The organism is Actinomadura spongiicola, assembly GCF_003432485.1.
Lineage (GTDB): Bacteria > Actinomycetota > Actinomycetes > Streptosporangiales > Streptosporangiaceae > Spirillospora > Spirillospora spongiicola.
Genome location: NZ_QVNQ01000016.1, coordinates 1 through 57,139, shown reverse-complemented (window position 1 = coordinate 57,139; position 57,139 = coordinate 1). Strand labels below are relative to the sequence as shown.

Here is a 57,139-nt window from a genome sequence, read left to right as displayed (position 1 = left end):
TACAGCGAGGCGGCCAACCAGGCGCTCAGCAGCACCCTGGTCCGCTCCCTGAACACCTCGCTGGTGGCGATCCTGCCGGTCGGCGCGATCCTGTTCATCGGCACCACGCTGTTCGGCGCGGGCACGCTGAAGGACCTGTCGCTCGCCCTGTTCGTCGGCATGATCGTCGGTACGTACTCGTCGATCTGCGTGGCGACGCCGCTGCTCGTCCAGTTCAAGGAGCGCGAGCCGAAGTACAAGCAGATCCGCGAGAACCTGGCGCGGCGCGAGCAGAGCGCCAAGCGGCAGGCCAAGCAGAGCAAGGCCACCAAGGTGAAGGCCACGGCGGGCGCCCCCGGTGACGCGTCGGACGGCGGGACGGAGGGCGGTTCGGACGCCGACGCGTCGGGTGACGACACCGGCGACCAGGCCACCGACGTCCGCCACACCGTCACCGTGCGGAAGGTGGTGCAGACCGGGCAGCGGCAGCAGCCGAAGCGCGGCAGCCGCCAGCAGCGCCGCGGCGGCAAGTAGGCCGCGAGCGGGCGGCACGGAGTACGGGCGGGAGCGGCGACGTGGACCTCGGCAAGCTGATCCGGGAGCGGATCCGGGACGTCGACGACTACCCGAAGCCAGGGGTGGTGTTCAAGGACATCACCCCGCTGCTGGCCGACCATGTCGCGTTCGCCGGTGTCGTGGACGCCATCGTCAACCATCACGGGCGCGGCACCATCGACAAGATCGTCGGGATCGAGGCCCGGGGCTTCATCCTCGCCGCGCCCGTCGCCTACCACTTCGGCGCGGGCTTCGTCCCGGTGCGCAAGAAGGGGAAGTTGCCGTCGCGGACGCACGAGGAGACCTATGATCTCGAGTATGGGACCGAGACGATAGAGATCCACCACGACGCGTTCCGCCCGGGAGACCGGGTGCTGATCGTCGACGACGTCCTCGCCACCGGTGGGACGGCCGCGGCCGCGGCCGAGCTCGTCCGCCGTGGCGGGGGCGAGGTCGCCGGGCTGTCGGTCCTTCTCGAACTGTCGTTCCTGAACGGGCGCGACAAGCTGGGGAATCTGGACGTCCATTCGCTGGTTACGGTCTAGTGCGAAATGGGTGGCGGATACACTGGGCGCCATCAGGGCCCGGTGGAACCGGGCGCATCCCGCCGAGAGCGATGTCAGGCCCGCAAGGACTAAGGAGGCTGGGTGCCAGGTGAGGTGGTATCGACCGACGCGGTGAACGACACCGCGCAGGACTCGTCCGGCCAGATCGCCGAATCGCGGGCCGCGCGACCGCGGACGTCGCCGCCCCGCGCCTCAACGCCGCGGACCCCCGCGCAGCAGAGTTCCCCACCGCAAGATCAGCCATCGCCCACCCAGCCATCACAAGATCAGGCCTCGCAAGACCAGGCATCGCAAGACCAGCCGTCCGGGCCGCAGCCGTCGCGGGCTCGGCCGCCACAGACGCCGCCTCCGCAGGGCGGGCGCCCGCGGGCGTCCGCGCCGTCGAAGGCCCCGGAAGCGCCGCCGGGCTCCGGTTCCCCCGCCGATCCCGACCCCGTCGCGTCCGAGCCCTCCGTCCCGTCCAGGCCCACGCCGGCCACGATTCCACCGTCTGCCGCCCGGGTGCGCCGTAGGCTCGCCAGGTTGGGCGCCCAGCGCGGCCCCGCTATGAACCCGGTACTAGAACCACTGATCAAGACCGTCCGCAACACCCACCCCAAGGCGGACCTGCGGCTCATCGAGCGCGCCTACGACGTCGCCGCCCATCACCACCGCGACCAGAAACGCAAGAGCGGCGACCCCTACATCACGCATCCCCTCGCGGTCGCGACCATCCTCGCCGAGCTCGGCATGAACACCGAGACGCTGTGCGCGGCGCTGCTGCACGACACCGTCGAGGACACCCCGTACACCCTTGAGCAGCTCAAGGCCGACTTCGGCGACGAGATCGGCGCCCTGGTCGACGGCGTCACCAAGCTCGACAAGGTCAAGTACGGGGACGCCGCCGAGGCCGAGACCGTCCGCAAGATGGTCGTGGCGATGTCCCGCGACATCCGTGTCCTGGTGATCAAACTCGGTGACCGGCTGCACAACATGCGGACGCTGCGCTACATGCCGCGGCACAAGCAGGAGAAGAAGGCCCGCGAGACCCTGGAGGTGTTCGCGCCGCTCGCCCACCGCCTCGGCATGAACACGCTGAAGTGGGAGCTTGAGGACCTCGCGTTCGCCACCATGTACCCGAAGCGGTTCGACGAGATCGCCCGGCTGGTGTCCGAACGCGCCCCGCGCCGCGACGTGTACCTCCAGGAAGTGATCGAGAACGTCTCCACCGACCTGCGCGAGGCCCGGATCAAGGCCACCGTGACCGGTCGGCCGAAGCACTACTACTCGATCTACCAGAAGATGATCGCCCGGGACGTCAGCTTCGACGACATCTACGACCTGGTCGGCATCCGGGTCCTCGTCGACAGCGTCCGCGACTGCTACGCGGCGCTCGGCTCGATCCACGCGCGATGGAACCCGGTTCCCGGCCGGTTCAAGGACTACATCGCGATGCCGAAGTTCAACATGTACCAGTCGCTGCACACCACGGTGATCGGGCCCGAGGGCAAGCCCGTCGAGCTGCAGATCCGCACGTGGGGGATGCACCGCCGCGCCGAGTACGGCGTCGCCGCGCACTGGAAGTACAAGGAGGAGACGGTCGGCGGCCGCAAGGCCGGTGACATGCAGTGGCTGCGCCAGCTCCTCGACTGGCAGAAGGAGACCGCCGACCCGGCCGAGTTCCTGGAGTCGCTGCGGTTCGACCTGTCGGTCTCCGAGGTGTTCGTGTTCACCCCGAAGGGCGACGTGATCGCGTTGCCGCAGGGCGCCACGCCCGTCGACTTCGCGTACGCGATCCACACCGAGGTCGGACACCGATGTATCGGCGCCCGCGTCAACGGCCGTCTCGTCCCCCTCGAATCGACCCTCGACAACGGCGACACCGTCGAGGTGTTCACCTCCAAGTCGCAGGACGCCGGCCCGAGCCGCGACTGGCTCGGCTTCGTCAAGAGCGCCCGCGCCCGCAACAAGATCAAGCACTGGTTCTCCAAGGAGCGCCGCGACACCGCGATCGAGTCCGGCAAGGACGCCATCGCCCGCGCGATGCGCAAGCAGAACATGCCGCTCCAACGGATGATGTCCGGTGAGGCCCTCCTCGCCCTCGCCCGCGACATGCGCTACCCCGACGTGTCGTCGCTGTACGCGGCCGTCGGCGAGAGCCAGGTGTCGGCGCAGAACGTCGTCCAGAAACTCGTGGAGGCGCTCGGCGGCGTGGAGAGCGCCGACGAGGACCTCGCCGAGATCGCGCTGCCGACGCGGCGCAAGCGCAGCCGTCCCGCCGGAGACCCGGGCGTCGTCGTCGCCGACGACCCCGACGTGTGGGTGCGCCTGTCGCGGTGCTGCACGCCCGTCCCGGGCGACGACATCATCGGGTTCGTGACCCGCGGCCACGGCGTGTCCGTGCACCGCGGGGACTGCGCCAACATCGCCAGCCTCAAGGCGCAGCCCGACCGGCTCATCGACGTCAAATGGTCCCCCGGCGAGGACTCGGTGTTCCTCGTCGCGATCCAGGTCGAGGCGCTCGACCGTCCCCGGCTGCTGTCGGACGTGACCCGCGTCCTGTCCGACCAGCACGTCAACATCCTGTCGGCGTCGGTCACCACGACCCGTGACCGGGTCGCGGTGTCCCGGTTCACGTTCGAGATGGGCGACCCGAAGCATCTCGGGCACGTGCTGAAGGCCGTCCGGTCCATCGACGGGGTCTACGACGTCTACCGGACGACCAGCGGCGCCACCCGCTGACGGGCGGCGCCGCCTTCTCGTACGGTCGGGGTTCGTTCAGCTCTCGGCGGGCTCGTCCTCGGGGATCACGTCCACCCCGGCCTCGGCGCGCTGCTGCGGCGTGATGGGGGTCGGCGCGGCCGTCAGCGGGTCGTAGCCGGAGGCCGCCTTCGGGAAGGCGATCACGTCGCGGATCGAGTCCTGCCGGGCGAGGAGCATGACGATCCGGTCCCAGCCGAACGCGATGCCGCCGTGCGGCGGCGGACCGAACTTGAACGCCTCCAGCAGGAACCCGAACTTCGACTCGGCCTCCTCCTTCGACAGGCCCAACACGTCGAACACCCGCTGCTGCATCTCCGCGCGGTGGATACGGATGGACCCGCCGCCGATCTCCGTGCCGTTGAGGACGAGGTCGTAGGCGTTCGCGAGCGCGCCGCCCGGGTCGTCCTGGAACGTGTCGGCGAACTCCGGCTTCGGCGCCGTGAACGGGTGGTGCACGGACGTCCAGCCGACCTGCTCGCCCCGGTCGTCCTCCACCGGCTCGAAGATCGGCGCGTCGACGACCCACACGAACTCCCAGGCCGTCTCGTCGATCAGGTCGCGGCGGCGGCCGATCTCCAGCCGGGCGGCGCCGAGCAGTTCCTGCGTGGCGTGCCGCCTGCCCGCGCCGAAGAAGACCGCGTCGCCGGGTGAGGCGCCGACCTTCGCGGCCAGCCCGGACTTCTCGGTGTCGGACAGGTTCTTGGCGACGGGACCGCCGAGCGTGCCGTCGTCCTGGACGAGCACGTAGGCGAGGCCGCGGGCGCCGCGGGCCTTCGCCCAGTCCTGCCACGCGTCCAGTTCCCTCCGGGTCTGGGACGCGCCTCCGGGCATGACGACCGCGCCGACGTACGGGGCCTGGAACACCCGGAACGATGTCTGCGCGAAGTACTCGGTCATGTCGGTCAGCTCGACGCCGAACCTCAGGTCGGGCTTGTCGGAGCCGTACCGCGCCATCGCGTCGGCGTAGGTGATGTGCGGGATCGGGCGGGGGATCTCGTACCCGGCGATCTCCTTCCACAACCGGGCGACGAGGTCCTCGCCGACGGTCTGGACGTCGGCCTGGTCGCAGAACGACATCTCGATGTCGATCTGGGTGAACTCCGGCTGCCGGTCGGCGCGGAAGTCCTCGTCGCGGTAGCAGCGCGCGATCTGGTAGTAGCGCTCGAGCCCGCCGACCATGAGCAGCTGCTTGAACAGCTGCGGCGACTGCGGCAGCGCGTACCAGTGGCCCGGCTGGAGCCGGACGGGCACGAGGAAGTCGCGGGCGCCCTCCGGCGTCGACCGGGTCAGCGTCGGCGTCTCGACGTTGACGAAGCCGTGCTCGCGCATCACCTCGTGCGTCAGGAACGACGCCTCGGAACGGATCCGCATCGCCCTGGCGACGGCGTCGCGGCGCAGGTCCAGGTACCGGTACTTGAGGCGGATCTCCTCGTTGACGTTGACGTCGCCCTCGATGGGGAAGGGGAGCGGCGCCGCGTCCGACAGCACCTCGATGTCGGTGGCGGCGACCTCGACGTCGCCGGTGGGCAGTTCGGGGTTCTCGTTGCCCTCCGGCCGGACGCGGACCTCGCCGACGACCTTGACACAGAACTCCGAGCGCAGGTCGTGCGCCGTGTCCTCTTCCCTGAAGACGACCTGCGCGACGCCGGACGCGTCCCGCAGGTCGATGAACGTGACGCCGCCGTGGTCGCGGCGACGGCCGACCCAGCCGGCCAGGGTGACCTGCCGTCCGGCGTGCTCCCTGCGGAGCGTCCCCGCCTCGTGCGAGCGGATCATGGTGCGAGCCTTTCCTTCAACGTCGTGACGATCTCGGTCAACGGGACGGCGGTCTGCTCGCCCTCGGCCAGATCCTTGACCTGGGCGACGCCGTCCGCGATATCTCGCTCTCCGAGGATCACGGCGTACCTGGCGCCGGAGCGGTCGGCGTCCTTCATCGCGCCCTTCAGCTTCTTGCCGCCGAACGCCACGTCGGCGGCGATCCCGGCCCGGCGCAACTCGGCGACCAGGGTGAACAGGCGCCGTTCCGCCGCCTCGCCGAGCGGCACCCCGAACGCCTCGCAGCGTGGCCGGACGGTGAACGCGGCGCCGCCCGCCTCCGACTCGTCCTCCCGCGACTCGGCGTCCATCGCGAGGAGCGTGCGGTCCAGGCCGAGACCGAACCCGATGCCGGGCAGCGGCGGGCCGCCGATGTCCTCCGACAGCCCGTCGTAGCGTCCGCCGCCGCCGATGCCGGACTGGGCGCCGAGCAGGGGGTGGTCGAACTCGTACGTCGTGCGGGTGTAGTAGTCGAGGCCGCGGACGAGGGCGGGAGTGTCCTCCCACTCGATGCCGAGGTCGGCGAGCAGTTCACGGACCCGGTCGTGGTGGGCCTTGCAGGCCGGGCACAGGTGGTCGGCCATCAGCGGGGCGTCCGCGAGCTGCGCGCGCACCTGCGGCCGCTTGTCGTCCAGCACCCGCAACGGGTTCAGTTCGACGCGGGCGCGGGTGTCGTCGTCGAGGTCGAGGCCGCGCAGGAAGTCCTGGAGCAGCGCCCGGTAGGCGGGACGGCACTCCCGGCAGCCGAGCGAGTTCAGCAGCAGCCGCACCCGCGTCAGGCCGACGGACCGGTACCAGTTCCACGCGATCGCGATCGTCTCCGCGTCGACGCGCGGGTCCTCGCTGCCGATCGCCTCCAGGTCGAGTTGGTAGAACTGCCGGTAGCGGCCCTGCTGCGGCCGCTCGGCGCGGAACGCGGGGCCCGTCGTCCACACCTTCACCGGCAGCGCGCCCTTGTGCAGATTGTTCTCCAGGACGGAGCGCAGCACGGTCGCGGTGAACTCCGGACGCAGCGTCAGCGACCGGCCGCCCCTGTCCTCGAACGTGTACATCTCCTTCGACACCACGTCCGTGGACTCGCCCACGCCCCGTTTGAACAGATTGGTGTCCTCGAAGACGGCCAACTCCATGTAGCCGTAGCCGGCCAGCCGCGCCTGTTCGGCGAACGCCTCACGGACGGCGTAGAGGAGATCCGCGCCTGGCGGAACGTATTCACTGACCCCCTTGGGGGCCCGGAAACTCGAACTCATCGTCTCTTAGGCTCAAAATCCCTTGTTGGGCCCGTCCGCCGGAACGGCCGGGGCATTCGAGGAGGACGAGCCCCCTGAAACGCCCGGCACAAGTCCGGTGAGGAACGGATTGGTCGCCCGTTCACGGCCGATTGTGGTCTGCTCGCCGTGGCCGGGCAGGACGGCCGTCTCGTCGGGCAGGGTGAGGCACACCCGCGACAGGCTCGCGAGGATCTCCTCGTACGAGCCGCCCGGCAGGTCGGTGCGTCCGATGGACCCGGCGAACAGGAGGTCGCCGCTGAACATCACGTCCGGGATCTGCCGCGTCCTCGGCGTCCGGAACGTCACCGAGCCGGGCGTATGGCCCGGCGCGTGGTCGACGGTGAAGCTGAGACCCGCGAGTTCCAGCACCGATCCGTCGGTCAGTTCCCGCACGTCGTCCGGCTCGGACAGCTCCAGGCCACCGAAGAGCTGCTGCCCGGTCGCGAGGGACAGGCCCTTGGCCGGGTCGGTGAGCAGATCGCGGTCGTCCGGATGGATGAAGGCGGGAACGTCCCTGGCCCCGCACACCGGCGCCACCGACCACACATGGTCGATGTGGCCGTGCGTCAGCAGCACCGCGACCGGCTTCAGCCGATGCTCGCGCAGGATCTCCTCGATCCCGGCCTCGGCGTCCTGGCCGGGGTCGATGATGACGCACTCCTCCCCGGCTGCGGGCGCCACGACATAACAGTTCGCGGCGAAAGACCCGGCGGGGAACCCGGCGACGAGCACGGTCGTCCTTCCTTCGAACCATCTCTTGTGGGCGTGTCCGAGGGTACCGGCGCGGCCATTGCCTCCGCGAACGAGATGGGGCGTCGCCGTGTCGGGAGACCCGGCGAAGCGCTCCCGAAAGCGGAGGCGATTTTACGCGCGGGTGCCGCTACTATGCGCTGCACGTTCATCTGATCACACCGAAGGGGCCATAGACGTGGCGGGGAAGGACCGCAAGAAGCAGCTCGCGCGGCAGCGCTACGAGCGCCAGCAGCAGCGACGGGCCGAGGAGGCGGCGCGCTCCCGCCGACTCAAGATCATCGGCTCGGCCGCCGCGGTCGCGGTCGTCGCCGCCGGCGGCGGCGTGTTCATGGTCGTCACCGGCGACGAGGAGTCCACGGCCGCCGGACCGAAATGCGACTACAAGGCCGCGCAGGCACCGGCGGCCAAGGACGTCGGCAAGCCACCGGGCAAGCCCGCGTACACGGGCACCGTCCAGGCGACCCTCAAGACCAACCGCGGCGACGTGGAGATGCAGCTGTACGGCGAGAAGGCGCCGTGCACGGTCAACTCCTTCGCCCATCTGGCGCAGAAGAACTATTTCGACAAGACCCCGTGCCACCGGTTGACGAGTGGCGGGCTCAACGTCCTGCAGTGCGGCGACCCCACGGGCAAGGGCACGGGCGGACCGGGCTACGAGTTCGTCAACGAGAACACCAAGGGCGCCACCTATTCCGAGGGCACGCTCGCGATGGCCAACAGCGGGCCCGACACCAACGGCAGCCAGTTCTTCCTGGTGTACAAGGACTCGCAGCTCGACCCCGACTACACCGTGTTCGGGAAGATCACCAAGGGGCTCGACGTGCTGACCAAGGTCGCCGGCGACGGCTCGGAACCGAAGGGCGACGGCGCGCCCAAGAAGAAGGTGGAGATCGAGGACATCGCGATCGCCGGGAAATAGCCGAACGGGATACTAAGGTGTGGAGAGTCCGAAGGGCGTAGGTCTCTCGGATTCGCGATTCAGGAGGCAAGGGTGTCCAGCGCGACCGATCCCTGGGGCCGGGTGGACGAGGACGGCACCGTCTATGTCAGGACGTCCGGCGGCGAGCGGGTCGTCGGCTCCTGGCAGGCGGGCGCTCCCGAAGAGGCCCTGTCCTACTTCAAGCGCAAGTACGACTCGCTCGTCACCGAGATCGGCCTGCTCGAACAGCGGGTCCGCACCACCGACCTGCAGCCCGCCCAGGCCCAGCAGAGCATCGACCGGCTCCGCGAGGCCGTCGCCGAAGCCAACGCCGTCGGCGACCTCGACGCCCTCGGACGCCGCCTCGACGGCCTCAGCGAACAGGTCGGGCGGCGCCGCGAAGAGGTCAAGGCGCAACGCGAACAACACCGCAACGAGGCACGCGAGGTCAAGGAGCGGATCGTCGCCGAGGCCGAGCGGATCGCGGTCGAGGAGACCCACTGGAAGAACGGCGGTGAACGCCTCCGCCAGCTCGTCGAGGAGTGGAAGGCCGCCGACCGCATCGACCGCCCCACCGAGACCGCCCTGTGGAAACGGCTGTCGTCCGCGCGCAACGCCTTCACCAAGCGCCGCAAGGCCTACTTCGCCACCCTCGACGACCAGCGCGAGGAGGCCCGCCGCGAGAAGGAGCGCCTCGTCGCCGAGGCCGAATCGATGTCCGGCTCCACCGACTGGGGCGACACCGCCGCCGCCTACCGCGACCTGATGCGCCGCTGGAAGATGGCGGGCCGCGCCTCCCGCGACGTCGAAGAGGAACTCTGGGCCCGGTTCAAGGGCGCCCAGGACGTCTTCTTCCAGGCCCGCGGCGCCGCGTTCGCCGAACGCGACGCCGAGTTCCGCGAACACGCCGAGGAGAAGGAGAAGCTTCTCGCCGAGGCCGAACGGCTCCTTCCCGTCAAGGACGTCCGGCAGGCCCGGCAGGCGCTCCGCGGCATCCAGGAACGCTGGGAGGCCGCCGGAATGGTCCCCCGCGACCAGCGCGACCGCCTCGAAGGCCGCCTCCGCAAGATCGAGGAGACCATCCGCGGCGCCGAGGAGACCGAATGGCGCCGCACCAACCCCGAGGCCCGCGCCCGCGCCGAGGCCACCGTCACCCAGCTGCGCAGCTCCATCGACCAGCTGGAGAAACGCCTCGGCAAAGCCCGCGAAGCGGGACGGGAGAAGGACGTCAAAGAGGCCGAAGAGGCCCTCAACGCCCGCCGCGCCTGGCTCGAAGAAGCAGAACGCACCCTCGCCGAATTCTCTTAGTCTCCCAGGGGCCGACCCCCTGGAACCCCCGTTGCGAGCAGGTCGATCCTCACGCCACGGCGCGGGTCCTTGTGACCGTGCGGGGTGCGTCGTGGCGCTGCGGTCGACCTGCTCGACGGTTCGCGCGGCCTCCGGCGCTGGGCGCCTCCGACCGCGCGAACCGTGACCCGGGCTGGGGCTTTGTCCAAGGTTCGGGGTTGTGACTTGGCCCCATTCGCTGGAAAAGCCGTTTTGGTCTGGCTTGGCCTCGGGTGTTAGCGGGTGGGGTGTCTTCCTAGGAAGGCTATGAGGCGGGTTTGTTCGTCGGCGGACGGTGGGGGTGGGATCGGTGGGGCCAGATGGCCTCTGGCGCGTAGGGGGGCGGCGATGATGTGGGCCGTGGCGAAGGCGTGGTGGACGAGGTCCGGGTCCAGGCGTGACGGCTGGCCCGTGGCCTGTGCCAGGTCCCAGGCGTGGACGAGCGGCTCCAGGATGTAGCCGCCCAGGAAGTCGCCGAGCGGCAGTTCGCCGAGCCTGCCGAAGGGGACGAGAACGCCCAGCGCCTCCGCGGTCAGCGCGGCCGCGCACGCCTTGCGGGCCGACCGCCAGCTCATCAGGACGTCGCCGGGCACGAACCGGGCCGGGTCGTCGTTGACGTCCGGCCTGGGATCCCCGGCGGCCAGCGCCCGGATCAGGTGCTGCTCACCGGTGACGTGCCCGGCGACGTCCCGGGCGGTCCACCTCGCGCAGGGCGACGGCGCGTCCCAGCCGTCCCGGGGGACGCCCGCGACCAGGCCCTCGAAGAGGTCGAGAGACCGGTGGTAGCCGCTGAGGTCCTGAGCCATGGTGGCCAGTGACGCGCGAACCGATCGCCCTGTCAAGCGCTATCGCGAGAGTCGCCTCCCTCACACCGCCGTGCCGCCGCGCTGCCGGAGCATCCTGTTCATCTGAGCGATCTCCGCGTTCTGGCCCGTCACCATCGTGCGGGCGAGGCTGCGCACCCGGTCGTGGCCGGTACGGGCGAGGACCGCCTCGGCCATGGCGACACCGCCACGGTGGTGCGCGACCATGAGCCGCAGGTACTGGACCTCGGCGGCGCGGCCCGACGCCCGCTCCAGCTCCGCGAGCTGGTCGCGCGTCGCCATCCCCGGCATCGCGGTCGCTCCCTGGTGCCCGCCGTGTCCGGACATCCACCGCATGGGACCCGCCGGATCGGTCTTGGGCAGGCCCCACTCGTCCAGCCAGGCCGTCATCATGCCGATCTGCGCGGACTGGGTGTTGATGATGTCGTACGCCAGCAGCCGGACCTCGGCGTCGTCCGTGCCGTCGCGGACGATGAACGACATGCGCACCGCCTGGGCGTGGTGGGTGCTCATGTCGCGGGCGAATCCGGCCTCCGGGTCGCCCGTGCCCGGGTCGCCCGGACGGAACGCGGTGAGCGCCACCAGCACCGCGCCGACGAGGAGGACCAGGACCGCGACGGCGATCGTGACCGTTCGTCCCTTGGTGGCGGGGGGCGTGTCCTCGGTCATGGCGTGTCCTTGGCTCCGTCGCACGGCGCGCCGGGCTCAAGCGTCTGCGGGCCCTTCACGAAGGCGCGCAGGAACTTGTCGACACGTGGATCGGACGCGTCGTCGATCTTGAGCTGGTTGCCCCAGGCGCTCAGCACGATCGGGCTGTCGAGGGACGGGTACGGGCTCATGAACGTGTAGTCGGTGCGGGTGACCTTGCCCTTGAGGACGTCGAGCTGGGCGGCGGGCAGGCCGGGACGGTAGGTGATCCACACCGCGCCGTGCTCCAGGGAGTGCACGGCGTTCTCGTTGCGCAGCGCCGCGTCGTAGACGCGGCCGTTGCAGTTCTGCCAGGTCGGGTGGTGGTCGCCGCCCATCGGCGGGTCGGTGGCGTACTTGACCGCGGCGCTGGTGTGGCCGCTGTCGAGGTCGTCCTTGGTGACCAGTCCGGCGATGGACGGGCGGTCGTCGGCCGACGACGGCCTGGACTGGACGAACGCGTAACCGATCGCGAGGACCGCGACCAGGCCGACCACGGTGAAGAAGACGATGGGTCCCCAGGGCGTCTCTCGCTGGGTGAGCGCGTTCTGCCTCGCGCCGCGGGCGTGCGTGTTACGGGCGTTCTTGTTACGGGCGCTCTTGGACATGTGAGCGGTCCTCTCAGGGGCTGTTGCTGCTGAACATGAGGGCTGCGCCGGGCCGCGCACGGGCGCGGACACGGCGGTGCGGTGGCCTTGCGGCCGGTCCTCTACAGCCGGAGCACCAGGAGGGGAGGTCGGAAGACGGGCCTGGACGTTCGCCCGTCAGGTGGAGCGAGCGTCCAGCCGGCGCGGGCGGGCAGGCGCGAGGCGGGGCGGCGCGCCACGGCCGCCAAGCCCAGCAGGACGAGGGAGTACAGCACGGCGACGCACAGGCAGGCGTCCAGCGGCGGCCGGTCCTTCGCGGGGGCCGACAACGCCGTGTCGGCGGCCCTGTGAAGGTCGTGGAGCGCCGAAGCCGCGGCGCCCGGCTTCTGGTCGCCGGCGGCGGACACGGCGGCCACGGGCACGCTGAAGGCGTGCTCGGTGCACATTCGGTCGGGCGGTCCATGCCTCAGCCCGTAGCTGAAGATCAACCCGCCCAGTACGAAGAGCATCACGAGCAACCCTGCCGGGCCATGCCGCCGGCGCGGGGCCGTACCGGACACCGTCACACTCCTGGTTGCGTCTTTCGCGCCGTTCCAACGCCGGAGAACGGCGTCAGGTTCCCCGGGCCCAGTTTCTCACGGCGTCTTCTCATGACGTCCGGCGCTGTCCGTGCCCTTGGATAGTGTCGGAGCGTGACCAGCGGGGCGGAAACGGGCGAGCCGGAGGGGCTGTTCGACGTGTCCGGCGCACCCGACGTGCCGGAGCCGAACAGGCCGGAGCCGGACGTGCCGGGTGGGGGAGGCGCAGGGCAGCCGCTCGCCGTGCGGATGCGGCCCCGCGCCCTGGACGAGGTCGTCGGGCAGGGGCACCTCCTCGGCCCCGGCACGCCGATCCGCCAGCTCGTCGACCGGGACGTGCCGATGTCCCTCGTCCTGTGGGGTCCGCCGGGCACCGGCAAGACCACCCTCGCCACGGTCGTCAGTCACGTCACCTCCCGCCGGTTCGTGGAGATCTCCGCGGTCAGCGACGGCGTCAAACGGGTCCGCGCCGAGATCGACCTGGCGCGCCGCCAACTCGGCATGGCCGGACGGCAGACGGTCCTGTTCGTGGACGAGGTCCACCGGTTCAACAAGGCGCAGCAGGACGCCCTGCTGCCCGCCGTGGAGAACCGCTGGGTCTCGTTCATCGGCGCCACCACCGAGAACCCGTTCTTCTCCGTCATCAGCCCGCTGCTGTCGCGGTCTCTGCTGCTCACCCTGGAGCCCCTCGGAACCGACGACCTGCGCGAGGTGATCCGCCGCGCGCTCGCCGACGAACGCGGCCTGGCCGGGGCGGTGACCCTCGATGCCGCCGCCGAGGACCACCTGATCCGCCTCGCGGGCGGCGACGCCCGCCGCGCCCTCACCTACCTGGAGGCCGCGGCGCTGGTCGTGGACGACGGCGCCGCGATCGACGTCGGCGTGCTGGAGAGGGCCGTCGACCGGGCCGCGGTCCGCTACGACCGCGAGGGCGACCAGCACTACGACGTGATCAGCGCGTTCGTCAAGAGCATCCGCGGCAGCGACGCCGACGCCGCGCTGCACTACCTGGCCCGCATGATCGAGGCCGGGGAGGACCCGCGGTTCATCGCCCGGCGGCTGATCGTGCACGCCAGCGAGGACGTCGGCATGGCCGACCCGACCGCGTTGCAGACGGCGGTCGCGGCCGCGCAGGCCGTCGAGTTCGTCGGCCTGCCCGAGGCCCGCATCAACCTGGCCCAGGCGGTCATCCACCTGTCCCTGGCCCCCAAGTCCAACGCGGTGATCACGGCCGTGGACGAGGCGCTCGGCGACGTCCGCAAGGGTCTCGTCGGGCCCGTCCCCGCGCATCTGCGCGACGCGCACTACAAGGGCGCGGCGAAGATCGGGCACGGGGAGGGCTACAAGTACGCCCACAACCACCCCGGCGGAGTGGTGCGGCAACAGTACGCGCCCGACCCGGTGGACGGACGGGAGTACTATCGGCCGACCCGGCACGGCGCCGAGTCGCGGTTCACCGAGGTCCTCGCCCGGATCCGGTCCGTCCTGCGCGGCTCGGACGGCCGGGATCGATCTTGACCGGCCGGTGTTCCCGCACAGTGCGCGGACGGAACGGTAAGGTCGGTCAGGCCATGTCCCGGCCCATGAGCCGGACTCGCACGAACGGAAAGCCCTGATGCTCACTGGTGGACAGCTCGCAGGTCTCATCGTGGCCGTGTTCTGGGCGGTGCTCGTCACGTTCATCGCGCTGACCCTGCTGAGGCTCGCCCGTCTCCTCCGCGAGGCGAGCGACGTCGTCCGCGACTTCGGCGACCAGGCCGGGCCGCTGATGGACGACATGGCCAGGACGGTCCGCCGCGCCAACGAGCAGCTCGGCCGCACCGACGTCATCACCAAGCAGGTCGCGGGCGTCACCCAGAACGTCTCGGCCGTCTCCACCGTCATGTCGTCGGTGATGGGCGGGCCGCTGGTGAAGGCCGCCGCGTTCTCCTACGGCGTCCGCAAGGCCCTCGCGAACCGCGACGAGGGCGCCCGCCGCGACGGAGCCCGCCGCGACGGCGGGGAGCGCGCGCTCCAGGCCAGGTCCTCGGGCAGGGGGCGCAGATGAGGCGGCTGTTCTGGGTCTCGGTCGGCGCGGGTGCGGGCGTCTACGTGTCGCACCGCGTCAAGCGCCGCGTCGTGCGGTTCGCGCGATCCTGGTCCCCGGAGGGCGTCGCGGCGCGGGCGGTGTCGACCGGGCAGGGCGCGGGCTCGCGGTTGAGGCACTTCGCCGCCGACGTCCGTACGGAGATGCGCGCCCGCGAGGAGGAGCTGCGCGAGGCCGTCCGCCTCGACCGGTCCCCGCCGGACGCCGCCGTTCCCGGACGCCGGGGCGCCCGGCCCCGCGTGCTCAGGGCGCGTTACACGATCATCGACCACACCAACGACATCGACGACGACAAGGATGGCCACTGATCATGGAGTCGGCAGAGGTCGCACGCCGCTTCCTCACGTTCTTCGAGGAGCGCGGGCACACGGTGGTGCCCTCGGCCAGCCTGGTCGCCGAGGACCCGACCCTCCTGCTGGTCAACGCCGGGATGGTCCCGTTCAAGCCGTACTTCCTCGGCCAGCGAACCCCGCCGTCCCCGCGGATGACCAGCGCGCAGAAGTGCGTGCGGACGCCCGACATCGAGGAGGTCGGGAAGACCACCCGGCACGCCACGTTCTTCCAGATGCTGGGCAACTTCTCCATCGGCGACTACTTCAAGGAGCAGGCGATCCCGTTCGCCTGGGACCTGCTGACCCGGTCGCGTGCGGAAGGCGGCTTCGGTTTCCCCGAGGACAGGCTGTGGGTGACCGTCTTCAACGACGACGACGAGGCCGCCGGGCTCTGGCACGACAAGGTCGGCGTCCCCCTCGACCGCATCCAGCGGCGCGGCATGGAGGACAACTTCTGGTCGATGGGCGTCCCCGGCCCGTGCGGCCCCTGCTCGGAGATCTACTACGACCGGGGCCCCGAGTACGGTCGCGAGGGCGGCCCTGTCGCCGACGAGGACCGCTACCTCGAAGTGTGGAACCTCGTCTTCATGCAGTACGAGCGGGGGCCGGGGGACAGCAAGACCGACTTCCCGATCCTCGGCGACCTGCCCGCCAAGAACATCGACACCGGCATGGGCCTGGAGCGCATGGCGGCGATCCTCCAGGGCGTCGACAACATCTACGAGACCGACACGCTGTGGCGGATCCTCGACCGGGCCGCGGACCTGACCGGCTCCCGGTACGGCCGCGACCACCGCGCGGACGTGTCGCTGCGCGTCATCGCCGACCACGTCCGCAGCGGGACGATGATGGTCGCGGACGGCATCCGTCCCGGCAACGAGGGCCGCGGCTACGTCCTGCGCCGCATCCTGCGCCGCTCGATCCGCAACCTGCGGCTGCTCGGCGGCGAGGACGCGGGCCTCATGCACGAGCTGACCGCCGTCGCGATCGCGGCGATGGGCGAGCAGTACCCCGAACTCGTCCGCACCGCCGCGAACATCCACACCGTCATCGACGCCGAGGAGGACTCGTTCCTCGCGACGCTCCGCACCGGCACCGCCATCTTCGACACGGCGGTGGCGGAGACCCGGCGGTCCGGCGGCGCGACGCTCGCCGGTGAGCAGGCGTTCAAACTCCACGACACCTACGGCTTCCCGATCGACCTCACCTTGGAGATGGCGTCCGAGCAGGGCCTCCAGGTGGACGAGGAGGGCTTCCGGCGGCTCATGCGCGAGCAGCGCGAGCGCGCCAAGAAGGACGCCCGCGACAAGCGGACCGGCAACCTGGACGTGTCCGTCCTCGACGAGCTGCTCACCGGCGCCGGCGGCAAGGTCGACTTCATCGGCTACCGGCATCTGCTCGGCGACGCCCGCCTCGTCGGGCTCCTCGTCGGCGGCGCCAACGTGCCCGCGGCGGGGGAGGGCACCGACGTCGAGGTCGTCCTCGACCGGACCCCCTTCTACGCCGAGGGCGGCGGGCAGCTCGCCGACCACGGCCTGATCCGGCTCGGCAACGGCGCCGTCATCGAGGTCACCGACGTGCAGTCGCCGCTGGCCGGGCTGATCGTGCACCGCGGTCGCGTCCGCAGCGGCGAGGCGCAGGCCGGGGACTCCGCGCACGCCGAGGTCGACGTGGAGCGGCGCCGGGCGATCTCCCGCTCGCACACCGCGACGCACCTCGTGCACGCCGGGTTCCGCCGCGCGCTCGGCGAGTCGGCGGCGCAGGCCGGGTCGGAGAACTCGCCCGGCCGGTTCCGGTTCGACTTCACCGCGTCCGGCGCCGTCCCGCCGAGCGTCCTGCGCGACGTCGAGGACGAGGTCAACGAGGTCCTGGTCGGCGACCTGGACGTCCGCGCGTTCCACACCTCGATCGACGAGGCCCGCGCGATGGGCGCGCTCGCCCTGTTCGGCGAGAAGTACGGCGACGAGGTCCGGGTCGTGGAGGTCGGCGACTACTCCCGCGAGCTGTGCGGCGGCACCCACGTCGCCCGCTCCGGGCAGCTCGGCCTGATCAAGGTGCTGGGCGAGTCGTCCATCGGGGCGGGCGTCCGCCGCGTCGAGGCCCTCGTCGGCATCGACGCGTTCCGGTTCCTGGCCCGCGAGAGCGTCCTCGTCGCGCAGCTCGCCGAGCAGATGAAGGCGCGCAAGGAGGAACTGCCCGAACGCGTCTCCGGCATCGTCTCACGGCTCCGCGACGCGGAACGGGAGCTGGAGAAGCTGCGGTCGCAGCAGGTCCTCGCCATCGCGGGATCGCTCGCCGACGCGGCCAAGGACATCGGCGGCATCGCGTTCGTGGGGCACCGCGCCCCCGACGGCACCGGCGCCGACGACCTGCGCAGGCTCGCCGTCGACGTCCGCGGCCGGCTCACCGCCCGGCCCGCGGTCGTGATGGTCACGGGTGTGCCGAAGGACCGTCCCGTCGTGGTCGTCGCCGTCACCGAAGGCGCCCGCGACCGCGGCCTCAAGGCCGGCGCGCTCGTCGGCCTCGCCGCGAAGGCGCTCGGCGGGGGCGGCGGAGGCAAGGACGACCTCGCCCAGGGCGGCGGCGCCGACCCGTCGGCGGTCGGGGACGCCCTCGCCGCCGTCGAACAGGCCGTAGGGGCCGCGTGAGGCCGGCGCGTCGGGGCAGGAGACCGGGACCGGGCCGTCGAACGGGGGCCCGGCGATGAGGGACGGTGTCCGGCTGGGCGTGGACGTCGGGAGCGTGCGCATCGGGGTCGCGCGGTGCGACCCCGGCGGGCTTCTCGCCACCCCGCTGGAGACCGTGCGGAGCGGCAGGGGCGACGTCGCCCGGATCGTGGAGCTCGTCGCCGAGCACCAGGCGATCGAGGTGGTCGTGGGCCTGCCGACGTCGCTGTCGGGCAGGGAGGGCCCGGCGGCACGGTCGGCGCGCGAGTTCGCGGCGCGGCTCGCGGACCGGCTCCCGCCCGAGACGGTGCGGCTGCACGACGAGCGGCTCACCACCGTCACGGCCGAGAGCGGCCTGCGGGCCGGTGGGGTGCGCGGCAAGGCGCGGCGCGCGGTCGTCGATCAGGCGGCCGCGACGGTGCTGCTCCAGGCGGCACTTGACGTGGAACGGTTGACGGGGCGTCCGCCAGGCGAGATCGTCCGGGGAAGCTCATGAACGACTTGGACCTCTTCTCAGACCCGTACGGTGACGGCCAGCCGTACGACGAGCGGTACGGCAGACGCGACCAGAGGCGCGTCCGAAGGCGGCAGAAGCGCCGTAGGCGCAACGGCCGCGCCGCCGCCCTGTTCGCCATGGCGTTCCTCGTCGCGGTGTTCGGCACCGGCGGCGTCCTCGGGTACGCGTGGCTGGACAACAAGCGGAACCCGCCGGACTACGAAGGACAGGGCACGGGCAACGTCACCGTCCAGGTCAAGGACGGCGCCAGCGGTTCGATGATCGGCGCGACGCTGGAAAGCCACCGCGTGGTCAAGAGCGCCCGCGCGTTCGTGAAGGCCTACAACAAGGAGTCACGGGCGCCCAGCATCCAGCCCGGCTTCTACCAGCTGCGGCTGAGGATGTCGTCGGCCGCGGCGGTGGCGCTGCTGCTGGACCCGAAGTCCCGGGCGGGCAACCAGATCACGGTGCCGGAGGGCAGGCGGGCCGTCGAGCTGTACGAGCTGCTGTCCGAGAAGACGGGGATCCCCGTCAAGGAGTTCCAGGCCGCCGCGAAGAAGCCGGAGGCGCTCGGGCTGCCCCCGTACGCCGGCGGCAAGGTGGAGGGCTACCTGTACCCGGGGCGCTACGACCTCGACCCGAACGGGTCGGCGGAGCAGATCCTCAAGGAGATGGTGGCCCGCTTCAACGAGCAGGCGCAGCGCGTGGACCTCGTCGGCAAGGCGCGCGAGGCGGGGATGAAACCGGCGACGGTCATCACCCTGGCCAGCCTGGTCCAGGCGGAGGGCGGCAAACCCAGCGACCTGCCGAAGATCTCCCGGGTCATCTACAACCGGCTGGAGAAGGGCATGAAGCTCCAGTTCGACACGACCGTCCTGTACGCGCTGAACAGGCGGACGCTCACGGTGACCAACAAGGACCTCGAGGTCGACTCGCCGTATAACACCTACAGGTACAAGGGCCTGCCTCCGGGCCCGATCGCCAGCCCCGGACCGGACGCGATCGAGGCGGCGCTGCGGCCGGAGGAGGGGACGTGGCTGTTCTTCATCGCCACCGACCCGACGAACAAGCTCACCGAGTTCGCCACGACGGAGGAGGAGCGGGTCCGGCTGGAGAAGAAGTTCCGGGCATGGCAGAAGGCGAACCCGGGCCAGTGACGTCGGTGACGCGGGCCGCGGTACTTGGCTCGCCGATCGCGCATTCCCTCTCGCCGACCCTGCACCGGGCGGCGTACGCGGAGATGGGCCTGGACACCTGGTCCTACGAGGCCATCGAGTGCGGCGAGGACGCCCTGGCCGGGCTGCTGGACGGTCTCGGCCCCGAATGGGCGGGCCTGTCGCTGACGATGCCGCTCAAACGCGTCGCGCTCGACCTGGTCGACACGGTGTCGGACCTCGCCGTGAAGGTCGGCGGCGCCAACACGATCGTCCTGCGGGACGGGCGGCGCCACGGCGATAACACCGACGTGTACGGCATCGTCACGGCGCTGACGGAGGCGGGCGTGTCCGCCCCCGCCTCCGCGCTGGTGCTCGGCGGGGGCGCGACGGCCGCGTCCGCGCTGGCCGCGCTCGCCGGGCTGGGCTTGGACGAGGCCGTCCTCGCGGTGCGGACGCCGGACCGCGCCGCCGGCGCCGTGGCCGTGGGGGAGCGGTTCGGGCTCGCGGTCCGGGTCGTGACGCTCGACCGGGTCGCCGAGGCCCTCCCCGCCGAGCTGGTGGTGTCGACGCTGCCCGGACGTGCCGCCGACCCGTTCGCCGAACCGGTGGCCGCGTCCGGCGCGGCCCTGTTCGACGTGGTGTACGCGCCGTGGCCGACGGCTCTCGCGACGGCGGTCGCCCGATCGGGCGGCACGATCGTCGGGGGCTTCCCGATGCTCCTGCACCAGGCCGTCCGGCAGGTGACGCTGATGACCGGCCGCGACGACGTCCCCGTCGAGGCGATGCGCGCGGCAGGCGAGGCAGAACTCAAACGCCGCACCTAGCCACCAATCCAACGCGACCTCACTCCGCACGAACACGTGCCCCGCCCGACGCAACGACACCAGAGGCAAGCAAAACCGGACAGACAGCGCAGCGATGCCGCATTCACTCAGACCCGGTCACCCAGCGAGCCGGGCCCTCCGAACACAACGGCCTCAGCCCGCGCCGAACGCGTTAGCCGGGCGGATCGCGAAGCGATGTCGCGTTCGCACGGGAACGGTGACGTAGCGAGCCGCCAGGCGAGCGCAGTGGGCCGTTCCCGCAACAGTTACGCGCCGCGTGAGGTGCGGCGTCGGCGCATCGACTCGTTGACGCCGGTGAGGGCGATCGGCAGGATCACGCTCAGCCAGAAGTCCTTCCACCCCCACAGGCCGACCGCGACGCCCGCCGCGCTGCACACGCACACCAGGACCAGCAGGAACGCCGCCCAGTGCCCGCGGGCGAGCGCGCCCACGTCGACGAGTCGGCGGCGCGGCAGCAGCTCCGCCAGGGGCACCTCCCGGGCGTGCGCGCGCTGCACGACGGTGGCGTCGGGCAGCCAGTGCAGGACGTCCGCGTTCCCGGTGAGCGGCATCCGGTCGAGCGCGACGAGGGTCTCCAGCCGCCACCACAGCGTCCACAGCGATGTGCGCCCGGTGCCGGGCTGGCCGTTCCACCGCCGGTCGCCGGCCTCGCCGCGGACCAGCGTCCGGAACGCGCGGGCGACGGTGGGGCCGTGCGGGCCGCGCGGGTCCCGCAGCAGCGCGGCCAGCGCGATCGGCAGCCCGTAGTGCCAGAGGGCGAGCCGCCAGACCGGTTTGGACCCCGAGCCGTGCGGCGAGACGTCATAGGTCTCGATCCAGGTGTGGTCGTCGCCGGGGTCGAGGTGGTCGAGGAGCCAGTCGTAGGCGTCCAGCAGCCGCTCGGACCGCAGGTCGGGCCGCGCCTCCGCCAGTGTCACCAGCGCGAACGCGGTGTGGGTGACGGTCGGCCGGGACGCCTGTGTCGGTCCCCAGCCGGGGCGGCGCGCCGTCCGGTCCGCGGTCAGCCACTCGACCCCCCGGTCGACCGCCGGGTCGTAGGGGTTGAGCTGGCTCAGCGCGCGGAGCGCCAGGCACGTCAGCCACACCCGGGACTGGCAGCCGCGCAGCGACCCCCAGCCGCCGTCCGGGTTCTGGTTGTGCCGCAGCCAGTGGTAGGCGCGTCTCAGGTCGGGGGCGTCGTCGCGCAGGTCGCAGCGGGCGCGGGCGAGGAACCGCGCGATCCAGGCGGTCGCCTCCACCACCGGCATGCCGAGGCTGGTCTTGGTGGCCCAGCCGCCGTCCTGCAACGGGTCGTCGGAACCGGCCTGCCGGGAGGCGAGGAACGCCAGCCCGTCGTCGAAGTACTCGAACGGGCGGCCCGCCTCCACGAACGCCAGCAGCCCGACGGCCGTCGCGGTGGTGCCCGGCTCGGGCCTCGTCAGCTCGTGGTACCAGCCGCCGCCCGTGCCGAGCGCGGGCGCGTAGGAGTCGCGGAGGACGTCGAGCGACTCGTCCAGCCGGGTGTGCAGGAGCGCGATGTCGATGGCGGGGACGTCGGGGACGGGCCGCCGTGACCGGGACGGGGCGGCGGGACGGGGAGCGCGGGGCGCCGGTTCCGGGAGCGGTGGTATCTGGTTCACAGTTTCGCCTTCTGCCCCTGGTTATGCCCGTATTCTCGACTCGCGTACCCCGTGAGCCTTAGGCAGCTATCCATTTCCGCAGAGACCTGTGGCGGTCCGGAAGGTCCCTGCCGGGCACGCTGGAAGGCGAGCGACCCCGCCCCCGTGGACCTGGAGGAGGCTTGACCGAGCCGCCGGTGTGGACCGAGCCCCGTCACGACTGTGTCCTGTGCCCGCCCCTGCGTTTCCGGTTCAACGGAATGGTCGATCTGCCGGGAGAATCAGGAGTTATCGCAAGCGACGGAGATTTCCTTTTGATCCCGGATTTGGCGCCGCTCGTGGAAGGGCACGTGCTGCTGGTGACCCGCGAACATCACCAGTGCGCCGCGATGTTCGGCCCGGAGATGTGGGTGCGGGCACGACGATGGCGCCATCGCGTCGCCCGCCTCTACCACCGCGCCTACGGGACGGACGAACTGCTGCTGTTCGAGCACGGACCGGCCAGGCCCCAGGGCGGAGGCGCGTGCATCGACCACGCCCACTGGCACTTCATTCCCGGAACCCACGACCTCCGCGCGCTGGTGGAGGCACACGGCCACCGCGGCGCGCGGGCCGACCACGGTGCCCTGCGCGCCCACCTGCGCACCGGCCGCTCCTACCTCCTCATCGAGGAGGACGGCGTCGCGACCGTCCATCCCGGCGACGGAGTGCGGAGCCAGTTCCTGCGCTGGGCGGTGACCGCCACCCGCCAGGACGAGACATGGCGCTGGCAGGAGACCTTCGGCCTGCCCGAGAGCAGGCGCCGCTTCTTCCGCACCCTCCAAGCCCTGCGCGCGGCGACCGCTCCTCCCGACGAGGATCAGCTTTCGGACAGCCACCTGTAGAGCTCGGCCGCGGCGAGCCGATCGCCGAACCCCGTGCGCTCCACGCCCTCCACATACCCGGTCGGGTACTCCACGGGAGAACGCTCGCGCTGATGGACGAGCACATGCTCCAGCGCCGTCGCGCCGAAACGCAGCAGCCACAGCGGGCGGCCCGGGACCGTCCGGTCCAGCGCCGGAAGCAGGTCCCGCACCTCGTCCCGGCTGATCGGCGCCGGGCGTCCGAGCAGCCGCGCCAGCGTGGGGGCCTCGGAGATCACCAGGTCCGCCAGCGCCAGCATCGGCAGGACCGCGTCCACCGGGAGCCGCCCGTCGACGTCGTGCGGGACGAGATCGAACGCCACCCGCGTCCCCGCCTCACGGGCGATGCCCGCCGCCGCGTGCAGCGCCGCCCGCGAGACCGGCGACAGCAGCGAGTACCCGTCGGTGACCAGCACGTCCGAGCCCGCGATCGCGGTCGCCGCCGAGCGGACCTCCGGCACGCCGAGGCGGCGGCACGGCGGCTCGTCCTGGACGACCATCAGCCGCACCCCCCGCCCGCCGTTCCCCGGGTCGTCGCGCAGCATCACCGACACCCCGTTCGGTGTTCCGGGTTCGACGCGCAGCAGGTCGACGGCGCCGATGCGCCGCAGCTCCCGGCGGATCGTCCGCGTGTGGTCGTCGTCGCCGATCTTGCCGAGCACGCCCACCCGGTGGAAGTAGCGGGCCGCGGGCCGGGCCAGGTTGACCGCCGTCCCCGCGACGACCGCCCGGGCCGGGGCGTAGGCGAGCCGGTCGGCGCGCAGCTCCGCGAACCGGACGTCCGGGAGCGTCGCGCGGACCTCGATCCCCACGTCCCCGATGACGAGCAGCGAGAACCGTCGCTCGTCCACGCCGTCCAGACCGGGCCACCGCGCCGGAGAGGGGGACCGGACCATGCCCGCGGCGGTCAGCCCGGCGCCAGCAGGAACGCGCGCATGACCGGGCGCAGGTCCGGGATGAGGTCGTAGGCCCCGACCTCGGGCAGTGCCACCCACGCGCACCTGTCCAGATGGTCGCCCGAGTCCTGGTTCTCCAGGCTGACGTCCAGCGTCACCGCCCGGCAGCGACGCGCCGCCGCCACCACGCGCACCTGCCCGCCGCCCGGGGCCCGCCGGTCGGGCATGAACCACTGCCACAGATGGAACGGCGCCCCCGGCTCGATCTTGAGGCCGACCTCCTCCCAGACCTCGCGGCGGATGTGGTCGTCCAGGTCCAGGTCGTCGCCCACCTCCAGCCGCCCGCCGGGCACCTCCCAGCGGCCAGGATGGAACGGGTCGGACGCGGACTTGCGGACCAGCAGGAGCCGTCCGCCCGAGACGATGAACGCCTTCTGGGCGAACTCCAGCCGGATCGGGAACGAAGTGGTGAGGGGGCCGGTCGCACCGGCCTCGATCGAGGGCATCGCGGGAAGTACCTCCCTGGTGCCGGACCCACCGGGCCGTCTTCGCCACACCGTAACAGGCGAGGACCGCGCCGCCGAGGGCACCGGCGAGCCAGACCATCATCACCCCGCTCCCCGGGCCGGGGAATGGACGGCGACTCCGGGCGGTTGACCTGAGCGGCGTACCTCAGGTGAATCCGAGAGGCAAGCCCCCACGCATGGCGCACGATATCCCGCATAGGTGGTAGTCTTGTTGGCCGACCGGCCCAGCGCGCCACCGAGCTTCGGAGAGCGCGCCGGGCGCACAAGCGGAGGCCACCTCCCACCTGACCGGCCGCGAGGCCGGTGGGTAGTTCGGTCCGGCGGACGGGCGTTCGACGCTCGGGCCGCCGTCGTCCCGGCGGTCCGGCCGTCCGGGAAGACCGAAGGTGGCCCCGTGCGTGAGTCGTGCGGGGCTTTCTCGTGGAAGCCTTGGGGTACGACCGGTCCAACGAACGTGAGAACGGCCCCAAGGAGGTCCCATCAGCGCCGAACCGCGTATCAACGACCGCATTCGTGTGCCCGAGGTCCGGCTCGTCGGCCCGAACGGCGAACAGGTGGGCATCGTGCCCATCGCCAAGGCCCTCGAGATCGCGCGTGAGTCGGATCTCGACCTCGTCGAGGTGGCGCCCACCGCGCGTCCGCCCGTCGCCAGGCTCATGGACTACGGAAAGTTCAAGTACGAGTCCGCGATGAAGGCGCGCGAGGCGCGGAAGAACCAGGCGCACACGGTCATCAAGGAGATCAAGCTCCGCCCGAAGATCGACCCGCACGACTACGAGACCAAGAAGGGTCATGTCGTACGGTTCCTGAAGGCCGGGGACAAGGTGAAGGTCACGATCATGTTCCGTGGTCGTGAGCAGTCCCGTCCCGAGCTTGGCTACCGGCTGCTGCAGCGGCTCGCCGACGACGTCGAGGAGCTCGGCTTCGTCGAGTCGCGGCCCAAGCTCGACGGCCGGAACATGATCATGGTGATCGGTCCGCACAAGAAGAAGGCGGCCCGCGGTCAGGAGACGTCCGGGACCGCCTGAACGGCCGACCGGGACCGGCCGCGCGGCGGCCCCGACCCATCCCGCGACCGCGCGGGACGAGCGGGGTCGCGGCGCACGTACATTGAAGCCTGACCCGGCGCGTCCACGATCCGCCGTGCGATGCGCCGATCAGGCGCGCCCCCGTGCGCGCCCGCACGGGGCCGGAACAGTTAGGGAGACGACGGCGACCATGCCGAAGACCAAGACCCACAGCGGTGCCAAGAAGCGCTTCAAGCTGACCGGCACCGGCAAGGTGATGCGCCGCCGCGCCAACCGCAACCACCTGCTCGAGCACAAGCCGTCCAAGCGGACGAGGCGCCTCGACGGCCCGGCCGTGGTGGCCGACGCCGACGCCAAGAACATCAAGAAGCTGCTGCGCAAGTAGCGCTCGACCCCAGACATCAGCGACCGGCCGAGGCCCGACGGCCCCGGCCCCCACGAAGGAGTCCAGCACGTGGCACGCGTGAAGCGGGCGGTCAACGCCGCCAAGAAGCGTCGGGTCGTCCTTGAGCGGTCGAGCGGCTACCGCGGCCAGCGTTCGCGCCTGTACCGCAAGGCCAAGGAGCAGCAGCTCCACTCGATGACGTACGCCTTCCGGGACCGCAAGGACCGCAAGGGTCAGTTCCGCCGGCTGTGGATCCAGCGGATCAACGCCGCCGCCAGGGCCAACGGCATCACCTACAACCGGTTCATCCAGGGCCTGAAGGCCGCGGAGGTCGAGGTCGACCGCCGCATGCTCGCCGAACTCGCCGTGAACGACGCGCCCGCGTTCGCCGCCCTGGTCAAGGTCGCCAAGGACGCGTTGCCCGCCGAGGGAAACGCGGCCGACAACACGGAAGCGGCCTGAGCCGGGTCTCCCGGACACGGGCGAACACATCGATATGGCGGGCCGCGAGCTGACCTCCGTCCGATCACCGCGGGTGAAGGCCGCTCGCCGGCTCGCCAAGCGGGCCTTCCGCCGTCGCGAGAACCGGTTCCTCGCCGAGGGACCGCAGGCGGTGCGGGAGGCGCTGGCGATCCCCGGCGGCCTCGCCGAGCTGTTCACCACGGCGGAGGCGGAGGCGCGTCACCCCGACCTGATCCTCGCCGCCGAGCGCGCCGGCGCCCCGGTGCTGCGCGTCAGCGGCGAGATCATGGCCGAGCTCGCGCAGACCGTCACCCCGCAGGGGCTGCTGGCGGTCTGCGGGTTCGTCGACGTCCCGCTGGGCAAGGCGCTTGAGCCCCGCCCGCGGCTGGTGACCGTCCTCGCGCACGTCCGCGACCCCGGCAACGCGGGCACGGTGCTGCGCACCGCCGACGCCGCCGGCTCGGAGACGGTCGTGTTCACCGACGCGTCCGTCGACCCCTACAACGGCAAGTGCGTGCGGGCCTCGGCCGGAAGCCTGTTCCACCTGCCGGTCGTCGTCGGCCCGCGGTTCGACGCGCTCATCCCCGAGCTGCGGCGCACCGGGCTGACGATCCTCGCCGCGGACGGCGCCGGAGACCGCACCCTCGACGACGCCATCGACGGCGGGCTGCTCACCCGCCCCACCGCCTGGGTGTTCGGCAACGAGGCGTGGGGGCTGCCGGACGAGATCCTCGACCATGTCGACGAGGTCGTGCGGGTTCCGATCCACGGCCGCGCCGAGAGCCTGAACCTCGCCACCGCCGCGGCCGTATGCCTGTATGCCTCGGCCCGCGCGCAACGCGGAACATGACGTCCGCGCGTCATGTCGGTCACGGTGTTTCGGTGCGATCCGTGATCGGATGGCCGCAATCGGTCGCCTAATGCGCCGCTTGCCCTCGGGTGAGCTGCGAAGATGGTCTCCGCGCGGACGGCGGGCCGGGGGGCCGGCCACCGCGCCGGACTCGTTCGCAGGTAGGAGCGGGATACAGGCCGGACGAGGGATCCGGTCGACTCGTTCCGCTGCCTACCGTGTTGATCAGTGCGTTGACCAGGGCGGTGACGATGCCGCGAGGAATTGGGGGCGAAGGTGATGACCGACCAGACCAGGCCGGCGAGGAGGCCGGGCCGGCGGGGGCCGGAGGTGAGATGCCGGAACGTTCCGACCGCTCCCGTGCCGTCCGAGTCCTCCGTACCGGTCGCGGTCCCCGGTGTTCGTGACCCGGGTTCCGCCGACCCGTTGACGGTGGAGATCGCCCGGGTCCGGGGCGACACGGCCGTCGTCGCGGTGGCCGGTGAGATCGACCTGCGCACCGCCGACACGCTGCGGGCCCGCCTCGTCGAGATCCACGGCGAGGGCTCGCGCCGCATCGTGGCCGACTTCGCCGGGGTCCCGTTCTGCGACGCGGCCGGGCTCGGCGCGCTGGTCGCCGCGCACAACCGGATCTCGGTGTCGGGCGGTGAGATCGCGCTCGCCCGGGTCCGTCCCGCGCAGGCGCGGCTGCTGAGCATCACCGGGCTCGACCGGCTGTTCGCGGTCCACGCGGACGTGACCGGCGCGCTCACCGATCACGACCCGTCGACCACGTCCCGGTGAGCTGCGCGAAGGCTACACATGCCTTGCCGCGAGGGGCTTTCCGGGTCCCGTAAGGCGCCCGACTGCGGCTAGAGTCTCTTCTCGACAGGCCGCGTTCTCTTCGGTGTTCTGGAGGCCGCCGTGGGCAGAGAGGAACCCCCTCGCGTGCCCCCGGGCCGGGGGCGTGGGGGGCCGCCCCCCCACCGGACGGGCGCGTCCGGGCTCTCCCCGGACGATCTGCCCGACGGGCTGATCGTCGCCGGTCGGGACGCCCGGGTGGAGGTGTTCAACGCCGCCGCGACCCGGATGACCGGGGTCGCCGCGGCGTCCGCCGTCGGCCGCGACTTCCGCGACGTCCTTCCGCTGCACGACGCCGAGGGCCGCGACTGGTGGAAGTGCCTGGCCCCCTATGACGGCCTGTCCACCCGCACCAGGCACCCCGAGCGCGTGCTGTTCCTCCCTGACGGCACGGAGGTCCTGGTGACCGCCGCGTACCGGCGCGACGCCCAGCGCCGCGTGGAGAGGTTCACGGTGTGCCTGCGCGACGCCCTGCACCGGGCCCGCCGGGAACGCGACCGCGCCGACCTCGTCTCCACCGTCGCCCACGAACTGCGCTCCCCGCTGACCAGCGTCAAGGGGTTCACCGCGACGCTGCTGGCCAAGTGGCACCGCTTCAACGACGACCAGAAGCGCGTGATGCTGGAGACCGTCAACGCCGACGCCGACCGCGTCACCCGGTTGATCACCGAGCTGCTGGACGTGTCCCGCATCGAGGCCGGACGGCTGGAGATGCGCCGCCAGGTCGTCGACCTGCCCGAGGAGATCCGCAAGATCATCGCGGGCCGGGTCGCCGCCGGTGAGCCCGAGGACCGGTTCCGGTTCGAGGCCCGCGGCGAGCTTCCCGAGATGTGGCTCGACCCCGACAAGATGGACCAGATTCTCGGTAACCTGGTCGAGAACGCGGTGCGCCACGGGGCGGGAACAGTCACCATCGTGGTGGAGCCGGACGCGCACAAGGAGGGAGCAGCCGTGTCGGTGCGGGACGAGGGCGAGGGCATACCGCCCGAGGCCGTGTCGCGCGTCTTCCGGCAGTTCTGGCGTGGTCCCGGCGGCAACCGCAGAGGCGGCACCGGCCTCGGGCTCTACATCGTCAAGGGCCTGGTCGAGGCGCACGGCGGTGTGATCACCGTGCGGCGGGCGCCCGGCGGCGGCGCCGAGTTCCGATTTACCGTGCCCGCAGGGGCCCCCGACTACGCCGGCTGAGGCGGCGCGCGCCGCCTCACCTCGGCCGTCATCCGGGTCCCTGGTCGGGCCAGCGCGTCCCGCGCACGCTTTCCGGATCTTCACCGCCCGCGCACTAGACTGCGGGCGTCCCACGCCGACCGGAGTCGATCACACAGCCATGTCTGCACCCAACAAGTCCTATGACCCCGTCGAGGTGTCCGCGCTCCAGCCGCAGGAGCTGGAGCGGGCCCGTGACGAGGCGCTCGCGGCGATCGCCGCCGCCGCCGACCTCGACGCGCTGAAGCAGGTCCGTCTCGCGCACGCGGGCGACCGTTCCCCGCTGGCCTTGGCCAACCGCGAGATCGGCGCGCTGCCTCCCGCGGGTCGCGCCGAGGCGGGCAAGCGCATCGGCGCCGCCCGCGGCGCCGTCGCGAAGGCGCTGAAGGCGCGCCAGTCCGAACTGGAGGAGGAACGCGACCAGCGCGTCCTCGTCGAGGAGACCGTCGACGTCACGCTGCCGTGGGACCGCGCCCCGCGCGGCGCCCGGCACCCGCTGACCACCATGCGGGAGCGGATGGAGGACGTCTTCGTCTCGATGGGCTTCGAGGTCTCCGAAGGCCCCGAGGTCGAGGCGGAGTGGTTCAACTTCGACGCGCTCAACTTCCTGCCCGACCACCCCGCCCGCACCATGCAGGACACCTTCTTCGTGGAGTCGGAGGAGTCGGGCCTGGTGATGCGCACGCACACCTCGCCGATGCAGATCCGGTCGCTGCTGACCAGGGAACTGCCGGTGTACGTGGTCGCTCCGGGACGCACGTTCCGCACCGACGAGCTGGACGCCACGCACAGCCCCGTCTTCAACCAGTTGGAGGGCCTCGCGGTCGACGAGGGCCTGACGATGGCCGACCTGCGCGGCGGGGTCGACGCCTACGTCACCGGCATGTTCGGGGAGGGGCTGAAGACCCGGTTCCGGCCGTCGTACTTCCCGTTCACCGAACCGTCCGCCGAGGTCGACATGCAGTGCTTCGTGTGCCGGGGCGCGTCCGCCGAGCCTGGCGGCGACCCGTGCCGCACGTGCGGCTCGGAGGGCTGGATCGAGCTCGGCGGCTGCGGCATGGTCAACCCGCGGGTGCTGGTGGCCTGCGGCATCGACCCGGACCGCTACAGCGGCTGGGCGTTCGGGCTGGGCATCGAGCGGGCGCTGATGTTCCGGCACGGCGTGGAGGACATGTACGACATCGTGGAGGGCGACGTGCGGTTCACCCTCCCGTTCGGGATGGAGATCTGATGCGGGCCCCGCTTTCCTGGGTGCGCGAGTACGTGGAGCTGCCCGCCGGTGTGACGGGACGCGCGCTCGCCGAGAAGCTGATCGCGGCGGGCCTGGAGGTCGAGACCGTCGAGCAGGCCGGCGCCGACATCACCGGCCCGCTCGTCGTCGGCGAGGTCCTGGCGATCGAGGAGCTGACCGGCTTCAAGAAGCCGATCCGCTACTGCCAGGTGAACGTCGGTCGGGCCAACGGCACCGGCGAGCCGCAGAACATCGTTTGCGGCGCCGTCAACTTCGAGGTCGGCGACCGCGTGGTCGTCATCCTGCCCGGCGGAGTGCTGCCCGGCGGGTTCGAGATCGGTGCCCGCAAGACCTACGGCCGGATGTCGGAGGGCATGATCTGCTCGGTCGCCGAGCTGGGCGTCGGCGACGACCACGGCGGCATCCTCGTCCTGCCGCCGGACACGCCGGTCGGCGCGGACGCGGTGGAGCTGCTCGGGCTGCGCGACGACGTCCTGGACATCGCCGTCACGCCCGACCGCGGCTACGCCCTGTCGATCCGCGGCATCGCCCGCGAGGCCGCCATCGCGTACGGGGTGCCGTTCACCGACCCGGCGCGGGTGGATCTCCCCCCGAAGAACGGGGAGTCGTATCTGGCGAGCATCGGGGATCCGTCCGCGTGTGACCGGTTCGTGCTGCGGGAGGTGCGCGGTTTCGACCCGGACGCGCAGACCCCGATGTGGATGCGGGTGCGGCTGCACCGCGCAGGGATGCGGCCGGTGTCGCTGGCCGTGGACGTCACCAACTATCTGATGCTGGAGCTCGGGCAGCCGCTGCACGCCTTCGACCGGGGCAAGCTCACCGGCCCGATCGTGGTGCGGCGGGCCGAGCCGGGGGAGAAGCTGGAGACGCTCGACCACGTCACGCGGACCCTCGACCCCGAGGACATCCTCATCACCGACGAGTCGGGTCCGATCTCCATGGCCGGGACGATGGGCGGTCTCGCCACCGAGATCGACGAACGGTCGTCCGACATGGTCATCGAGGCGGCGCACTTCGACGCCATCGGCACCGCCCGGATGAGCCGCCGCCACCGCCTGCACAGCGAGGCGTCCTACCGGTTCGAGCGCGGCGTCGACCGCGAGCTGCCGCTGTACGCCTCGTACCGCGCGGTGCGGATGCTCGCCGAGCTGGGCGGCGCGGAGGTCATGCCGGGCGTCACGCACGCCGAGGCGCCCGTCGAGCCCGTCACCGTCACGATCCCGGCCGGGCATCCCGACCGGGTCGCGGGCGTGACGTACGGGCGGGACGCCGTCGTGCGGCGGCTGGAGCAGGTCGGCTGCACGGTCGAGGGAGCGGACACGTTGACGGTGACGCCGCCGTCGTGGCGTCCCGACCTCACCGACCCCAACGACCTCGCCGAGGAGGTCATCCGCCTCGAAGGGTACGAGAACATCCCGGCGCGGGCTCCGCGCCCGTCCGCGGGCAAGGGGCTGACCGCCCGGCAGCGGCTGGGCCGCCGGGTCGGTCGGGCCCTCGCCGGCGCCGGGTACGTCGAGGTGCTGCCCTTCCCGTTCGTCGGGGAGAAGGACTGGGACGCCCTGCAACTGCCCGCGGACGACGCGCGCCGCCGGACGCTGCGGCTGGCGAACCCGCTGTCGGAGGAGGAGCCGCTGCTGCGGACCACGCTGCTGCCGGGCCTGTTCAAGACCCTGGCGCTCAACGTGGGACGCGGCTTCGCCGACACCGCCCTGTACGAGATGGGCACGGTGTTCCGGCCGCGTCCGGACGCGCCGGAGCGGGCGCCGCGCCTCGCGGTCGACCGTGGCCCGACGCCCGGGGAGCTGGCGGACCTGGAGGCGGCGCTGCCGGACCAGCCGCAGCGGGTCGCGGTGGTCCTGTCCGGTGACCGGGAGCCGTCCGGCTGGTGGGGCGGGGGCCGTCCGGCGCTCTGGGCGGACGCGATCGAGGCCGCCCGCGCGGTGGCCCGCGAGTTCGGCGTCGAACTGGCGGCGCGGGCCGACCGGCACGCCCCGTGGCATCCGGGCCGTTGCGCCGCGCTGTACGTGGGCGACACGCTCGTCGGGCACGCGGGGGAGCTGCACCCGCGTGTCACGAAGGCGTACGGGCTGCCGCCGCGGTCGTGCGCGATGGAGCTGGAGCTGCGCCGCCTGGGCGACCCGGTTCCGGTCCGGGCGCCGCACGTGTCGAGTTACCCGGTCGCCACGCAGGACGTTGCGCTGGTCGTCGACTCCGCGGTGCCCGCCGCGGAGGTGGAGGCGGCGCTGCGCGACGGCGCGGGCGACCTTCTGGAGGCGATCCGCCTGTTCGACGTCTACACCGGCGAGCAGGTGGGGGAGGGCCGCAAGTCCCTGGCGTACTCGCTGCGGTTCCGCGCCCCGGACCGGACGCTCACCGCCGAGGAGGCGTCGCAGGCCCGCGACGCCGCGGTGGCGGCGGCGTCCGACCGCACCGGCGCCGTTCTGCGTGGCGCCTGACGGAAGTCGACGGGTGAACGCGCGTCCCGGGTCCGGGGCGCGCGTTCCTCACGCGTGGTCGAGGCCGCCGTCGCGGCGGCCCACGGACACGAGCCGCTCCGTCGACAGCGCCGCCACCGCGTACCATCCGGCCCCGACGAGCGCCTCCGCGCAGATCAGCCCCATGACGTGGCCGGTGGACGCGCCGTCCAGGACGCCGCGGATCGCCTGGAGCCCGTGCACGACGGGCAGGACCTCCACCGCGACCCGCAGCGGGCCGGGCCAGGTGTCGACCGGGACGTTGACGCCGCCGAAGGTCATGACGACGCCGTAGGCGAAGTTCAGTACCAGCCATTCGACGCCGCGCAGCCGCAACGCGACGCCCGCCAGCGCGCACCCGTACCCGTAGCTGCTCGCGAGGATGAGCACGATGACGGGGATCGCGTACGCGGCGCGCGGCCAGGGCAGCGGGACGCCCAGCAGCGGCGGCAGCACCAGCCAGGCGGTCAGCGAGCTGGCGAGGCCGGTCACCGTCCACTGGAGCCCGCGCCCCAGGTACACGGGCAGGTGCCCGGACGGGGTGATGGCGAGCAGCGGCAGCGTCCCCATGGCCCGCTCCCCGGCCAGCGAGATCACCACGATGGTGGACTCCAGGCAGGCCAGCACCACGATGTTGCCGACCAGCACGTACCGCATGGTCGTCTCGTCGCCGACGTACCGGCCCAGCAGGGCGTAGAACGCGGCCTGGCACAGCAGCCGCACCAGCCACCCGAACGTCCACGTCCGCCACGTGTAGACGGCGCTCATCTCGGCGAATCCGAGGATCAGCGATTCCCGGACGATCCTAAACACGGGCCTCATGCGTGCCCCACCGTCCCCTCGCGGCGGGCCCGATCCACGTAGCGGCGTGTCAGCCACAGTCCCGCCGCCATCGCCGCCGCGCCGAGCCCGAGGACGGCCGCGACCGACCGGGGCCAGTCGGAGGCGTCGCCGCGGACGGTGTCGCGCAGCAGTTCCGCGCTCCACGACAGGAACACGACCCGGCTGAACGGGTGCAGCCAGCCGGGCAGCGCGGCCACCGGGACGAGGATCCCGCCGAGAATGTAGAACGGGTAGCCGAGCGAGTTCTGCAGCACCTCGTGGGCCCGCGACATCACGAACACCGCCGAGATGAGGGTCGCCGTCCCGACCGTCGCCAGGCAGGTCGCGGTGATCGCGAGCGCGAACGGGACGGGGTCGGCGACCGTCAGTACCCGGCCGAAGGCAAGGGCCGCCGCCAGCCACGACTCCGCGAACGCCGCCGCGCCGACCAGCACCACCGTCGCGACGCGTCCGGCCACCACCAGGCCGAGCGGAACGGGCGTCGCGATCATCGGGGAGAACCGGCCCGCCCAGCGGTCCTCGGTCACGACGCGTCCGGCGTAGTCGAGCGCGGCGACCCACAGCCCGATCAGCCCCGGCGCGAGGACGGCGTTGGCGACGACGTCCTCGCGGTCCTCCGTCAGCGCGAGCGCCAGCATCGTCGTCGTCTGCATGGGCGCGATCAGCAGGATCAGGGCGTGTTCCGGGCGCCGCCGCGACAGGGCGATCTGCAGGAGCACCGCCCGCCACACCACGCGCAGCGCCGCGTGCGGGCCGCTCATACCGTCATCCCCCGGTCACCGACCGCGCGCAGGTACACCTCTTCGAGGGTCGGCTCGCCGCGCCGGGCGGTGAGGACGTCGCGGTCCAGCAGCCAGGCGAGGACACGGCGCGTGCCGTCCCGGTCGGCGGTGTGGACGCGCCACGCGCCGGGCGCGCCGTCCCGCCGCTCGACGTCGACCACGCCGGGCAGGGCCGCCGCGGCGTCGGCGAGCGCCGGGTCCGGGTCGGTGTAGTCGACGCATTCGCGGTCGCCGAGGAACCTCCCGGCCCGCGCCGGTTCGCCGCTCAGCAGCATCCGGCCGCGGTCGATCAGCGTGACGCGGTCGCACAGCGCCGTCGCCTCGTCCATGTCGTGGGTGGCGAGCAGGAACGTGCGGCCCTCCGCGCGCAGGTCGAGGACGAGGCGCCGGAAGGCGGCGGCCGCGGCGGGGTCGAGCCCGGAGGTCGGTTCGTCGAGGAACAGCACACGCGGCTCGTGCAGCAGGCCCCGCGCCAGGTGCAGCCGCTGCCGCATCCCGCGCGAGTACCCCTCGACGGGGTCGTCGGCGCGTTCGCCGAGGCCGACCCGTTCCAGCAGCGCGCCGGCGCGGGCCCGGGTCGTGCGGGCGTCGAGCTTGTAGAGCGCGCCCCAGAACAGCAGGTTCCGGCGCGCGGTCAGCCGGTCGTAGAGGCCCCGGTCGCCGCCGAGGACGAGCCCGACGAGCGACCGGACGTCCCGGGTCTCGGCGACGACGTCGTGCCCGAGGACGCGCGCCGTCCCGCCCGACGGCAGCAGCACGGTCGAGAGGATCTTGATGAGGGTGGTCTTGCCCGCGCCGTTCGGCCCGAGCAGCCCGTGGATCTCGTTCCGGTCGACGGTCAGGGACAGGTCGTCCAGGGCGACGACGGTGTCCCGGCGCCGGTACGCGTAGACGCGGCGCAGACGGCAGGTGTGCACGGCGGCTTCCATGGCACCACCGTCGAGGTAAGACACGCCCCGGAGCCATAAGACCCCGCCTTAATGTCCACCCGCCGCGCGCTAAACCAGGCCGCGGTCGCGGGCGGTGGCCGCGGCCTCCCCGCGCGAGGCGGCGCCGAGCTTGGCGAGGATGCGGGAGACGTGGACGCTGGCGGTCTTGGGGGAGATGAACAGCTCCTCGGCGATCTCCTTGTTGGAGCGGCCCCGCGCCAGCAGCCGCAGCACCTCCGACTCGCGGGCGGTGAGCGGCCCGCCGGACGGGCCGGACAGGCCCGCGCGGCGGGCCCGCTCGGAGATCCGCCGGGTCAGCGGCGCGGCGCCCAGCCGGCCCGCGATCCCGGCGGCGCGGTCGAGCCGCGCGGCGGCGATCGCGCGGTCCCCGGCCGCCAGGTCGGCGCACGCCGCCCCGTACAGCGCCCGCGCGAGCGGATAGGGCTGCTCCAGCGCCTCCCACGCCGCGACCGCCGCGGGCCACGTGGCGGGGTCGCCGGACAGCGCGGTCACGGTGGCGGCCCGCGCCGCCGCCGGCGGGGTCGCGGTGGTCAGCCGCGCCGCCAGCGCGGCGACCTCGGGGAGGCGCGGCCCTCCGGCGTGGGCGGCGGACTCCAGCAGCGGCCACAGATGGCAGGGCTGCGCGGTCAGCCGCGGATGGCGCAGGACGGCGTCCACCACGGCGCGGGCCGCCGGACGGTCGTCCTCCGCCAGCCGCCACTCGACGAGCATCGCGGCGAGGGGCAGCGTGGTCTGCGGGAACCCGGCGTCCAGGGGAACGGCGAGCGCCTCCGGGTCGGGTTGGGGGCCGGTGCCCCGCGCGGCGAGCAGCGCGATCCGCCAGATCATCATCTGGAGGCGGAACGCGGGCGCGTGGTGCCGGTCCAGATGGTGCTGGAGCGTGTCGGCGGCCTCGTCCCAGCGGCCGAGCCGGTACAGCGCCTCGACCCGGTTGACGGCGATCGCCGCTCCCACGGCGCGCATGAGCCCGGCGTCCTCCATGACGGCGAGACCCTCGCCCGTGAGCGCCAGGGCCTCCGCCGGACGACCGAGGTTCAGGCGGCAGTGCGCCAGCGTGTTCAGCACGTGGACGAGTTCCCACGGGGCGAGGTCGCCGTGGCGGAGCCGTTCCAGCGCCGCCGGGTCGCCCTCCCCGTCCCGCGCGGCCGCGCCCGCGACGGTGATCTCCAGGCCGGTGCGTGCCCGCACGTCGCCGTGGGCGCGGGCCAGTGGCAGGCCCGCGCGGCCGAGCCGTTCGCCCTCGTCCATCTCGCCGTAGACGAGCAGCCGGGAGCTCAGTCGCGCCAGGACCCGGACGCGGACGTGCCCGGCCGCGAGCCGTTCCGCCTCCCGAAGGTCGTCCAATTCGGCCTCCCCGCCCTGGAAGGCGCGCAACGCCGCGCGGAGGAGCAGCAGAAGGGCGGCGCGGTCGGGGTCGCGGGCGCGGTCGGTGTCGTCCAGAAGCTCCTGGACGAGGGGCAGCCCGCGGTCCGGGTCGCCGACGGCCGCGGCGGCCTCCGCCGCGGCCTCCATCACCCGGTGGCGGGTGAGGCCGGTCAGGGACTCGGCGCCGGGGACGAGCTCCCACAGGTCGAGGACGCGTTCCAGCAGCGACAGTTGGTCGGCGTAGGCGGCGGCCGCCTGCCGCTCCACGGCGGCGTGCCACGCGGCCGCCAGGGCTCGGGCGTGGTCGCCGCACCCCTGCCAGTGGACGGCCAGCGCGCTCTGCGGCGCGGCGCTGAGGTCGGGCGAGCGTTCGACGGCCTCGGCGTACCGGCGGTGCAGGGCGGAGCGTTCGCCGGGCAGCAGGTCCGCGTGGACGGCGTCGCGGATGAGCGCGTGCCGGAAGGCGTACCCGTCGCCGTCGGCGACGAGCAGCCCGTGGTCTGCGGACGGGCGCAGCGCCTCGGTCAGCTCGGCGTCGCCCAGTCCGGTGACCGCCGCCAGCAGGGCGTGGCCGACGCGGTCTCCGGCGGCGCTCACGGCGCGCAGCACCGCGCGGGCGGGGCCGGGCAGCCGGTGGACGCGGGCCAGCACCAGGTCGCCCAGGGATCCGGGCACGGCCGCGCCGGGACTCGCGACCAGGGCCTCGACGAACAGCGGGTTGCCGCCGCCGCGCGTGTGCACGTCCCGCACCAGGGCGGGGTCGGCGGCCCCGAGGATGCCGCGAACCTGGTCGGCGACCTCGCCGAGGGTCAGCGGCGGCAGGTCGAGCCGGGTGACGTGCGGCAGCCGGGCCAGGTCGGCGAACAGCGGGCGGGTGTCGGGCTCCTCGGGTCGGAAGGTGACCACCGGCAGCACGCCCGCGCGGGGCGGGTTCCGGAACAGGAAGGACAGCAGGTCGCGTGTGGAGCGGTCGGCCCAGTGCGCGTCCTCGACCACCAGAACGACCGGTTCCGACGCACCGAGCCGCTCGAAGAGCGCCAGGACGTGTTCGAACAGCCGCATCTGCCCGGTTCCGTCGTCCGGTGGCGGCGCGGCGGCGGTGAGGGCGGGCATCAACCGTCCCAGCTCCGGCATGGCCGTCGCGGGCATCAGGGAGGTGACCGCGTCGCGGCCGAGGCGCCGCAGGATCGCGGTGAAGGGGGCGTACGGCAGGCTCGCCGCGCCGAGGTCGAGGCACGCCCCGGTCAGCGTGCGCAGGTTCCGGGTGAACTCGGCGACGAGCCGCGTCTTGCCGCCGCCCGCCTCACCGGCGACGAGCACGGCGGCGGGCTCGCCCGCGTGTGCGCGCGTGTGCGCGGCGTGTAACTCGGCGAGTTCTGTGGCGCGCCCGGCGAACACCGGGCTGACGATGTCCATCCGGCCCAGCATGCCGTCTCTTATCGCTACTTGTGTTGCAATAAGGATTCGGGTAGTTTGGGTGGCGTTCTGTCGTCGCCCGGTTGGGGAGTCCGTTGAGGATCTGAGGTCCGACACCGCGCGGAGGCCGCTAGGCGGCCCGCGCACGTGACCTCAGTGCGGACCATCGTCCCGCCGGGCTTTCTCATGCCCGCCGGCGCGTCGCGCGACCCGCGGTGTCTCCATGCGTCCCGCACCCGCTCATCACCATGGAGGCAACCCCTCATGTCTTTCGCCATCGTGTGCTCGGACCTGTCGTTCGCGTGGGAGGACGGCACCGTCGTGCTGGACGGCCTCGACGTCGCGTTCGGCGCCGGCCGGACGGGTCTGGTCGGCGTCAACGGCTCCGGCAAGTCCACCCTCCTGAAGATCATCGCCGGTGAGCTGCGTCCCGCGGCGGGCACGGTCACCGTCGACGGGGCGATCGGGTACCTGCCGCAGAACCTCGTCCTCGACGACTCGGCGACGGTCGCGGATCTGCTCGGCATCGCCGGGCCCCGCGCGGCGCTGCACGCCATCGAGCGGGGGGAGGCCACCGAGGAGAACTTCGCCGCGGTGGGGGACGGCTGGGACGTCGAGGAACGCGCCCACGCCGAACTCGGCAGGCTCGGCCTCGGCCACCTGGACCTGGACCGCACCGTCCCGACGCTGTCGGGCGGGGAGGCCGTGCTGACCGGGCTCGCGGCGCATCTCCTCGCCCGCCCGGACGTCCTGCTGCTGGACGAGCCGACCAACAACCTCGACCTGGACGCGCGGCGCCGCCTCTACGACGCGGTCGAGTCCTGGACGGGCGTCCTGGTCGTCGTCAGCCACGACCGGGAGTTGCTCGACCGGGTCGACGAGATCGCCGACCTGCGCGACGGCGCCGTCCGGACGTACGGCGGGAGCCTGTCCGCCTACGAGGAAGTGCTCGTGGTCGAGAGGGAGGCCGCGGAACGGACCGTCCGGGCCGCCGAGACCGACCTGCGCCGCCAGAAACGCGAACTGGAGGAGGCCCACGTCAAGCTGGCCCGGCGCCGCCGGTACGGCGCCAAGATGTACGAGAACAAACGCGAACCGAAGATCGTGATGGGCGCCCGTAAACGGCAGGCGCAGGAGTCGGCGGGCAAGCACCGCATCATGCACGAGGAGCGTCTCGCCGACGCCAGGACGCGGCTGGTCGAGGCGGAGGACGCGGTCCGCGACGACGACGAGATCCGCGTCGAGCTGCCCGCCACCGACGTCCCCGCCGGGCGGACGGTCGTGACCGTGACGGGCCTCGGCGCCCCCGATCCGGAGGTCGCGACCCTCACCGAGCTGGTCGTTCGCGGTCCGGAGCGGATCGCGCTCACCGGCCCGAACGGCTCGGGCAAGACCACGCTGCTACGCGCGTTGACCGGCCACCGCGTCCCCGAGGGGATCGACGTCAACGTCGGCGTGGACGGCGTCCGGTACCTGCCGCAGCGGCTCGACGTCCTCGACGAGGCGCTCAGCGTCGTCGACAACGTCCGCGCGGCGGCGCCGTCGGCGTCGCCGGCCGAGGTCAGGGCCGGGCTGGCGCGGTTCCTGTTCCGCGGCGCCCGCGCCGAGCGGCCCGCCGGGACCTTGTCGGGCGGTGAACGGTTCCGCGCCGTGCTGGCGTCGCTGCTGCTCGCCGAACCGGCCCCGCGGTTGCTCCTGCTGGACGAGCCGACCAACAACCTCGACATGGCCGCCGTCGCCCAGCTCGGTCAGGCCCTCGCCGCCTACCGTGGAGCGTTGATCGTCGTCAGTCACGACGTGCCGTTCCTGCGGACGCTCGGCATCACCCGCTGGCTGCGCATGGACCGCCGGACGGGCCTGTCGGACGTCGATCCGATGTGAGCTCAGCCGGCGCGGCCGCGCGCCGCCCGGTCCAGGGCGGCGGCCAGCCGGTTCAGGAACGTGTTGTCGTCGGGCGCTTTCGGGCACGCCGAGGGTGCCGTGCACCGCAGGCGTTCCCGCAGATATTCGTGCAGGTGCCGACGCAGCACCCGGCTGAACTCCGGGTAGTAGGCCGACGACGGCCGGGCCCGCGCCCCCCTGACCGCATCGCGGATCTTCCCGGGGTCGGCGTGCAGGACGAGTCGCTTGCGATGGGTCCCGCCACACGCGGCGGCGTCCGGCTCGTACGCGTCGCCGCGGACGGGGACCAGACCGCCGCACGCGAACATCCGCTTCTGCTGCGGCGCGTCCGTGAGATAGGTGATCAGTTCGCGGGCGGCGCGGGCGCGGTCGTCGGGAAGGGGGGCCGCGATGGCGAGGCTCTGCCCGCCGAGGACCCGTTCCCCCGGATAGGGGACGGCGTCGATCTGATCCGGTCCCAGCTTGGCGCCGTCGGTGAGCAGTTGGGTGTAGAAGGCGGGCCAGTCGCGAAGGAACGCCACCTTGCCCTGCTCGAAGGCGTCGATGCCGGCGTTCTCATCGGCGTCCAGGGATGCGGGGGACACCGGCGGACGGTCCCCGCGCATGGCGGCGGTGAGCTGGCGAAGCGTGGCGAGCACGGCGCCCCGGTCCATCGTCACCGTGCCGTCGTCGGACACGGTGATGTCCCCGCCGAGGTCGCGGATCAGTTCGAGGATGTTGACGGTGAACCCCTCGTAGTCGTGAAGCTGGAGCATCAGGCCGCTGGTGACGGGAGATTTCGGCCGTGCGGTCAGCGCCCGCGCCGCGGCCATCAGCTCCTCAGGGGTCCCGGGGGCCTTTCCGACCAGGTCCTTGCGGTAGATGAGCAGCGGCGCGTCGGTGTTCAACGGAACGGCCCAGAGTTTTCCCCGGAAGCGCCCGGTTTTCAGTACCTCGGGGATGATGGCCTTCAAATCGCCTTCGGGGATCCCGACGGGGTCGATGTAGCCCGCTTCGGCGAACTCCGGGATCCACGGCGTGTCGATGAGGAACACCTCCGCCGCGCAGGTTGCCGACCGCGCGGTGGAGACGAGTTCGCTGTGCTCCAGATCGCTGTTCGACGGCAATTCCCGGAACTCCGCCCTCGTCCCGTCCTTGGGCTGCCAGCCCTGGACGAGCGCGCGGCGCGTGCCCGTGTCGTCTCTCCCGCCGAGGACGGTGAGCGGCCCCTCCGTCCTGCACCGGGACGGCGCCGACGTCGCCTCGCCGTAGACGGTCATGGCCAGCAGAGTGATCGCGAAGCCGAGGAAGGCGACGAGGCGCAGGCGGTTCGACATTCCGGCTCCTTCCCTACAGTTTGGAGAACAGCGCGTCGAGCATCGCGTCGGCGGTCCGCTTCCCGTCCACGCAGTGGAACTTGGGCAGGGTGGCCTCCAGGGCCACCAGGTCGTTCGCGCAGCCCGCCCCCGTCAGCGCCAGCACGTAGACGTCCGGGCTGTCCGCGTCGTCCAGCGCGTCCCTGAGCCGCCGCTGGGTGGACAGGTCGTCACCCGCCGGGTCGTCGTTCTCCCCATCGGTCAGCACTACCAGCGTGCGCCTGCCGGTTCCGTGCCCGGCCACGGCGGTGATCGCGTGGTACAGCGGGGTGGTTCCGGCGTCGGCGCGGCGCAGCTCGTCCAGCTTCGTTCTGATCCGCATGGTCTGGGGGCCGTCGGCGGGCGCGTGCGGGACCAGCATGGCGGGCGCGCGTCCAGTCGCGCCGCCGGGGAAACGCCACAGGCCCACCCGGTCGCCGCGGCCGAACCGGGTCAGGGCGTTGTCGATGATCGTCAGCGCGTTCGTCAGTCGCGTGCCGCCGCGCGTCCGCCCGTTCATCGTCGCCGAGTAGTCGAGCAGGAACTCGATGGAGATCGGTCTGCGCGCCTCCGCCATGAGGTTTCGGCCCTGTATCAGGTGCTCGGGCATGAGCGTGGAGCCGGCGGGCCCCTTGGCCGGTGGCGGGCCGTGGCGGGCGAGCCAGTCGCCGAACCCGTCCGCGAACCGGTTCCCCTCCTCGTCCTCCCCGCCCCAGCGGACCTGCACGATGGGCCGGTCGATGGCCGGGGTCCATCCGCTGGGGCGCAGCGTCGCCAGATGCTCCTCCCGGGGCAGGACGGAGACCCCGCACGGCTGGCCGGAGTTGTACTTCTCGACGGAGGTCAGCGGCACGAACGCCACGGCGATCGTGGAGCCGTCCGTGTCCAGCTCGCGAAGCCGGCACAGCGACTCGCCGGGGTCGTCGGGCACGCCACCGTCCCGGTCGATCATGTTGAACAGCTGCCGCCGCCGCGCCTGTGCCGCGCCGTCGCCGCCGAGACTGCCGCTGAAGAGCGCGAAGACGCCGGCCAGCCCCGACTCGGTCCGCTCCGGGCGCGGCAGGACCAGGCGGGTCGTCCGGCCGAGCAGACTGTCCCACGACACCGACCCGGCGCCGGTGAGACCGAGGCTCTCCACGACGCGTTGGGACGCGGCGAGCACCAGGGGTGACGGCGTTCCGAAGCTTCCGTCGGTCCGCAGCCGCGCCGGGCTTCCGCCGCGCGACCGGATCCACATCCCGTCGGGGCGCAGATCGCGCAGGGGCACGCCGGTGGCGAGGCTCACCGCGGCGCGGGTCCCGGGCACCCAGACCTTCGGGTGCGGCCGCTCCGCGAGGTCCCACATCCCCGTGAACGCCGCCTCCAGCTCGCCCGGCGGAGGCGCCTCGAACACGGTCACGCGGACGGGTGCGCAGCGGTCGGCGTCCTGTGCGGCCTCGTGCTCGGCGTACAGGTCCGCCTGGGCGTCGACCGCGTCGATGTTCTCCGGCGCGGCCATGACGGGCACCTCGGCCGGCGGCCGGCACCCCTCGTCTCCCCAGGACACCGCGCGGGGCACGGTCGTCCAACCGGCGAAGAGGACCACGGCCACGGCCGCGCCGGTGAAGGCTGCGAATCCGGCCCGGAGGACGACGCCGGCCCCGCCCAGGCCGTGCCGGACCTGGGGAGGGCGCAGCCCGCGAACGTCGATCGCGTACAGCACGCCGTCCACGAAGAGCAACGCGGCGACGCACCCGATGAAGAACAGCGGGAGACGCTCGACGCCGTAGGCGCCCGCCAGCGCGGCCGAGGCTGGGACGGCGACGCCGAGTAACGGCAGCCAGATCTCGCGCACATGCTCGGACCAGGGCGGTTTGCCCAATGGCGGCCCGAACGACATCTGCGTCTCCAGCTCTCGTCGTGTGGGGAACAGTGAACAGGACGAAGACGGCCGAGAATGAGTGAAGCTTCACACGATGTCTTCGTCCTGTGCCACTCGACGAATGGGACGCCCCCTCCCAGGGGAAGGTTCCGCGCCGTGCGTCAGGTCAGGACGCGTCTGGTGAAGGTGCGCATGGCGGCCCAGGTCAGCAGGATCGTCCCGCCGATAGTGGCCAACATGAACACCCACACCGGCATGTGCGGGACGTCCGGTGTCAGCGCGCTGCGCAGGCCCTCGCTGAGGTACACGAGCGGGTTGAACAGGCTGACGATCTGCAACCAGCGGATGTCGTCCAGCGCCGACCACGGGTAGTACACGCAGCCGAGCATGGTCATGGGCAGCAGCACCACCGCGAACAGCATCTGGACCTTCTGCGGGTTCATCAGCGTCCCCAGCAGCAGGCCGCCCGCGGCCGACAGCAACGCCCCGGACACCATCACCACGATCAGGACGGGCCAGTTGTCCACGTGCACCTTCGGCGCCTGGCCGTCGGCGTGGATGAACAGCACGGCGGGGAACACCAGCAGCCCCCCGATCAGGCCCTGCGCCGCCGCCGCGACGATCTTCTGTGCGCCCAGCAGCGGGATCGGCACCGGGGCCAGTGCCCGGTCGGTGATGGACTTCTGCCAGTTCAGCTCCATCATCAGCGGGAAGATCACCGCCATCATCGCCTGCATGATGATGGACGACCCGACCAGCCCGGGCACCAGGATCGTGGCGAAGCTGGGGCCGCCGGGGCCGCCCGCCGTCGCGCCGCCGCCGAGCTTCGGCAGGACGTAGGCGAACACGAACACGAACAGCACCGGCTGCACCAGCACCCGCAGGAACGTGGACAGGAAGTTCTTGCGCATGACCCTCGCCTCGCGCGCCATCATCGCGGCGAACGTGCGGGGAATCGTCGCCCGCGCGGGCGGCGGCGGTGCCAGGACGGCGGGCACGGCGCCGGTGCCGGTGCCGGCGGTGGACGCGCTCATTCGCGGTAGTCCCTTCCGGTGAGGGTGAGGAAGACGGTCTCCAGGCTGGGACGCAGCTGGGTGGCGTCGGTGACGCCGACACCGGCGCGGGAACCGATCGTGACCAGTTCGCCGAGCAGGCCGCCCGGGTCGGAGGCGAACACGCGGACCTGGCCGTCGTTGACCTCGACCTTGGTGATGCCGTCCCGGTCGGCGAGGGCGCGGATCCCGGACGGGGCCGCGGCGTCGTAGGCGACGGTGATGACGGTGTCGGCGCCCGCGGTGGACTTCAGTTCGTCCACGGTCCCGCTGGCGAGGATCTCGCCGTGGTCGACGACGGCGACCCGGTCGCAGAGCGCCTCGGCCTCCTCCATGTAGTGGGTCGTGAGCACGATCGTCTGCCCGGCGGCCTGGAGGCCGCGCAGGACGTCCCACAGGTTGGCGCGGGTCTGCGGGTCGAGTCCGGCGGTCGGCTCGTCCAGGAACAGCACCTCGGGGCCGTGCACCAGGGCACGGCAGATCATGACGCGCTTGGCCTGCCCGCCCGAGATCTCGAACGGGTTGCCGGAGCGCTGCTCGGTGAGGCCGAACAGCTCCAGCAGTTCGTCGGCGCGCCTGCGGGCGTCGCGGGCGCCGAGCCCGAAGTACCGACCCCGGAACTCCAGGTTCTCGGCGACGGTCAGGTCGCTGTCGAGGGTGTTGTTCTGCGACACGACGCCGATCCGACGCTTGATCTCGACGGCGTCGTCCACCACGTCCAGGCCGCACACGTGCGCGCTGCCGCCGGTGGGGGAGACGAGGGTGGTGAGCATGCCGATGGTCGTCGACTTGCCCGCGCCGTTCGGGCCGAGCAGCCCGAAGAACTCGCCGCGCGGGACGTTCAGATCGATGCCCCGCACCGCGGGCACCGCCGGACGCGGCCCGGACGCGGGATAGGTCTTGCGCAGGTCGACCGTGTGAACGGCGGCCGGGGATTCGGTCACGCGCCGTCTCCCTTCGCTTCTTCTCTGTCGGTTTCTCTGTCGGTCTCGTCTTCGGTGTTCGGGCAGGTCCCGAACCGGGTGATGAGGTTGAGCAGGAACCGTCGGACGGCGGCCTCGTCGCCTTCGTCCACCACGTCGTAGAGGCGGTCCAGGTCGCGGCCGATCGGCCCGGCCTTCTCGGCGAGGAGCCCGCGCCCGGAGTCGGTGATGCGCAGCATCACGCCCCGCCGGTCGCGGTAGGAGCGTTCGCGGCGCACGTGCCCGTTGCGCTCCAGCGTGTCGACCACCGAGGTGACGGTCGCCGGGGTGACGGCCAGCCGCTTGGCGATCTCGCTCGGGCGCAGCCCGTCCTCGACGATGAGCTGACGCAGCAGGAAGAACCCGACCGGGCTCATGCCGTGCCGGCTGATGACCCGCCACGTGGCGGGCGTCGACAGCCGCGCGGCCACCGTGAACAGCTGCCCGATCGGCCACTCCTCCGCCGGGCCGATCGCCCGCAGACCGCAGAACTCGGAGTTCTCCATGGCGGCCGATGTTAGCCCCCTGATTTTTAGAGAGCAAATCTTTAGGCCTCTAATTAAGTCGAACGATTGAATAATCTTTCAGTGTCATGCATACTCTTGCCTGGTACTCGAGGGGCGGAGTGACGACATGGGAATCCGGACGGCGGTCGCCGGCGCCAGCGGCTACGCGGGCGGTGAGCTGCTGCGCATCCTGGCGGGACACCCGGAGTTCGAGATCGGCGCGCTGACCGCGGGCTCCAACGCGGGCACCGAACTCGGGGCGCACCAGCCCCATCTGCGATCCCTGGCCGGACGCGTGCTGGCCGAGACGACCCCGGAGACGCTGTCCGGCCACGACGTCGTGTTCCTGGCGCTGCCGCACGGCAGCTCGGCGCCGCTCGCCGCCGAGCTCGGCGAGGACGTCCTGGTCATCGACTGCGGCGCCGACCACCGGCTCACCGACCCCGCAGCCTGGGAGAAGTTCTACGGGACACCCCACGCGGGCACCTGGCCCTACGGGCTGCCCGAACTGCCCGGCCACCGGGACGCCCTGCGCGGCGCGACCCGCATCGCCGTCCCCGGCTGCTACCCGACGGCCGTGTCGCTCGCGCTGTTCCCGGCGCTCGCCGCCGGCCTCGCCGAATTCGACGTCGTCGTGGTCGCCGCGTCCGGCACCTCCGGCGCCGGGCGGGCGCTCAAACCGCACCTGCTGGGCAGCGAGGTGATGGGCTCGGTCTCCGCCTACGCGGTCGGCGGAACGCATAGGCATACACCGGAGATGGCGCAGAACCTCAGCGCCGTCGCGGGCGAACCGGTGACGGTGTCCTTCACTCCGACGCTCGCGCCGATGAGCCGCGGCATCCTCGCCACCTGCACGGCCAGGGCCCGACCCGGCGTCACCGCGACCGCGCTGCGCGCCGCATACGATGAGGCGTACGCCGGTGAGCCGTTCGTCGGGCTGCTGCCGGACGGGCAATGGCCCGCCACGTCCATGACGCTCGGCGCGAACACCGTCCTCGTCCAGGTCGCGCTCGACGAGACCGCCGGACGCGTCGTCGCCGTCGCCGCCGTCGACAACCTCACCAAGGGCACCGCGGGCGGCGCCGTGCAGAGCGCCAACCTCGCCCTCGGCCTCCCGGAAGAACTCGGGCTGACCACGATCGGAGTGTCCCCTTGAGCGTCACCGCCCCCCTGGGCTTCCGCGCCGCCGGAGTCGTCGCCGGACTCAAGCCCAGCGGAAACCGCGACCTGGCCCTCGTCGTCAACGACGGGCCGTCCCGCGCCGCGGCCGCGGTCTTCACCCGCAACCGGGTGAAGGCCGCGCCGGTGCTGTGGTCGGAGCAGGTCCTCAGGGGCGGTCGCGTCCGGGCGGTCGTGCTGAACGCCGGGGGCGCCAACGCCTGCACCGGGGCCCGCGGATTCCAGGACACCCACGCCACCGCCGAGAAGGTCGCGGGCGTCCTGGACGACTCGGCCGGGGAGATCGCGGTGTGCTCCACCGGCCTGATCGGCGAGCGGCTCCCGATGGATCTGCTGCTGCCCGGGGTCGACAAGGCCGCCGCCGAACTGTCGCGCGGCGACGGCGGGCTCGCCGCCGCCGACGCGATCCGCACCACCGACACCGTCGCCAAGATCTCCTTCCGGCAGGGCGCCGGAGGCTACCGGATCGGCGCGATGGCGAAGGGCGCCGGGATGCTCGCCCCGTCCCTCGCGACGATGCTGTGCGTCGTCACCACCGACGCCGACCTGCCCGCCGACGCCCTGGACCGGGCGCTGCGCACGGCGACCGGCGTCACCCTCGACCGGCTCGACTCCGACGGCTGCATGTCCACCAACGACACCGTGCTGCTGATGGCCTCCGGCGCCTCCGGCGTCGTCCCCGCCGAGGACGAGTTCACCGCGCTGCTCACCGAGGTGTGCGGCGACCTGACCCGGCAGCTGCTCGTGGACGCCGAGGGCGCGTCCAAGGCCATCGCGATCGAGGTCGTCGGAGCCGCGTCCGACACCGACGCGGTCACCGTCGGACGCTCCATCGCCCGCAACAACCTGCTCAAGTGCGCCATCCACGGCGAGGACCCGAACTGGGGCCGCGTCCTGTCCGCGGTCGGCACCACCGACGCGGTGTTCGAGCCCGACGAGCTCAACGTCGCGATCAACGGCGTGTGGGTGTGCCGGAACGGCGCGTCCGGCGACGACCGCGCCAAGGTCGACCTGCGCCCCCGCGACGTGACGATCACCGTCGACCTGTCGGCGGGCCCGCACAGCGCGACCGTCTGGACGACCGACCTCACGGCCGACTACGTCCACGAGAACTCGGCGTACTCGACATGAGCGCGGTCACCTCGGGCGCGGACATGCGCAAGAACAGGGCGGGCGTCCTGTCCAAGGCGGAGACCCTCATCAAGGCGCTGCCGTGGCTGGAGCGGTTCCACGGCCGCACCGTCGTGATCAAGTACGGCGGGCACGCGATGACCGACGAGCGGCTGCGGCACTCGTTCGCCGAGGACGTCGTGTTCCTGCGCTACGCCGGGCTGAAGCCGGTGATCGTGCACGGCGGCGGCCCGCAGATCAACGCGGCGCTCGCCCGCAACGGCATCGACTCGACGTTCACCGCCGGGCTGCGGGTGACGACCCCGGAGGCCATGGAGGTCGTCCGGATGGTGCTGACCGGGCAGGTGCAGCGCGACGTCGTCGGCCTGATCAACCGGCACGGCCCGTTCGGGATCGGCATGTCCGGCGAGGACGCCAACCTCTTCACCGCCGAGCGCAAGCACGCGGTCGTGGACGGCGAACCCGTCGACATCGGCCAGGTCGGCGAGATCGTGGAGGTCCAGGTCGGGGCCGTGCGGTCGCTGCTGGACGACGGCCGCATCCCGGTGATCTCCAGCATCGCCCGCGGCGACGACGGCGAGGTCTACAACGTCAACGCCGACACCGCGGCCGCCGCGCTGGCCGTCGCGCTGGACGCCACCAAGCTCGTCGTGCTCACCGACGTCGAAGGGCTCTACGCCGACTGGCCCGACAGCGACGATGTGATCGATCGGTTGACCACCGACGAGCTCGCGGTCCTGCTGCCCGACCTGTCGGCGGGGATGGTCCCGAAGATGGAGGCCTGCCTGACGGCCGTGCGCGGCGGCGTCCCGCAGGCCCATGTGCTGGACGGACGCGTCCCGCACTCCCTGCTGCTGGAGATCTTCACCGACGAAGGGATCGGAACGATGGTGCTGCCCAGCCCCCCGGGCGTCCCCCTCGGGCGGGAGTCCGCGCCGGAACCCACGGAGGAGCGGGCATGAACGACCTCAAGGCCCGGTTCGAGGCCGCGTTCATGCCGAACTACGGCGTCCCCCCGGTGGCGCTGGCGCGCGGCGCGGGCAGCCGGGTGTGGGACGTCGACGGCCGCGAGTACCTCGACCTGATCGCCGGAATCGCGGTCAGCTCGCTGGGGCACGCCCACCCGGCCCTCGTCGAGGCGGTGTCGACGCAGGTCGCGACGCTGGCGCACACCTCCAACCTGTTCCTGCACGAACCCGAGGTGCTGCTCGCCGAACGGCTCCTCGGCCTGCTGGACGGCGACGGCAGGGTGTTCCTCTCCAACAGCGGCACGGAGGCGAACGAGTGCGCGCTGAAACTCGCCGTGAAGTACGCCAAGGCGAACGGACGCACCTACTTCGTCGCGTCGGAGAACGGATTCCACGGCCGCACCATGGGGGCGCTGGCCCTGACCGGGAAGGCGGCGATCCGGGAGCCGTTCGGGCCGTTCGGAATCGACGTCCGGTTCGTCCCCTACGGTGACGTCGACGCGCTCAAGGCCGCGGTCGACGAGCACTGCGCGGCCGTCTTCATGGAGCCCACGCAGGGCGAGGCGGGCGTCGTCCCGCCGCCCGCCGGGTACTTCGCCGCCGTCCGGGAGATCTGCGACGCCACGGGCGCGCTGTTCGTCGCCGACGAGATCCAGTCCGCGATCGGCCGGACGGGCACCTGGTTCGCGTTCCAGCACGAGAACGCCCGGCCGGACGTCCTCACCCTCGCGAAGGGCCTCGGCGGCGGCCTGCCGATCGGCGCGTGCGTCGCGTTCGGGCCGCACGGCGACCTGTTCGCCAAGGGCGACCACGGCAGCACCTTCGGCGGCAACCCCGTCAGCGCCGCCGCCGCGCTCGCCGTCCTCACCACCGTCGAGCGGGACGGCCTGCTCGCCAACGCCGCCGCCGTGGGGGAGACCCTGGCGTCCGGCATGGCCGCCGTCGACCATCCGCTGCTCGCCGGGGAGCGGGGCCGCGGGCTGTGGCGCGCCGCCGTCCTCACCGGCCCGCACGCCCCCGCCGTCGAGGCGGCCGCCCGCGACGCCGGCTTCCTGATCAACGCGCTCCAGCCGGACGCGCTGCGGATCGCGCCCCCGCTGATCCTCACCGCCGACGAGGCGCGGTCGTTCACCGGCGCCCTCCCCGCGATCCTCGACGCCGCCGCCCCCGGGAAGGAGAGCTGACCATGACCACGACCAGGCACTTCCTCCGGGACGACGACCTCACCCCCGCCGAGCAGGCCGAGGTGCTCGACCTGGCCGCCGAGGTGAAGCGGGACCGGTTCCGGTTCCGGCCGCTGGAGGGCCCGCGGTCCGTCGCCGTCCTGTTCGACAAGCCGTCCACCCGGACCCGGCTGTCGTTCACCGCCGGCATCGCCGAACTCGGCGGCAACCCGCTCGTGATGGACGCGGCGACCAGCCAGCTCGGCCGCGGCGAGACCATCGCCGACACCGCCCGCGTCCTGGAACGCCAGGTCAGCGCGATCGTGTGGCGGACCGCCGGGCAGGAGCGGATCGACGAGATGGCCGCTGGCACGACCGTCCCGGTCGTCAACGCCCTCACCGACGAGTTCCACCCCTGCCAGGTCCTCGCCGACCTGCAGACCGTCCGGGAGACGACGGGCGACCTCGCCGGGGTCACCCTCGCCTACTTCGGCGACGGCGCCAACAACATGGCCCACTCCTACCTCCTCGGCTGCGCCACCGCCGGGATGCACGTCCGCGTCGGCGCGCCCGCGTCCCAACCGCCCGACCCCGCCGTCGTCGCCCGCGCCACCGAGATCGCGGCCGCGACCGGCGGGTCGGTGACCGTCCACGACGACGCCGCCAAGGCCGCCGCCGGGGCCGACGTCCTCGCCACCGACACCTGGGTGTCCATGGGCCAGGACGGCAAGGACACCGCCCGCTACGAGCCGTACGCCGTCACCGAGAACCTGCTGGCCCTCGCCGCCCCCGACGCGATCGTCCTGCACTGCCTGCCCGCCTACCGCGGCAAGGAGATCGCCGCCTCCGTCCTGGACGGCCCACGCAGCCGGGTCTGGGACGAGGCGGAGAACCGGCTGCACGCCCAGAAGGCGCTGCTGATCTGGTTGCTGGAGCGCTCCCCGTGACGACCCCCATGACCAAGGCCGCCCGGCACGCCCGGGTGATCGAGCTGCTGACCCGGCACCCCGTCCACTCGCAGGCCGAACTCGCGGGCCTGCTCGCCGACGAGGGCGTCGACGTCACCCAGGCGACGCTGTCGCGCGACCTGGTGGAGATCGGCGCGGTACGGTTGCGCGCCGACGACGGCAGCCTGCTCTACGCCGTTCCCGGGGAGGGCGGTGAACGGATCCGGCGCGCCCGCACGGGCAACGCCGAGACCTTCACCGGACGGCTCTCCCGGCTCGCCGCGGAGCTGCTGGTCTCCGCGGAGGCGTCGGCCAACCTGGTCATGGTGCGGACCCCGCCGGGCGCCGCGCAGTACCTGGCCTCGGCGATCGACCACGCCGAATGGCCGTCCATCCTCGGCACCGTCGCGGGCGACGACTCGATCCTCGTCATCGCCCGCGACCCCAACGGCGGCGACGACGTCGCGCAGGCGCTGCTGAAGCTGACGAACGGGCGCGAACGACGAAGTTAGGGCCTCTACGGCCCGGTCCCACCTCACCGAAACTTCACGCACACTTCACAGGAGACAACGATCATGAGCGAGCGCGTCGTCCTCGCGTACTCCGGGGGTCTGGACACCTCCGTCGCCATCCCGTACCTCGCCGAGCAGACCGGCGGGGACGTCATCGCCGTCGCCGTCGACGTCGGCCAGGGCGGCGAGGACCTGGAGAGCATCCGCAAGCGGGCCCTCGCCTGCGGCGCCGCCGAGTCCGTCGTGGTGGACGCCAGGGAGGAGTTCGCCGCCGACTTCTGCGTCCCCGCCATGCAGGCCAACGCCCTCTACATGGACCGGTACCCGCTGCTGTCCGCCCTGTCCCGGCCGCTGATCGTCAAGCACCTCGTCGCCGCCGCCGAGCAGTTCGGCGGGACGACCGTGTCGCACGGCTGCACCGGCAAGGGCAACGACCAGGTCCGGTTCGAGGCCGGGCTGTCCGCGCTGAACCCCGACCTGAAGGTCGTCGCGCCCGCCCGCGACTTCGCGTGGACGCGCGACAAGGCCATCGCGTTCGCCGAGGAGAAGGGCCTGCCGATCGACGTGTCGGCGAAGTCGCCGTACTCCATCGACCAGAACCTGTGGGGCCGCGCCGTCGAGACCGGGTTCCTGGAGGACATCTGGAACGGGCCCATCGAGGACGTCTACGACTACACCGCCGACCCCGCCGAGCCGCGCGAGGCCGACGAGGTCGTCATCACCTTCGCGTCCGGCGTGCCCGTCGCGCTGGACGGACGCCCGCTCACCCCGTACCAGATCATCGCCGAGCTGAACCGGCGCGCGGGCGCGCAGGGCGTCGGCCGCATCGACATGGTCGAGGACCGGCTCGTCGGCATCAAGAGCCGCGAGGTGTACGAGGCGCCCGCCGCGATCGTGCTGATCACCGCGCACATGGAGCTGGAGAACGTCACCGTCGAACGCGACCTCGCCCGCTTCAAGCGGTCGGTCGACCAGCGGTGGGGCGAACTCGTCTACGACGGCCTGTGGTTCTCCCCGCTGAAGGACTCCCTGGACGCGTTCATCGCCGACGCGCAGCGGCACGTGTCCGGCGACGTCCGGATGACGCTGCACGGCGGCCGCGCCGTCGTCACCGGACGGCGCAGCGACGCGTCCCTCTACAGGTACGACCTCGCCACCTACGACACCGGCGACACCTTCGACCAGAGCCTCGCCAAGGGCTTCGTGGAACTCTGGGGACTCCCCAGCAAGATCGCCGCCAAGCGTGACCGGGAGGCCTGACCCGGGCGTCGAGACCCACCCCGGGGGACGCCGTGACCGCGGCGTCCCCCGGTCGTGCGTGTACGCGCGGACATGGTGAGATGGTCGTGGTCAGATGACACGACAACGTTCAGCGGCGGGAAGAAGAGGATTTTCGTGACGAAGGCACCGACGCGGCTGTGGGGCGGCCGGTTCGAGGGCGGACCGTCGGACGCGCTGGCGCGGCTCTCGGTGAGCGTCCAGTTCGACTGGCGGCTCGCCCCCTACGACCTCATGGGCTCACGCGCGCACGCCCGCGTCCTCAACCGGGCGGGGCTGCTGACGGACGAGGAACTCGAACGCATGCTCGGCGCCCTGGACGACCTGGAGGAGGCGTGCCGGACCGGCGAGTTCCGCCCCACCGTCGCCGACGAGGACGTCCACACCGCCCTGGAGCGCGGGCTGCTGGAACGGCTCGGCGCCCTCGGCGGCAAGCTCCGCGCGGGCCGCAGCCGCAACGACCAGGTCGCCACCGACCTGCGCCTCTACCTGCGCGACCACGCCCGCCAGATCGTGTCCCGGCTCGTGGAGCTGGAGACCGCGCTGATCGCCCAGGCCGAGCACAACCTCGGTGTCGCCGCGCCCGGCATGACGCACCTGCAGCACGCGCAGCCCGTGCTGTTCTCCCACCAGCTCCTCGCGCACGTCCAGCCGCTCACCCGCGACGTCGACCGGCTCCGCGACTGGGACCGGCGCGCCGCCGTCTCCCCGCTAGGCTCCGGCGCCCTCGCCGGCTCGTCCCTGCCGCTGGACCCGCGGGCCACCGCCGCCGAACTGGGCTTCGACAGCGCCGCGCCCAACTCCATGGACGCGGTCGCCGACCGCGACTTCGTCGCCGAGTTCCTCTTCGCCGCCGCCCTCATCGGCGTGCACCTGTCGCGGCTCGGCGAGGAGATCTGCCTGTGGGCGTCGCAGGAGTTCCGCTGGATCGAGATGGACGACACCTACGCCACCGGGTCGTCGATCATGCCGCAGAAGAAGAACCCCGACGTCGCCGAGCTGGCGCGCGGCAAGGCGGGCCGGCTCATCGGCCACCTCGTCGGCCTGCTCACCACCCTCAAGGGCCTGCCGCTCACCTACAACCGTGACCTCCAGGAGGACAAGGAGGGCGTGTTCGACGCCGTCGAGACGCTGCTGCTCGTCCTGCCCGCCATGTCCGGACTGATCGCGACCATGCGGGTCAACACCGAACGCCTGGAGGCCCTCGCCCCGGACGGTTTCGCGCTCGCCACCGACCTCGCCGAACTCCTCGTCCGGCGCGGCGTCGCGTTCCGCGACGCGCACGAGGTCGTCGGCCATCTCGTCGTCTGGTGCCAGGTCAACGACAAGGACTTCGACGACCTGACCGACGAGGAACTCGGCAAGGTGTCACCGCACCTGACCCCGGACGTCCGCGAGGTCCTGAACGTCCAGGGGGCGCTCGCGTCGCGGAAGGCGCACGGCGGCACCGCGCCCGACCGCGTCCGCGAGCAGCTCGACGCGCTGCGCGCCCTCGTCAACGCCCACGCCGACTGGGCCGCCGGCTCGGACGCCTGACCCGCGCGGCCGCCATAGGGTGTGAGGCCATGGACGGACCGTTGCTGCCACGGGACTTCTTCGACCGTCCCGTCGACGAGGTGGCGCCCTCCCTGCTCGGGCAGGTGCTCGCGCACCGCACCCCCGAGGGGGAGGTCGCCGTCAGGCTCACCGAGGTCGAGGCGTACGCGGGCCCGCTCGACCCCGCCTCCCACGCCTACCGCGGCCGGACGCCGCGGAACGCGGTGATGTTCGGGCCGCCCGGCCACGCCTACGTCTACTTCACCTACGGGATGCACTTCTGCGTGAACCTCGTGTGCGGGCCGGACGGGACGTCCATGGCGGTGCTGCTCCGCGCGGGCGAGATCATCGCGGGGGAGGACACGGCCCGGGCCCGGCGGGCACGGTCGTCCGTCCGCGACCTGGCCCGCGGCCCCGCCCGCCTCTGCCAGGCGCTCGGCATCGCCCGCGAGCAGAACGGCCTGGACGTCTGTACTGCCGGCGGACCGCTCACCGTCCACGAGGGCACCCCCGCCGACCCCGCGCTCGTCAGGACGGGCCCGCGCACCGGCGTGAACGGCGCCAAGGAGGTGCCATGGCGGTTCTGGATCGACGGCGAACCCACCGTCTCCCCGTACCGCGCGCACGTCCCGAGGCAGCGCAAGAAGGTCACCGTGGACGACTGAACCCGCCCCGCCCACAGCGACCATCGAGCATGGGGCCCCGCATGACGTTCACCATGCGGCACGGGCTGTTCGTTCCCGTCCGGCCCTCGTCGGCGGACGCTGAATATCGTTGGCGTGACACCGAACCGCCGGGAAGACTGGCGGACGTCAGGAAAGCAAGCCGGAGACGAGGAAAGACCGTGACCGACATCCTGGACGATCTCGCGTGGCGCGACCTGATCGCGCAGTCCACCGACCTGGACGAACTGCGGGCCCTGCTCGCCGCGGGACCGGTCACGCTCTATTGCGGTTTCGACCCGACGGCGCCGTCGCTGCACCTGGGCAACCTGATCCAGATACTCACCCTGCGCCGTTTTCAGAAGGCGGGCCACCGGCCCATCGGGCTGGTCGGCGGCGCCACCGGACTGATCGGCGACCCGAGCGGCAAGAGCGCCGAACGCGTCCTCAACTCCGAGGAGACCGTCGCCGGGTGGGTCGAGCGCATCCGCGGCCAGGTGTCGAAGTTCCTCGACTTCGACGAAGGGCCCACCGGTGCGCTGATGGTCAGCAACCTCGACTGGACGGGCCCGATGTCCGCGATCGAGTTCCTCCGCGACATCGGCAAGCACTTCCCGGTCAACCGGATGCTGGCCCGCGAGACCGTCAGGGCCCGTCTCGACACCACCGGCATGAGCTACACCGAGTTCAGCTACGTCCTGCTCCAGTCGATGGACTTCCTTGAGCTGTACCGGAGGTACGGATGCCGGTTGCAGACGGGCGGCAGCGACCAGTGGGGCAACCTCACCGCCGGAGTCGACCTGATCCGCCGCGTCGAGGGCGGCACCGCGCACGCGCTCACCACACCGCTGCTCACCAAGGCGGACGGGTCCAAGTTCGGCAAGACCGCCGGTGGCGAGACCTACTGGCTCGACCCCGAGCTGACCTCGCCCTACGCGTTCTACCAGTTCTGGATCAACACCGATGACCGGGACGTGGAGAACTTCCTGAAGGTCTTCAGCTTCCGCCCGCGCGAGGAGATCGACGACCTGATCAAACAGGGCGCCGACCGTCCGGCCGCCCGAGCCCCGCAACGCGCCTTGGCCGAGGAGATGACCACGCTCGTCCACGGCGCGGACGAGACCGCCCGGGTGATGGCCGCCTCCCGCGCCCTGTTCGGGCAGGGCGTCCTTGAGGAGCTCGACGAACGCACGCTGAAGGCCGCGCTCGCCGAGGTTCCCCGAGCCGAGGTGCCACCGGGCGAGCTGCCGACCGTGGTCGACCTCCTCGCGGCGTGCGGGCTGTGCAAGAGCAAGTCCGAGGCCCGGCGGGCCATCGCCCAGGGCGGCGCCTACCTCAACAACCGCAAGGTCGAGTCGGAGGACGCGACCCCGGCCGCGTCCGACCTCCTCCACGGCCGGTTCCTCGTCCTACGCCGCGGGAAGCGCAACGTCGGGGGGGTCGAGGTCACCGGGCGCTGAATCCGTCCATGACCGCCTACCCGGAGCCACTCCGGGTAGGCGGTCGCCATGCCAGGGCCAAACTTCGGTAGATACACGTCACAGTGCGGTTACAACGATCCCGTCCTGGGCATGGTGAGAGTCTGGAAAACCGTACTTGAACTGGGGTTTCGTGGTCGCGAGGCCGATTTGACTGCCCCCGCGACGAGATCTAATGTTCTACACGCCCCACGGGGGAGCGGGACGCTGACCAGCGGCCGACCTCGGGGGAACCCCACACGAACCTCAGGGTGAGGTCTTGTTCCTTGCCCTGAATAGGATGTGTGGGGACGAATCGCCCAGAGTTTGACAAACTGGACGGATCGCATAAGCTTGAAGGGTTGCCCCGGAGCCGGGGCCCGCGGGATGCGGGTTCGGGTGCGGTGGGTGTCCGTTTCTTGAGAACTCAACAGCGTGTTAAAAGCCAGTGCCTTTATCGGCTCGGCCGGTTCGTCTGGTCGAGTCGCCCCGTGGCCGTCTTCGGACGGTCGGGGATTTCTTTGAGGCAGTGCAGCCCGCTCCGTTTGTGGGTGGGTTGTGTTTGCTGGGATTGTTTCCATGGTTTGGTCGCATCGGGGTTCGCCCTTCGGTGTGGTCGTTTGGCCTTAATGGAGAGTTTGATCCTGGCTCAGGACGAACGCTGGCGGCGTGCTTAACACATGCAAGTCGAGCGGAAAGGCCCCTTCGGGGGTACTCGAGCGGCGAACGGGT

At 72.1% G+C, this 57,139-nt stretch carries 51 protein-coding genes and 1 rRNA gene (1 of these 52 cut by a window edge); 33 read left to right on the top strand and 19 right to left on the bottom strand.

Annotated features, from left to right (window positions below):
- From secF to D0T12_RS33650, 3 genes are all read left to right on the top strand, one after another.
- Positions 1–513 carry the 3' portion of a protein translocase subunit SecF gene (secF, locus tag D0T12_RS33660; protein WP_117405000.1) on the top strand. Its footprint begins 681 nt before the window's first position, so the window shows 513 of its 1,194 coding nt (coding positions 682–1,194); its start codon lies off the left edge, out of view; its stop codon occupies positions 511–513.
- A 41-nt stretch (positions 514–554) separates the two neighbouring features.
- A complete protein-coding gene (locus tag D0T12_RS33655) occupies positions 555–1,079 on the top strand; it encodes an adenine phosphoribosyltransferase (protein ID WP_117404998.1) in 525 nt (174 codons plus the stop codon).
- 567 nt (positions 1,080–1,646) lie between these two features.
- Positions 1,647–3,821, top strand: a complete 2,175-nt coding sequence (locus tag D0T12_RS33650; RefSeq protein WP_117404996.1) for a RelA/SpoT family protein — start codon at positions 1,647–1,649, stop codon at positions 3,819–3,821.
- Between the two features lie 36 nt (positions 3,822–3,857).
- Here D0T12_RS33650 and aspS read toward each other — a convergent pair whose 3' ends face one another.
- Genes aspS through D0T12_RS33635 form a run of 3 tightly spaced genes read right to left on the bottom strand, consistent with a single transcriptional unit; the run spans position 3,858 to position 7,660 of the window.
- Positions 3,858–5,618, bottom strand: a complete 1,761-nt coding sequence (gene aspS, locus D0T12_RS33645; protein WP_117404994.1) for an aspartate--tRNA ligase — start codon at positions 5,616–5,618, stop codon at positions 3,858–3,860.
- Positions 5,615–6,907 (bottom strand): histidine--tRNA ligase, encoded by a 1,293-nt coding sequence (gene hisS, locus D0T12_RS33640; RefSeq protein WP_117404992.1) that lies wholly within the window; start codon positions 6,905–6,907, stop codon positions 5,615–5,617. Before hisS ends, aspS begins: the two co-directional genes overlap by 4 nt.
- 12 nt (positions 6,908–6,919) lie before the next feature.
- Positions 6,920–7,660 carry an MBL fold metallo-hydrolase gene (locus tag D0T12_RS33635; protein ID WP_117404990.1) on the bottom strand — a complete coding sequence of 247 codons (741 nt, stop codon included), beginning with the start codon at positions 7,658–7,660 and terminating at the stop codon, positions 6,920–6,922.
- Between the two features lie 196 nt (positions 7,661–7,856).
- Here D0T12_RS33635 and D0T12_RS33630 point away from each other — a divergent pair, with 196 nt between their 5' ends.
- Entirely contained in the window at positions 7,857–8,600 is a 744-nt protein-coding gene (locus tag D0T12_RS33630; protein WP_117404988.1) for a peptidylprolyl isomerase, read from the top strand.
- A gap of 72 nt (positions 8,601–8,672) precedes the next feature.
- The gene (locus D0T12_RS33625; protein WP_117404986.1) at positions 8,673–9,908 is read left to right on the top strand and encodes a DUF349 domain-containing protein; all 1,236 of its coding nucleotides are present in this window, start codon (positions 8,673–8,675) and stop codon (positions 9,906–9,908) included.
- 254 nt (positions 9,909–10,162) lie between these two features.
- On the opposite strand, the gene D0T12_RS33620 is transcribed toward D0T12_RS33625, so the two are convergent.
- The 4 genes from D0T12_RS33620 to D0T12_RS33605 all read right to left on the bottom strand — a co-directional run bounded on the left by D0T12_RS33620 (position 10,163) and on the right by D0T12_RS33605 (position 12,533).
- Complete coding sequence (locus D0T12_RS33620; RefSeq protein WP_117404985.1) at positions 10,163–10,732, bottom strand: TIGR03086 family metal-binding protein; 570 nt, start codon at positions 10,730–10,732, stop codon at positions 10,163–10,165.
- A gap of 60 nt (positions 10,733–10,792) precedes the next feature.
- Positions 10,793–11,419 carry a DUF305 domain-containing protein gene (locus D0T12_RS33615; protein ID WP_117404984.1) on the bottom strand — a complete coding sequence of 209 codons (627 nt, stop codon included), beginning with the start codon at positions 11,417–11,419 and terminating at the stop codon, positions 10,793–10,795.
- A complete protein-coding gene (locus D0T12_RS33610; protein WP_117404983.1) occupies positions 11,416–12,045 on the bottom strand; it encodes a DUF3105 domain-containing protein in 630 nt (209 codons plus the stop codon). Before D0T12_RS33610 ends, D0T12_RS33615 begins: the two co-directional genes overlap by 4 nt.
- Positions 12,046–12,146: 101 nt before the next feature.
- Entirely contained in the window at positions 12,147–12,533 is a 387-nt protein-coding gene (locus tag D0T12_RS33605) for a hypothetical protein (RefSeq protein ID WP_117404982.1), read from the bottom strand.
- A 318-nt stretch (positions 12,534–12,851) separates the two neighbouring features.
- Between D0T12_RS33605 and D0T12_RS33600 the strand changes: the two genes are divergently transcribed.
- The 7 genes from D0T12_RS33600 (at position 12,852) to D0T12_RS33570 (ending at position 20,163) form a co-directional block, all read left to right on the top strand.
- Positions 12,852–14,120 (top strand): replication-associated recombination protein A, encoded by a 1,269-nt coding sequence (locus D0T12_RS33600; RefSeq protein WP_233526462.1) that lies wholly within the window; start codon positions 12,852–12,854, stop codon positions 14,118–14,120.
- Positions 14,121–14,217: 97 nt separating this feature from the next.
- Positions 14,218–14,649 (top strand): DUF948 domain-containing protein, encoded by a 432-nt coding sequence (locus D0T12_RS33595; protein WP_117404981.1) that lies wholly within the window; start codon positions 14,218–14,220, stop codon positions 14,647–14,649.
- On the top strand, positions 14,646–14,996 hold the full coding sequence (locus tag D0T12_RS33590) for a hypothetical protein (RefSeq protein WP_117404980.1): 351 nt from the start codon (positions 14,646–14,648) through the stop codon (positions 14,994–14,996). The genes D0T12_RS33595 and D0T12_RS33590 overlap by 4 nt, the downstream gene beginning before the upstream one ends.
- A 2-nt stretch (positions 14,997–14,998) precedes the next feature.
- Positions 14,999–17,668 (top strand): alanine--tRNA ligase, encoded by a 2,670-nt coding sequence (gene alaS / locus D0T12_RS33585; protein WP_117404979.1) that lies wholly within the window; start codon positions 14,999–15,001, stop codon positions 17,666–17,668.
- A 55-nt stretch (positions 17,669–17,723) separates the two neighbouring features.
- Complete coding sequence (gene ruvX, locus D0T12_RS33580) at positions 17,724–18,182, top strand: Holliday junction resolvase RuvX (protein WP_117404977.1); 459 nt, start codon at positions 17,724–17,726, stop codon at positions 18,180–18,182.
- On the top strand, positions 18,179–19,339 hold the full coding sequence (gene mltG / locus D0T12_RS33575) for an endolytic transglycosylase MltG (protein WP_117404975.1): 1,161 nt from the start codon (positions 18,179–18,181) through the stop codon (positions 19,337–19,339). The genes ruvX and mltG overlap by 4 nt, the downstream gene beginning before the upstream one ends.
- Positions 19,312–20,163 carry a shikimate dehydrogenase gene (locus tag D0T12_RS33570; RefSeq protein ID WP_117404973.1) on the top strand — a complete coding sequence of 284 codons (852 nt, stop codon included), beginning with the start codon at positions 19,312–19,314 and terminating at the stop codon, positions 20,161–20,163. The genes mltG and D0T12_RS33570 overlap by 28 nt, the downstream gene beginning before the upstream one ends.
- Before the next feature lie 266 nt (positions 20,164–20,429).
- Here the strand turns inward: D0T12_RS33570 and D0T12_RS33565 are convergent, their stop codons facing one another.
- On the bottom strand, positions 20,430–21,803 hold the full coding sequence (locus D0T12_RS33565) for a prenyltransferase/squalene oxidase repeat-containing protein (protein WP_117404971.1): 1,374 nt from the start codon (positions 21,801–21,803) through the stop codon (positions 20,430–20,432).
- A 293-nt stretch (positions 21,804–22,096) separates the two neighbouring features.
- Here D0T12_RS33565 and D0T12_RS33560 point away from each other — a divergent pair, with 293 nt between their 5' ends.
- A complete protein-coding gene (locus tag D0T12_RS33560; protein ID WP_158581727.1) occupies positions 22,097–22,666 on the top strand; it encodes an HIT family protein in 570 nt (189 codons plus the stop codon).
- On the opposite strand, the gene D0T12_RS33555 is transcribed toward D0T12_RS33560, so the two are convergent.
- Positions 22,642–23,580, bottom strand: coding sequence for a carbohydrate kinase family protein (locus tag D0T12_RS33555; protein WP_117404967.1), 939 nt, complete (start codon positions 23,578–23,580; stop codon positions 22,642–22,644). The two genes, D0T12_RS33560 and D0T12_RS33555, sit on opposite strands and share 25 nt — an antisense overlap.
- An 11-nt stretch (positions 23,581–23,591) precedes the next feature.
- Positions 23,592–24,086, bottom strand: a complete 495-nt coding sequence (locus tag D0T12_RS33550) for an NUDIX domain-containing protein (protein ID WP_117404965.1) — start codon at positions 24,084–24,086, stop codon at positions 23,592–23,594.
- Positions 24,087–24,586: 500 nt separating this feature from the next.
- On the opposite strand from D0T12_RS33550, the gene infC reads away from it, so the two are divergent.
- The 8 genes from infC (at position 24,587) to pheT (ending at position 32,583) form a co-directional block, all read left to right on the top strand.
- Positions 24,587–25,135, top strand: coding sequence for a translation initiation factor IF-3 (infC, locus tag D0T12_RS33545; protein ID WP_117404963.1), 549 nt, complete (start codon positions 24,587–24,589; stop codon positions 25,133–25,135).
- Positions 25,136–25,325: 190 nt separating this feature from the next.
- Positions 25,326–25,520 carry a 50S ribosomal protein L35 gene (gene rpmI / locus D0T12_RS33540; protein WP_067894345.1) on the top strand — a complete coding sequence of 65 codons (195 nt, stop codon included), beginning with the start codon at positions 25,326–25,328 and terminating at the stop codon, positions 25,518–25,520.
- Positions 25,521–25,589: 69 nt separating this feature from the next.
- Positions 25,590–25,982, top strand: a complete 393-nt coding sequence (gene rplT / locus D0T12_RS33535; protein WP_117404961.1) for a 50S ribosomal protein L20 — start codon at positions 25,590–25,592, stop codon at positions 25,980–25,982.
- 34 nt (positions 25,983–26,016) lie between these two features.
- Entirely contained in the window at positions 26,017–26,832 is an 816-nt protein-coding gene (locus D0T12_RS33530; protein WP_117404959.1) for a TrmH family RNA methyltransferase, read from the top strand.
- A gap of 360 nt (positions 26,833–27,192) precedes the next feature.
- On the top strand, positions 27,193–27,615 hold the full coding sequence (locus D0T12_RS33525; protein WP_233526448.1) for an STAS domain-containing protein: 423 nt from the start codon (positions 27,193–27,195) through the stop codon (positions 27,613–27,615).
- A 144-nt stretch (positions 27,616–27,759) separates the two neighbouring features.
- The gene (locus D0T12_RS33520; RefSeq protein ID WP_117404955.1) at positions 27,760–28,857 is read left to right on the top strand and encodes a PAS domain-containing sensor histidine kinase; all 1,098 of its coding nucleotides are present in this window, start codon (positions 27,760–27,762) and stop codon (positions 28,855–28,857) included.
- 139 nt (positions 28,858–28,996) lie between these two features.
- Positions 28,997–30,106, top strand: a complete 1,110-nt coding sequence (pheS, locus tag D0T12_RS33515; protein ID WP_117404953.1) for a phenylalanine--tRNA ligase subunit alpha — start codon at positions 28,997–28,999, stop codon at positions 30,104–30,106.
- Positions 30,106–32,583 (top strand): phenylalanine--tRNA ligase subunit beta, encoded by a 2,478-nt coding sequence (pheT, locus tag D0T12_RS33510; RefSeq protein WP_117404951.1) that lies wholly within the window; start codon positions 30,106–30,108, stop codon positions 32,581–32,583. The genes pheS and pheT overlap by 1 nt, the downstream gene beginning before the upstream one ends.
- A 48-nt stretch (positions 32,584–32,631) precedes the next feature.
- Here the strand turns inward: pheT and D0T12_RS33505 are convergent, their stop codons facing one another.
- The 4 genes from D0T12_RS33505 to D0T12_RS37210 all read right to left on the bottom strand — a co-directional run bounded on the left by D0T12_RS33505 (position 32,632) and on the right by D0T12_RS37210 (position 37,957).
- A complete protein-coding gene (locus tag D0T12_RS33505) occupies positions 32,632–33,423 on the bottom strand; it encodes an ABC transporter permease (RefSeq protein ID WP_117404948.1) in 792 nt (263 codons plus the stop codon).
- Positions 33,420–34,205 carry an ABC transporter permease gene (locus D0T12_RS33500; protein ID WP_117404946.1) on the bottom strand — a complete coding sequence of 262 codons (786 nt, stop codon included), beginning with the start codon at positions 34,203–34,205 and terminating at the stop codon, positions 33,420–33,422. Before D0T12_RS33500 ends, D0T12_RS33505 begins: the two co-directional genes overlap by 4 nt.
- Positions 34,202–35,155: an ABC transporter ATP-binding protein gene (locus D0T12_RS33495; RefSeq protein ID WP_117404945.1), complete on the bottom strand. Its 954-nt coding sequence runs from the start codon at positions 35,153–35,155 to the stop codon at positions 34,202–34,204. Before D0T12_RS33495 ends, D0T12_RS33500 begins: the two co-directional genes overlap by 4 nt.
- Positions 35,156–35,224: 69 nt before the next feature.
- The gene (locus D0T12_RS37210; protein ID WP_158581726.1) at positions 35,225–37,957 is read right to left on the bottom strand and encodes an ATP-binding protein; all 2,733 of its coding nucleotides are present in this window, start codon (positions 37,955–37,957) and stop codon (positions 35,225–35,227) included.
- Positions 37,958–38,221: 264 nt separating this feature from the next.
- Between D0T12_RS37210 and D0T12_RS33485 the strand changes: the two genes are divergently transcribed.
- On the top strand, positions 38,222–39,838 hold the full coding sequence (locus D0T12_RS33485) for an ABC-F family ATP-binding cassette domain-containing protein (RefSeq protein ID WP_117404943.1): 1,617 nt from the start codon (positions 38,222–38,224) through the stop codon (positions 39,836–39,838).
- Positions 39,839–39,840: 2 nt separating this feature from the next.
- Here D0T12_RS33485 and D0T12_RS33480 read toward each other — a convergent pair whose 3' ends face one another.
- The 5 genes from D0T12_RS33480 to D0T12_RS33460 form a co-directional block, all read right to left on the bottom strand.
- A complete protein-coding gene (locus D0T12_RS33480; protein WP_117404942.1) occupies positions 39,841–41,175 on the bottom strand; it encodes an extracellular solute-binding protein in 1,335 nt (444 codons plus the stop codon).
- 13 nt (positions 41,176–41,188) lie between these two features.
- Positions 41,189–43,072, bottom strand: coding sequence for a vWA domain-containing protein (locus D0T12_RS33475; RefSeq protein WP_117404941.1), 1,884 nt, complete (start codon positions 43,070–43,072; stop codon positions 41,189–41,191).
- 143 nt (positions 43,073–43,215) lie between these two features.
- Entirely contained in the window at positions 43,216–44,088 is an 873-nt protein-coding gene (locus tag D0T12_RS33470) for an ABC transporter permease (RefSeq protein ID WP_117404940.1), read from the bottom strand.
- A complete protein-coding gene (locus D0T12_RS33465; RefSeq protein ID WP_117404939.1) occupies positions 44,085–45,050 on the bottom strand; it encodes an ABC transporter ATP-binding protein in 966 nt (321 codons plus the stop codon). Before D0T12_RS33465 ends, D0T12_RS33470 begins: the two co-directional genes overlap by 4 nt.
- Entirely contained in the window at positions 45,047–45,574 is a 528-nt protein-coding gene (locus tag D0T12_RS33460) for a MarR family winged helix-turn-helix transcriptional regulator (protein ID WP_117404937.1), read from the bottom strand. The genes D0T12_RS33465 and D0T12_RS33460 overlap by 4 nt, the downstream gene beginning before the upstream one ends.
- A gap of 127 nt (positions 45,575–45,701) precedes the next feature.
- Here D0T12_RS33460 and argC point away from each other — a divergent pair, with 127 nt between their 5' ends.
- The 11 genes from argC to D0T12_RS33405 form a co-directional block, all read left to right on the top strand.
- On the top strand, positions 45,702–46,730 hold the full coding sequence (gene argC, locus D0T12_RS33455; RefSeq protein ID WP_117404935.1) for an N-acetyl-gamma-glutamyl-phosphate reductase: 1,029 nt from the start codon (positions 45,702–45,704) through the stop codon (positions 46,728–46,730).
- Entirely contained in the window at positions 46,727–47,884 is a 1,158-nt protein-coding gene (argJ, locus tag D0T12_RS33450) for a bifunctional glutamate N-acetyltransferase/amino-acid acetyltransferase ArgJ (RefSeq protein WP_117404933.1), read from the top strand. The genes argC and argJ overlap by 4 nt, the downstream gene beginning before the upstream one ends.
- 23 nt (positions 47,885–47,907) lie before the next feature.
- Positions 47,908–48,846 (top strand): acetylglutamate kinase, encoded by a 939-nt coding sequence (argB, locus tag D0T12_RS33445; protein ID WP_117405089.1) that lies wholly within the window; start codon positions 47,908–47,910, stop codon positions 48,844–48,846.
- Entirely contained in the window at positions 48,843–50,036 is a 1,194-nt protein-coding gene (locus D0T12_RS33440) for an acetylornithine transaminase (RefSeq protein WP_117404931.1), read from the top strand. Before argB ends, D0T12_RS33440 begins: the two co-directional genes overlap by 4 nt.
- Before the next feature lie 2 nt (positions 50,037–50,038).
- Positions 50,039–50,962, top strand: a complete 924-nt coding sequence (gene argF / locus D0T12_RS33435) for an ornithine carbamoyltransferase (RefSeq protein ID WP_117404929.1) — start codon at positions 50,039–50,041, stop codon at positions 50,960–50,962.
- A gap of 8 nt (positions 50,963–50,970) precedes the next feature.
- Positions 50,971–51,474: an arginine repressor gene (locus D0T12_RS33430; protein ID WP_117405087.1), complete on the top strand. Its 504-nt coding sequence runs from the start codon at positions 50,971–50,973 to the stop codon at positions 51,472–51,474.
- A 63-nt stretch (positions 51,475–51,537) separates the two neighbouring features.
- Positions 51,538–52,734 (top strand): argininosuccinate synthase, encoded by a 1,197-nt coding sequence (locus D0T12_RS33425; protein ID WP_117404927.1) that lies wholly within the window; start codon positions 51,538–51,540, stop codon positions 52,732–52,734.
- A 135-nt stretch (positions 52,735–52,869) separates the two neighbouring features.
- Positions 52,870–54,288 (top strand): argininosuccinate lyase, encoded by a 1,419-nt coding sequence (gene argH / locus D0T12_RS33420; protein WP_117404925.1) that lies wholly within the window; start codon positions 52,870–52,872, stop codon positions 54,286–54,288.
- Between the two features lie 29 nt (positions 54,289–54,317).
- The gene (locus D0T12_RS33415) at positions 54,318–54,953 is read left to right on the top strand and encodes a DNA-3-methyladenine glycosylase (RefSeq protein ID WP_117404924.1); all 636 of its coding nucleotides are present in this window, start codon (positions 54,318–54,320) and stop codon (positions 54,951–54,953) included.
- 179 nt (positions 54,954–55,132) lie between these two features.
- Positions 55,133–56,410 carry a tyrosine--tRNA ligase gene (gene tyrS, locus D0T12_RS33410; RefSeq protein ID WP_117404922.1) on the top strand — a complete coding sequence of 426 codons (1,278 nt, stop codon included), beginning with the start codon at positions 55,133–55,135 and terminating at the stop codon, positions 56,408–56,410.
- A gap of 623 nt (positions 56,411–57,033) precedes the next feature.
- Positions 57,034–57,139, top strand: a 16S ribosomal RNA gene (locus D0T12_RS33405); the annotation flags it as partial.

What these genes read in the sequence shown, in the direction of transcription:
- D0T12_RS33650 (WP_117404996.1), top strand. Translation starts at nt 1,647, where the DNA reads ATGAACCCGGTACTAGAACCACTGATCAAGACCGTCCGCAACACCCAC.
- aspS (WP_117404994.1), bottom strand. Translation starts at nt 5,618, where the DNA reads ATGATCCGCTCGCACGAGGCGGGGACGCTCCGCAGGGAGCACGCCGGA.
- hisS (WP_117404992.1), bottom strand. Translation starts at nt 6,907, where the DNA reads ATGAGTTCGAGTTTCCGGGCCCCCAAGGGGGTCAGTGAATACGTTCCG.
- D0T12_RS33620 (WP_117404985.1), bottom strand. Translation starts at nt 10,732, where the DNA reads ATGGCTCAGGACCTCAGCGGCTACCACCGGTCTCTCGACCTCTTCGAG.
- D0T12_RS33615 (WP_117404984.1), bottom strand. Translation starts at nt 11,419, where the DNA reads ATGACCGAGGACACGCCCCCCGCCACCAAGGGACGAACGGTCACGATC.
- D0T12_RS33610 (WP_117404983.1), bottom strand. Translation starts at nt 12,045, where the DNA reads ATGTCCAAGAGCGCCCGTAACAAGAACGCCCGTAACACGCACGCCCGC.
- D0T12_RS33605 (WP_117404982.1), bottom strand. Translation starts at nt 12,533, where the DNA reads ATGCTCTTCGTACTGGGCGGGTTGATCTTCAGCTACGGGCTGAGGCAT.
- D0T12_RS33600 (WP_233526462.1), top strand. Translation starts at nt 12,852, where the DNA reads ATGCGGCCCCGCGCCCTGGACGAGGTCGTCGGGCAGGGGCACCTCCTC.
- D0T12_RS33595 (WP_117404981.1), top strand. Translation starts at nt 14,218, where the DNA reads ATGCTCACTGGTGGACAGCTCGCAGGTCTCATCGTGGCCGTGTTCTGG.
- D0T12_RS33590 (WP_117404980.1), top strand. Translation starts at nt 14,646, where the DNA reads ATGAGGCGGCTGTTCTGGGTCTCGGTCGGCGCGGGTGCGGGCGTCTAC.
- alaS (WP_117404979.1), top strand. Translation starts at nt 14,999, where the DNA reads ATGGAGTCGGCAGAGGTCGCACGCCGCTTCCTCACGTTCTTCGAGGAG.
- ruvX (WP_117404977.1), top strand. Translation starts at nt 17,724, where the DNA reads ATGAGGGACGGTGTCCGGCTGGGCGTGGACGTCGGGAGCGTGCGCATC.
- mltG (WP_117404975.1), top strand. Translation starts at nt 18,179, where the DNA reads ATGAACGACTTGGACCTCTTCTCAGACCCGTACGGTGACGGCCAGCCG.
- D0T12_RS33570 (WP_117404973.1), top strand. Translation starts at nt 19,312, where the DNA reads ATGGCAGAAGGCGAACCCGGGCCAGTGACGTCGGTGACGCGGGCCGCG.
- D0T12_RS33555 (WP_117404967.1), bottom strand. Translation starts at nt 23,580, where the DNA reads ATGGTCCGGTCCCCCTCTCCGGCGCGGTGGCCCGGTCTGGACGGCGTG.
- D0T12_RS33550 (WP_117404965.1), bottom strand. Translation starts at nt 24,086, where the DNA reads ATGCCCTCGATCGAGGCCGGTGCGACCGGCCCCCTCACCACTTCGTTC.
- rpmI (WP_067894345.1), top strand. Translation starts at nt 25,326, where the DNA reads ATGCCGAAGACCAAGACCCACAGCGGTGCCAAGAAGCGCTTCAAGCTG.
- D0T12_RS33530 (WP_117404959.1), top strand. Translation starts at nt 26,017, where the DNA reads ATGGCGGGCCGCGAGCTGACCTCCGTCCGATCACCGCGGGTGAAGGCC.
- pheS (WP_117404953.1), top strand. Translation starts at nt 28,997, where the DNA reads ATGTCTGCACCCAACAAGTCCTATGACCCCGTCGAGGTGTCCGCGCTC.
- pheT (WP_117404951.1), top strand. Translation starts at nt 30,106, where the DNA reads ATGCGGGCCCCGCTTTCCTGGGTGCGCGAGTACGTGGAGCTGCCCGCC.
- D0T12_RS33505 (WP_117404948.1), bottom strand. Translation starts at nt 33,423, where the DNA reads ATGAGGCCCGTGTTTAGGATCGTCCGGGAATCGCTGATCCTCGGATTC.
- D0T12_RS33500 (WP_117404946.1), bottom strand. Translation starts at nt 34,205, where the DNA reads ATGAGCGGCCCGCACGCGGCGCTGCGCGTGGTGTGGCGGGCGGTGCTC.
- D0T12_RS33495 (WP_117404945.1), bottom strand. Translation starts at nt 35,155, where the DNA reads ATGGAAGCCGCCGTGCACACCTGCCGTCTGCGCCGCGTCTACGCGTAC.
- D0T12_RS37210 (WP_158581726.1), bottom strand. Translation starts at nt 37,957, where the DNA reads ATGGACATCGTCAGCCCGGTGTTCGCCGGGCGCGCCACAGAACTCGCC.
- D0T12_RS33485 (WP_117404943.1), top strand. Translation starts at nt 38,222, where the DNA reads ATGTCTTTCGCCATCGTGTGCTCGGACCTGTCGTTCGCGTGGGAGGAC.
- D0T12_RS33480 (WP_117404942.1), bottom strand. Translation starts at nt 41,175, where the DNA reads ATGTCGAACCGCCTGCGCCTCGTCGCCTTCCTCGGCTTCGCGATCACT.
- D0T12_RS33475 (WP_117404941.1), bottom strand. Translation starts at nt 43,072, where the DNA reads ATGTCGTTCGGGCCGCCATTGGGCAAACCGCCCTGGTCCGAGCATGTG.
- D0T12_RS33470 (WP_117404940.1), bottom strand. Translation starts at nt 44,088, where the DNA reads ATGAGCGCGTCCACCGCCGGCACCGGCACCGGCGCCGTGCCCGCCGTC.
- D0T12_RS33460 (WP_117404937.1), bottom strand. Translation starts at nt 45,574, where the DNA reads ATGGAGAACTCCGAGTTCTGCGGTCTGCGGGCGATCGGCCCGGCGGAG.
- argC (WP_117404935.1), top strand. Translation starts at nt 45,702, where the DNA reads ATGGGAATCCGGACGGCGGTCGCCGGCGCCAGCGGCTACGCGGGCGGT.
- argB (WP_117405089.1), top strand. Translation starts at nt 47,908, where the DNA reads ATGCGCAAGAACAGGGCGGGCGTCCTGTCCAAGGCGGAGACCCTCATC.
- D0T12_RS33440 (WP_117404931.1), top strand. Translation starts at nt 48,843, where the DNA reads ATGAACGACCTCAAGGCCCGGTTCGAGGCCGCGTTCATGCCGAACTAC.
- argF (WP_117404929.1), top strand. Translation starts at nt 50,039, where the DNA reads ATGACCACGACCAGGCACTTCCTCCGGGACGACGACCTCACCCCCGCC.
- D0T12_RS33430 (WP_117405087.1), top strand. Translation starts at nt 50,971, where the DNA reads ATGACCAAGGCCGCCCGGCACGCCCGGGTGATCGAGCTGCTGACCCGG.
- D0T12_RS33425 (WP_117404927.1), top strand. Translation starts at nt 51,538, where the DNA reads ATGAGCGAGCGCGTCGTCCTCGCGTACTCCGGGGGTCTGGACACCTCC.
- D0T12_RS33415 (WP_117404924.1), top strand. Translation starts at nt 54,318, where the DNA reads ATGGACGGACCGTTGCTGCCACGGGACTTCTTCGACCGTCCCGTCGAC.